General features: G+C 47.7%; 57 protein-coding genes and 1 tRNA gene (1 of these 58 running past the window's edge). 32 read left to right on the forward strand and 26 right to left on the reverse strand.

Annotated features, from left to right (window positions below):
- Positions 1 to 78: 78 nt before the first annotated feature.
- Positions 79 to 675, reverse strand: coding sequence for a hypothetical protein (locus KME12_13415; protein MBW4488779.1), 597 nt, complete (start codon positions 673 to 675; stop codon positions 79 to 81).
- Positions 676 to 1,033: 358 nt separating this feature from the next.
- On the opposite strand from KME12_13415, the gene KME12_13420 reads away from it, so the two are divergent.
- The 6 genes from KME12_13420 (at position 1,034) to KME12_13445 (ending at position 5,093) form a co-directional block, all read left to right on the forward strand.
- A complete protein-coding gene (locus tag KME12_13420; protein MBW4488780.1) occupies positions 1,034 to 1,330 on the forward strand; it encodes a hypothetical protein in 297 nt (98 codons plus the stop codon).
- Between the two features lie 71 nt (positions 1,331 to 1,401).
- A protein-coding gene (locus KME12_13425) for an IS630 family transposase (protein ID MBW4488781.1) occupies positions 1,402 to 2,431 on the forward strand; the annotation gives its coding sequence in 2 pieces (ribosomal slippage) (positions 1,402 to 1,832 and positions 1,831 to 2,431; 1,032 coding nt in all).
- A gap of 9 nt (positions 2,432 to 2,440) precedes the next feature.
- Positions 2,441 to 3,031: a hypothetical protein gene (locus tag KME12_13430; GenBank protein ID MBW4488782.1), complete on the forward strand. Its 591-nt coding sequence runs from the start codon at positions 2,441 to 2,443 to the stop codon at positions 3,029 to 3,031.
- A 118-nt stretch (positions 3,032 to 3,149) separates the two neighbouring features.
- On the forward strand, positions 3,150 to 3,692 hold the full coding sequence (locus tag KME12_13435; protein ID MBW4488783.1) for a transposase: 543 nt from the start codon (positions 3,150 to 3,152) through the stop codon (positions 3,690 to 3,692).
- A 243-nt stretch (positions 3,693 to 3,935) separates the two neighbouring features.
- Positions 3,936 to 4,460, forward strand: a complete 525-nt coding sequence (locus KME12_13440) for a hypothetical protein (GenBank protein MBW4488784.1) — start codon at positions 3,936 to 3,938, stop codon at positions 4,458 to 4,460.
- Positions 4,461 to 4,838: 378 nt separating this feature from the next.
- Positions 4,839 to 5,093: a hypothetical protein gene (locus KME12_13445; protein ID MBW4488785.1), complete on the forward strand. Its 255-nt coding sequence runs from the start codon at positions 4,839 to 4,841 to the stop codon at positions 5,091 to 5,093.
- Here KME12_13445 and KME12_13450 read toward each other — a convergent pair.
- Complete coding sequence (locus KME12_13450) at positions 5,080 to 5,940, reverse strand: hypothetical protein (GenBank protein ID MBW4488786.1); 861 nt, start codon at positions 5,938 to 5,940, stop codon at positions 5,080 to 5,082. The two genes, KME12_13445 and KME12_13450, sit on opposite strands and share 14 nt — an antisense overlap.
- Before the next feature lie 133 nt (positions 5,941 to 6,073).
- On the opposite strand from KME12_13450, the gene KME12_13455 reads away from it, so the two are divergent.
- From KME12_13455 to KME12_13480, 6 genes are all read left to right on the forward strand, one after another.
- Entirely contained in the window at positions 6,074 to 6,868 is a 795-nt protein-coding gene (locus KME12_13455) for a phosphodiester glycosidase family protein (GenBank protein MBW4488787.1), read from the forward strand.
- 331 nt (positions 6,869 to 7,199) lie between these two features.
- Positions 7,200 to 8,297, forward strand: a complete 1,098-nt coding sequence (locus tag KME12_13460; protein ID MBW4488788.1) for a YsnF/AvaK domain-containing protein — start codon at positions 7,200 to 7,202, stop codon at positions 8,295 to 8,297.
- 108 nt (positions 8,298 to 8,405) lie between these two features.
- Complete coding sequence (locus KME12_13465; protein MBW4488789.1) at positions 8,406 to 8,921, forward strand: BON domain-containing protein; 516 nt, start codon at positions 8,406 to 8,408, stop codon at positions 8,919 to 8,921.
- Positions 8,922 to 8,952: 31 nt separating this feature from the next.
- On the forward strand, positions 8,953 to 9,759 hold the full coding sequence (locus KME12_13470) for an aldo/keto reductase (GenBank protein ID MBW4488790.1): 807 nt from the start codon (positions 8,953 to 8,955) through the stop codon (positions 9,757 to 9,759).
- A 146-nt stretch (positions 9,760 to 9,905) separates the two neighbouring features.
- A complete protein-coding gene (locus KME12_13475; GenBank protein ID MBW4488791.1) occupies positions 9,906 to 11,177 on the forward strand; it encodes a glycoside hydrolase family 10 protein in 1,272 nt (423 codons plus the stop codon).
- 74 nt (positions 11,178 to 11,251) lie between these two features.
- A complete protein-coding gene (locus tag KME12_13480) occupies positions 11,252 to 11,854 on the forward strand; it encodes a 2OG-Fe(II) oxygenase (GenBank protein ID MBW4488792.1) in 603 nt (200 codons plus the stop codon).
- Positions 11,855 to 11,861: 7 nt separating this feature from the next.
- Here the strand turns inward: KME12_13480 and KME12_13485 are convergent, their stop codons facing one another.
- The gene (locus tag KME12_13485) at positions 11,862 to 12,602 is read right to left on the reverse strand and encodes a phosphatidate cytidylyltransferase (GenBank protein ID MBW4488793.1); all 741 of its coding nucleotides are present in this window, start codon (positions 12,600 to 12,602) and stop codon (positions 11,862 to 11,864) included.
- A gap of 629 nt (positions 12,603 to 13,231) precedes the next feature.
- Positions 13,232 to 14,038, reverse strand: a complete 807-nt coding sequence (locus KME12_13490) for a class II glutamine amidotransferase (protein MBW4488794.1) — start codon at positions 14,036 to 14,038, stop codon at positions 13,232 to 13,234.
- Positions 14,039 to 14,428: 390 nt separating this feature from the next.
- Between KME12_13490 and KME12_13495 the strand changes: the two genes are divergently transcribed.
- The 5 genes from KME12_13495 (at position 14,429) to KME12_13515 (ending at position 18,968) form a co-directional block, all read left to right on the forward strand.
- Complete coding sequence (locus tag KME12_13495; protein ID MBW4488795.1) at positions 14,429 to 15,754, forward strand: FAD-dependent oxidoreductase; 1,326 nt, start codon at positions 14,429 to 14,431, stop codon at positions 15,752 to 15,754.
- 66 nt (positions 15,755 to 15,820) lie between these two features.
- Complete coding sequence (gene cysE / locus KME12_13500; protein MBW4488796.1) at positions 15,821 to 16,516, forward strand: serine O-acetyltransferase; 696 nt, start codon at positions 15,821 to 15,823, stop codon at positions 16,514 to 16,516.
- Between the two features lie 248 nt (positions 16,517 to 16,764).
- Positions 16,765 to 17,325 carry a transcriptional regulator gene (locus KME12_13505; GenBank protein MBW4488797.1) on the forward strand — a complete coding sequence of 187 codons (561 nt, stop codon included), beginning with the start codon at positions 16,765 to 16,767 and terminating at the stop codon, positions 17,323 to 17,325.
- Complete coding sequence (locus KME12_13510; GenBank protein ID MBW4488798.1) at positions 17,322 to 17,684, forward strand: PAS domain-containing protein; 363 nt, start codon at positions 17,322 to 17,324, stop codon at positions 17,682 to 17,684. Before KME12_13505 ends, KME12_13510 begins: the two co-directional genes overlap by 4 nt.
- 60 nt (positions 17,685 to 17,744) lie before the next feature.
- Positions 17,745 to 18,968 carry a response regulator gene (locus tag KME12_13515; GenBank protein MBW4488799.1) on the forward strand — a complete coding sequence of 408 codons (1,224 nt, stop codon included), beginning with the start codon at positions 17,745 to 17,747 and terminating at the stop codon, positions 18,966 to 18,968.
- 9 nt (positions 18,969 to 18,977) lie between these two features.
- Here KME12_13515 and KME12_13520 read toward each other — a convergent pair whose 3' ends face one another.
- Positions 18,978 to 19,334, reverse strand: coding sequence for a hypothetical protein (locus KME12_13520; GenBank protein MBW4488800.1), 357 nt, complete (start codon positions 19,332 to 19,334; stop codon positions 18,978 to 18,980).
- A gap of 120 nt (positions 19,335 to 19,454) precedes the next feature.
- Positions 19,455 to 20,861: a sugar porter family MFS transporter gene (locus KME12_13525; protein ID MBW4488801.1), complete on the reverse strand. Its 1,407-nt coding sequence runs from the start codon at positions 20,859 to 20,861 to the stop codon at positions 19,455 to 19,457.
- Between the two features lie 546 nt (positions 20,862 to 21,407).
- On the opposite strand from KME12_13525, the gene KME12_13530 reads away from it, so the two are divergent.
- Both KME12_13530 and KME12_13535 read left to right on the forward strand, forming a co-directional pair.
- The gene (locus KME12_13530) at positions 21,408 to 22,622 is read left to right on the forward strand and encodes a patatin-like phospholipase family protein (GenBank protein ID MBW4488802.1); all 1,215 of its coding nucleotides are present in this window, start codon (positions 21,408 to 21,410) and stop codon (positions 22,620 to 22,622) included.
- 69 nt (positions 22,623 to 22,691) lie between these two features.
- The gene (locus KME12_13535; GenBank protein MBW4488803.1) at positions 22,692 to 23,399 is read left to right on the forward strand and encodes a DUF547 domain-containing protein; all 708 of its coding nucleotides are present in this window, start codon (positions 22,692 to 22,694) and stop codon (positions 23,397 to 23,399) included.
- On the opposite strand, the gene KME12_13540 is transcribed toward KME12_13535, so the two are convergent.
- The 4 genes from KME12_13540 to KME12_13555 all read right to left on the reverse strand — a co-directional run bounded on the left by KME12_13540 (position 23,381) and on the right by KME12_13555 (position 26,168).
- Positions 23,381 to 24,148 carry a TIGR04283 family arsenosugar biosynthesis glycosyltransferase gene (locus KME12_13540; GenBank protein MBW4488804.1) on the reverse strand — a complete coding sequence of 256 codons (768 nt, stop codon included), beginning with the start codon at positions 24,146 to 24,148 and terminating at the stop codon, positions 23,381 to 23,383. The two genes, KME12_13535 and KME12_13540, sit on opposite strands and share 19 nt — an antisense overlap.
- Positions 24,149 to 24,159: 11 nt before the next feature.
- On the reverse strand, positions 24,160 to 25,263 hold the full coding sequence (locus KME12_13545; GenBank protein ID MBW4488805.1) for an AI-2E family transporter: 1,104 nt from the start codon (positions 25,261 to 25,263) through the stop codon (positions 24,160 to 24,162).
- Between the two features lie 602 nt (positions 25,264 to 25,865).
- Positions 25,866 to 26,024 (reverse strand): helix-turn-helix domain-containing protein, encoded by a 159-nt coding sequence (locus KME12_13550; GenBank protein ID MBW4488806.1) that lies wholly within the window; start codon positions 26,022 to 26,024, stop codon positions 25,866 to 25,868.
- 70 nt (positions 26,025 to 26,094) lie between these two features.
- Positions 26,095 to 26,168: transfer RNA gene (locus KME12_13555), tRNA-Val, on the reverse strand.
- A gap of 168 nt (positions 26,169 to 26,336) precedes the next feature.
- Between KME12_13555 and KME12_13560 the strand changes: the two genes are divergently transcribed.
- Together KME12_13560 and KME12_13565 are read left to right on the forward strand one after the other, a co-directional pair.
- A complete protein-coding gene (locus KME12_13560; GenBank protein MBW4488807.1) occupies positions 26,337 to 28,784 on the forward strand; it encodes a DUF5110 domain-containing protein in 2,448 nt (815 codons plus the stop codon).
- Positions 28,785 to 28,894: 110 nt separating this feature from the next.
- On the forward strand, positions 28,895 to 29,104 hold the full coding sequence (locus KME12_13565; GenBank protein ID MBW4488808.1) for an RNA-binding S4 domain-containing protein: 210 nt from the start codon (positions 28,895 to 28,897) through the stop codon (positions 29,102 to 29,104).
- A gap of 146 nt (positions 29,105 to 29,250) precedes the next feature.
- Here the strand turns inward: KME12_13565 and hemJ are convergent, their stop codons facing one another.
- Positions 29,251 to 29,844: a protoporphyrinogen oxidase HemJ gene (gene hemJ / locus KME12_13570; protein ID MBW4488809.1), complete on the reverse strand. Its 594-nt coding sequence runs from the start codon at positions 29,842 to 29,844 to the stop codon at positions 29,251 to 29,253.
- A gap of 275 nt (positions 29,845 to 30,119) precedes the next feature.
- Between hemJ and KME12_13575 the strand changes: the two genes are divergently transcribed.
- Positions 30,120 to 30,572, forward strand: a complete 453-nt coding sequence (locus KME12_13575) for a hypothetical protein (GenBank protein MBW4488810.1) — start codon at positions 30,120 to 30,122, stop codon at positions 30,570 to 30,572.
- On the opposite strand, the gene KME12_13580 is transcribed toward KME12_13575, so the two are convergent.
- From KME12_13580 to KME12_13595, 4 genes are all read right to left on the reverse strand, one after another.
- A complete protein-coding gene (locus KME12_13580) occupies positions 30,549 to 31,610 on the reverse strand; it encodes an IS4 family transposase (GenBank protein MBW4488811.1) in 1,062 nt (353 codons plus the stop codon). The genes KME12_13575 and KME12_13580 overlap by 24 nt on opposite strands.
- Positions 31,611 to 31,692: 82 nt before the next feature.
- Positions 31,693 to 32,508, reverse strand: coding sequence for a Nif3-like dinuclear metal center hexameric protein (locus KME12_13585; GenBank protein ID MBW4488812.1), 816 nt, complete (start codon positions 32,506 to 32,508; stop codon positions 31,693 to 31,695).
- Positions 32,509 to 32,619: 111 nt separating this feature from the next.
- Positions 32,620 to 33,942: an LCP family protein gene (locus tag KME12_13590; GenBank protein ID MBW4488813.1), complete on the reverse strand. Its 1,323-nt coding sequence runs from the start codon at positions 33,940 to 33,942 to the stop codon at positions 32,620 to 32,622.
- A gap of 518 nt (positions 33,943 to 34,460) precedes the next feature.
- Positions 34,461 to 34,622 carry a hypothetical protein gene (locus KME12_13595; protein MBW4488814.1) on the reverse strand — a complete coding sequence of 54 codons (162 nt, stop codon included), beginning with the start codon at positions 34,620 to 34,622 and terminating at the stop codon, positions 34,461 to 34,463.
- Between the two features lie 254 nt (positions 34,623 to 34,876).
- On the opposite strand from KME12_13595, the gene KME12_13600 reads away from it, so the two are divergent.
- A complete protein-coding gene (locus KME12_13600; protein ID MBW4488815.1) occupies positions 34,877 to 36,559 on the forward strand; it encodes an AAA family ATPase in 1,683 nt (560 codons plus the stop codon).
- Positions 36,560 to 36,752: 193 nt separating this feature from the next.
- Here the strand turns inward: KME12_13600 and KME12_13605 are convergent, their stop codons facing one another.
- Complete coding sequence (locus tag KME12_13605; protein MBW4488816.1) at positions 36,753 to 37,166, reverse strand: HNH endonuclease; 414 nt, start codon at positions 37,164 to 37,166, stop codon at positions 36,753 to 36,755.
- Entirely contained in the window at positions 37,167 to 37,376 is a 210-nt protein-coding gene (locus tag KME12_13610) for a hypothetical protein (protein MBW4488817.1), read from the reverse strand.
- A gap of 274 nt (positions 37,377 to 37,650) precedes the next feature.
- Between KME12_13610 and treS the strand changes: the two genes are divergently transcribed.
- Positions 37,651 to 40,986 carry a maltose alpha-D-glucosyltransferase gene (treS, locus tag KME12_13615; GenBank protein ID MBW4488818.1) on the forward strand — a complete coding sequence of 1,112 codons (3,336 nt, stop codon included), beginning with the start codon at positions 37,651 to 37,653 and terminating at the stop codon, positions 40,984 to 40,986.
- 190 nt (positions 40,987 to 41,176) lie between these two features.
- Here the strand turns inward: treS and KME12_13620 are convergent, their stop codons facing one another.
- Together KME12_13620 and KME12_13625 are read right to left on the reverse strand one after the other, a co-directional pair.
- Entirely contained in the window at positions 41,177 to 41,962 is a 786-nt protein-coding gene (locus KME12_13620; GenBank protein ID MBW4488819.1) for a histidine kinase, read from the reverse strand.
- A gap of 185 nt (positions 41,963 to 42,147) precedes the next feature.
- Complete coding sequence (locus tag KME12_13625; GenBank protein MBW4488820.1) at positions 42,148 to 44,145, reverse strand: family 10 glycosylhydrolase; 1,998 nt, start codon at positions 44,143 to 44,145, stop codon at positions 42,148 to 42,150.
- Positions 44,146 to 44,757: 612 nt separating this feature from the next.
- Between KME12_13625 and KME12_13630 the strand changes: the two genes are divergently transcribed.
- Both KME12_13630 and KME12_13635 read left to right on the forward strand, forming a co-directional pair.
- Complete coding sequence (locus KME12_13630; protein ID MBW4488821.1) at positions 44,758 to 45,483, forward strand: PPC domain-containing protein; 726 nt, start codon at positions 44,758 to 44,760, stop codon at positions 45,481 to 45,483.
- A gap of 301 nt (positions 45,484 to 45,784) precedes the next feature.
- Entirely contained in the window at positions 45,785 to 47,965 is a 2,181-nt protein-coding gene (locus KME12_13635) for a cytochrome C peroxidase (protein MBW4488822.1), read from the forward strand.
- Between the two features lie 72 nt (positions 47,966 to 48,037).
- On the opposite strand, the gene KME12_13640 is transcribed toward KME12_13635, so the two are convergent.
- Complete coding sequence (locus tag KME12_13640; protein MBW4488823.1) at positions 48,038 to 48,355, reverse strand: hypothetical protein; 318 nt, start codon at positions 48,353 to 48,355, stop codon at positions 48,038 to 48,040.
- 114 nt (positions 48,356 to 48,469) lie between these two features.
- On the opposite strand from KME12_13640, the gene KME12_13645 reads away from it, so the two are divergent.
- Positions 48,470 to 49,804 carry an ATP-binding protein gene (locus tag KME12_13645; protein MBW4488824.1) on the forward strand — a complete coding sequence of 445 codons (1,335 nt, stop codon included), beginning with the start codon at positions 48,470 to 48,472 and terminating at the stop codon, positions 49,802 to 49,804.
- A 67-nt stretch (positions 49,805 to 49,871) separates the two neighbouring features.
- Here the strand turns inward: KME12_13645 and KME12_13650 are convergent, their stop codons facing one another.
- Entirely contained in the window at positions 49,872 to 50,480 is a 609-nt protein-coding gene (locus KME12_13650; GenBank protein MBW4488825.1) for a porin family protein, read from the reverse strand.
- A 132-nt stretch (positions 50,481 to 50,612) separates the two neighbouring features.
- Between KME12_13650 and KME12_13655 the strand changes: the two genes are divergently transcribed.
- From KME12_13655 to KME12_13675, 5 genes are all read left to right on the forward strand, one after another.
- The gene (locus tag KME12_13655; protein MBW4488826.1) at positions 50,613 to 50,798 is read left to right on the forward strand and encodes a hypothetical protein; all 186 of its coding nucleotides are present in this window, start codon (positions 50,613 to 50,615) and stop codon (positions 50,796 to 50,798) included.
- A gap of 120 nt (positions 50,799 to 50,918) precedes the next feature.
- Positions 50,919 to 51,176, forward strand: a complete 258-nt coding sequence (locus KME12_13660; GenBank protein ID MBW4488827.1) for a hypothetical protein — start codon at positions 50,919 to 50,921, stop codon at positions 51,174 to 51,176.
- A gap of 171 nt (positions 51,177 to 51,347) precedes the next feature.
- Positions 51,348 to 51,752 (forward strand): hypothetical protein, encoded by a 405-nt coding sequence (locus tag KME12_13665; protein MBW4488828.1) that lies wholly within the window; start codon positions 51,348 to 51,350, stop codon positions 51,750 to 51,752.
- Between the two features lie 628 nt (positions 51,753 to 52,380).
- Entirely contained in the window at positions 52,381 to 53,505 is a 1,125-nt protein-coding gene (locus tag KME12_13670) for an RNA methyltransferase (GenBank protein ID MBW4488829.1), read from the forward strand.
- 79 nt (positions 53,506 to 53,584) lie between these two features.
- Positions 53,585 to 55,240 (forward strand): NAD(P)/FAD-dependent oxidoreductase, encoded by a 1,656-nt coding sequence (locus KME12_13675; GenBank protein MBW4488830.1) that lies wholly within the window; start codon positions 53,585 to 53,587, stop codon positions 55,238 to 55,240.
- On the opposite strand, the gene KME12_13680 is transcribed toward KME12_13675, so the two are convergent.
- From KME12_13680 to KME12_13700, 5 genes are all read right to left on the reverse strand, one after another.
- A complete protein-coding gene (locus KME12_13680) occupies positions 55,210 to 55,587 on the reverse strand; it encodes a hypothetical protein (protein MBW4488831.1) in 378 nt (125 codons plus the stop codon). The two genes, KME12_13675 and KME12_13680, sit on opposite strands and share 31 nt — an antisense overlap.
- A 105-nt stretch (positions 55,588 to 55,692) precedes the next feature.
- Positions 55,693 to 56,280: a transposase gene (locus KME12_13685; GenBank protein ID MBW4488832.1), complete on the reverse strand. Its 588-nt coding sequence runs from the start codon at positions 56,278 to 56,280 to the stop codon at positions 55,693 to 55,695.
- Between the two features lie 109 nt (positions 56,281 to 56,389).
- Complete coding sequence (locus KME12_13690; protein ID MBW4488833.1) at positions 56,390 to 56,623, reverse strand: DUF2283 domain-containing protein; 234 nt, start codon at positions 56,621 to 56,623, stop codon at positions 56,390 to 56,392.
- Positions 56,608 to 56,934: a hypothetical protein gene (locus KME12_13695; GenBank protein MBW4488834.1), complete on the reverse strand. Its 327-nt coding sequence runs from the start codon at positions 56,932 to 56,934 to the stop codon at positions 56,608 to 56,610. The genes KME12_13690 and KME12_13695 overlap by 16 nt, the downstream gene beginning before the upstream one ends.
- A 122-nt stretch (positions 56,935 to 57,056) precedes the next feature.
- Positions 57,057 to 57,671, reverse strand: partial view of a GTPase domain-containing protein gene (locus KME12_13700; GenBank protein ID MBW4488835.1) — the 3' portion only. It continues 717 nt past the right edge of the window; the window shows 615 of its 1,332 coding nt (coding positions 718-1,332); its start codon lies off the right edge, out of view — the gene reads right to left on this strand; it ends in the stop codon at positions 57,057 to 57,059.

Genomic DNA, 57,671 nt, shown 5'->3' on the forward strand with positions numbered 1-57,671 from the left:
GAATCAAATTGCTGGCTGAGGAATTAGAATCCTATCTCCCCTTCTGGCAACGGTCTGAAACTTTACCCAAATGGGATATCACCATTCTTCCTGCTTGACAGGGGTGTTATTTATTTGCAACCCCCTACGCTGGTTAGCATTGCGCTTCGTCTCCTGTGCCTTGAGATGGGCCATGACTACAGTAGCAAAGGGGTTCCGGTTGGCTTCTAACTCACCCCATTTCGCTTGATAGTCCAGCAACTTGACCGTGGCAAATTGAAATGACAATTGGGTGCCTGGGTAGCTGAACTCGTAGCGGTTGGGTCGCCACTCTGCTTTAGCGTCACACAAAATCGCTAAACTGACCGCAGGTTGACGAAAGCGGTCAAAGATTCGCAGGGCATAGACAAACATGCGTTCGGCGAAATTGGCTTCCGGTTTGGCTTGCACCTCCACATGCAGGAGCAAGAACAACGCCTTCCCGCGCTTGCGCCAGACTTTAACCAACAGGTCGGCATAGCGTTTGCCAATTTCTGTATCAGGGGCGATCTGCTGGAATTCCTTATCCAAAAACTCTAGTGGCTGCTTCCAGTCAATCAGGGGATGCAGCTCCGGAAAGAAAAACGCGATCGCCTCTGGAAAGTACTGGCGGAGAATATCTTTCCAGGGAGAGTCTTGGTCGGTACGCACAGCCATAAGTAAACAGGCAGGAGGCAGCCGTGAAATTGTACCATCAAGGCTTAAGTGCAGCATCGAAGATACCCTTCCGGGTGGGAAGCGCGAAGGCTTCACCTTCAAACCCGTGGGCGATCGCTTTCTCAGCTTGGTTTTTGAGGATTCAGGGAATTGATTCTCAAAGTTTTGTAGAGATTAGAGTCGTATTGTTATAGAACCAGAGGCTGCATGGAGCGTATTGCGGTGGTTGGGACTACGGGTTCTGGCAAAACAACGTTGGCTCGAAACATTTCCCAACGTTTAAGCATTCCTCATACGTCGTGCCACTACGCCAGGAGCTACCTGTTTCTTTACCGTTGTCACCTATCAAGGGCAGAAAGTGTTCCAGGAACATGAAACACTTAAGTCGTTACGGCAGGCTTTTCGCATCGTTAAAGCCACTCACCCGTTTACCATCGAAGCCATTGTCGTTCTTTTAAACCATCTGCATTGTGTTTGGTCTCTCCCTCCCGGTGATGCTGATTTTTCCACTCGCTGGCGATTGATCAAAACCACGTTTACTCGCGCTTGTCCTGAGCGGTACAAACGGCAGCGAAATCACTCTCAGCTCGATAAAAAGAAGCCGTATGGCAGCGTCGCTTCTGGGAGCATCAAATTTAAAATGAGCCTGATTTGAAGCACCATATATAGCAATCCCAAGCCATTTATGAGAACACAGAAGGAACTAAAAAATCCCTGAAATGACTGATGCTAGACGACCTGACTGACTTCATTCGCTCCAATCCCGATGCGCGTGAACTCAAGCGAGCGATCGCCGTTCAGATGTTTCTTCAAGGGTATAAGCATCGGGAGATTGGTGAGAGTTTAGGCGTCAGTTCAGGCTTCATTAGCAAATGGACTCAGAGCTACGAACAGGCGGGGGTCGCTGGGTTGAAACTAAGATACTCAGGCTCAGTCGGGTCCCTAAAACTAGAGCAGCGACAGGCCGCGATCGCCTGGTTGAAGCACAAGAATTATTGGAATCTGGCCGAACTCCAAGCGCACCTGGAGCAGGAGTATGAGGTGGTGTTTGACTCCAAGCAAAGTTACTACACCCGGTTTGAGCAAGCAGGGATTAGCTGGAAGAAAACGCAAAAGCGCAATCCGCAGGCAGACCCAGAGTTGATAGAGAAAAAAACAAGAAATTACTGCCTGGTTGGAGGCACGTCGGCGTGAGATCCTCTGCGGGGCGTTAGTGGTCTTCTTTGCGGATGAATGTCATCTGCTGTGGGGCGACTTGTGTGGGTATGTGTGGGGCAAAACGGACGAACGCATCGAGCTTCCCCTGCTCAACGAACGACTCAAGCAAACCTACTATGGGGCAGTGGATATTCACACTCGACGCTGCCTGATTCAAAGGGCAGTGGCAGGCAATTCCGAGGGCACGATTGCGTTTCTCCAGTATCTGCTGAGTCAATGTCCTCACAGTCGGATTGCCTTGATTTGGGATGGAGCCAGCTATCATCGCTCCCAAGAGGTGAAAGAGGATCTCGAATCAGTTAACCAAGGACTTGATGAGTCCCAGTGGAAAATCACTTGTCTCTGGTTTGCTCCGAATGACCCCAAGCAGCACCCGATTGAAGATATTTGGTTGCACGCCAAGCGATTCATTCGAGAGTACTACCACTTATGTCAATCATTTAAGGCCGTTAAGTTCCTATTTGAGTTCGTGACCCATCAGCAAACCTTTGATTTCCCAAAACTTTCCACTTATGGCTGCTTCTCACAAGTCACTTAGGATTGCTATATGACTATACGATTTCTGCAACCTTTAACTACCTCTGGCAATCTCGATGTTGCCCGCAAACAAATTGAGAAGGTAGTGATTGCATTGCCTGGTTCAGATGATGTTTCAATGATTAAACAGCCAGGATGGGTAGCCATACCTTGCGAAAGTAGTGATCATTTTGATCATGACGATTGCGTTCGATTATGGCAAACAGTTTCGGAATACGGTTATCAAAACATGATTGGTGTTGCCTTGGAGTCGATGGCAGGTAATGAAGGTTTTGAGGGAGTGTTGCTTCCAACAACATTAGAGGCTATTGAGGAATTTGATAGTCTATATAGCTTCTACTGGTGTGCTCTTTACGCAGGAAAGCCTGACTGGATGATTCTCTTTACAAAACTTGACTACTTTGTCATAGCTGGATCAGAAAGTTTTGTTCGTAAATTGGTTGGGTGTGAATTTGATGAGGCATTTAACACTTTTCATGACTACTTGTTAGACGAATCCTACCAGCCTCTTAAAGAACACTTGACGGATGTTTATCAACACTTGTTACATGATTATCCGAGAGCAGCTCCTGGAGAGGTTGTAATTTTACGTGAGCATTGATCTGTAAAGTACGATCGCCTTCAGTAGGTTGGGTTGAGGTCACAAAACCCAACAGCTCAAACGGTTAGCTGACTCATCTACAATGCCCATACTAGTGATAGCTGAATTGGGCAATCAGATGCACTATCGTCGTGCCACCACACCAGGAGCCACCTACTTCTTTACCGTTGTCACCTATCAACGGCAGAGAGTGTTTCATGTGCCTGAAACAATTGATTCATTACGGCAGGCTTTTCGCACCGTTAAAGCCACTCACCCGTTTACCATTGAGGCCATTGTCGTTCTTCCAGACCATCTGCATTGTGTTTGGTCTCTCCCGCCCGGTGATGCTGATTTTTCCACTCGCTGGCGATTGATCAAAACCACGTTTACTCGCGCTTGTCCTGAGCGGTACAAACGGCAGCGAAATGACTCTCGGCTCAATAAAAAGGAACAAGCGGTATGGCAGCGCCGCTTCTGGGAGCATCAAATTCGAGATGAGCCGGATTTGATGCGCCATGTAGATTACATTCATTACAATCCGGTGCATCATCAGCTTGTCAAACACCCCAAGGATTGGCAGTATTCAAGTTTTCATGGGTATGTAAACAGAGGAATCTATGAGGTTGATTGGGGAGCGGAAGATACCCTGCTGCCCAAAGATACCATGAGATATGAATGATGAATCGTGGATAGAGGGATGTTGGGTTGACGGAGGAAACCCAACCTACTGAGGGCGATCGCACTTCATGGTAGTGGGAATATTGAACAAGTTACTCGAAGTGATTGACTTACATTGTAATGAGAAGCTTGTTGTAACCTTCAATCAGCCGCGAATCAATGTCTGGAAAAAGTTAGATAAGTGATTATGATATGTGGGCAGATTTATTCCCGCTTATCACAAAACTATAAGAGAACGGTTGAAATGAAGAAAATACCAATTGAAAGAGTTAGACGTATAGCTCAAGAACTTTCAAAGCAAGCTCTAAGTGAATATAGCTTACCAGATGGCATTAAAAACAATTTGCATTTAACTACAGGCTTTGAAGATGATTGCCATGTATTTCACCTTTACGTTCCCGAAGAAAAGCCTGAAGACGGAATTATAGCTACAATTAGAGTTCATGCGGTTACTGGTGATTCTGCTATTGAAGTTTTCCTTCCCCGGATTGGTGAGGAGAAGGGAGTAGATAAGGCTAAGAAACTTTCAACTGTTCGATTGGAAGGCATAGCTCGGACGTTCGCCAGAGAAGTATTACGCCGCTATATTATCCCTGAAACTGTCAAAGAGAAGGTAGTATCAAGGGCTAGCTATCAGGACAATTTTTATGTAATTGAAGATTATGTTCCTGGAGAACAAGCAGAGGACGACAAAACCATCGCTATAATTAGAGTAAATATTGATACCACAGAGGTGGAAATGGAGGTTTTCTTAGAGGAAGCTCCATAAAGATATCCTTCAAGAAATATTTTCGACACTAGAAGACTGGGGCACAACTTCAAAACCGAGAGACTGAGCTGTTTTCTTCAAGTGTTTAACTAAGCGTTCTCAGTGTGATCGCCCTCAGTAAGCTGGGTTGAGGTCACGAAACACCTCAAACCGTTAGCTGCTCTGGCCTTGACTTTCAGAAACGGAATCGTCTCCCAAACCCTTAGTCCGTTCAGATCGCTCCCTAACTCTTCAACAGTGGTTGTACTGAACTGATTCTGACTCGTTCTCAAAATACCAGTGAAATTCTATAGACTTCTCTCTGTCGGTAAAGAAATCTGAATCGGAGCTTGAAATAGCTTCATCTGTTCTTTCCTCACCCCCGTAAGAATTAGCACTATGAGTGGATTGGTGCAAATCGGCGATCGCCTTGTGACAACGGCAGAGATGCTTCCCCTGCTGATTGGGTATGAACTGTTTCCGCAGTTTTGTCGGCAACTCATCATCGACCAAGCGATCGCAGCAGTTGAATGTAGCGAGGAAGAGCGAGATTGCGCCCTGCAAGAGTACTGCGAAGCCCACCAAATCACCGACGCAGGCGATCGCCCCAGGCCGCCCAAACTTGGCTCGAAGGACTGGGCTAGTGATCTCTAATCAGCGAACCAGAGACGAAAACAGCCTCTTTTAGCCAATAGTCTTGCATCTCAGTAAAGGTTTTTACTTGTCTGCCATAGATGGGATTGCCCAGCAATAGGGTTTGTTTTGCAGGATCAATTGCCAACAGAGCGATCGCATGGGAGATTTTGGCTGCTCCTACAGGCTCCATCACATGCAAAACAGCGAGTTGCTGACGGTTCACCAAATCTTGAATGCTTAAATTACGCTCGTATTGGGGAGATAATCCTAGAGCCTGCATGGCATGGATTTCAGCGATCGTACTTGTACCCCTACGGCTAGTTCCAGCTAGTTGCACCACATCTAATTCAGTAATGGGTGTATTGGGATTCACTAGTTGAGCGACTGTGGCGATAGATGCCGCAGCACAACTGTAAGGAGTAGTTTGCAGCACAACTTCCTCTGAAACTCTAGCGGCTTGTACCAAGTTGGTAATTGGCAACTGGTAGTACACCAAGAAGCAAGTTGCCGACAAGCTCACCAGTAGAAACAAAATCAGTTGTTGTAGGCGTTGTACATCTTTCCATGCTGGTAACTCTAGCGATAGGATTAGCCCAGTACAGAAGCAGCAAACCGCTAAAATAACATCCCAAATGTAAGTTCCCACATATAGCAAAAGGAAGTTGGGTACCAAAGGACTGCTGCGCCCTGCTACTAGAACAATACTTAGCAGAGTCCCAATGCCTAGTGCCAGTAGACTAATGACATAGACCTGCTTTTGATGGTGCTGTAGGGCGTTGGCAGCGGTGAAACCCCGCCGAGCTAAGACTCGACCTGTAAAGAGACCTGCCAAAAAAGAGATTAGGGTAATGGTTAATAGAAACACAAGCTCAACTACTGGTTGCAATACGCGATAGACGGGCTGAGCCTAGAATTCCCACTAATAGGCCGAATGATGACTAGTGAGTGCAAGAGCGATCGCCCCAAGCAGCCCAAACTTGGTTAGGAGGATTAGAGGTATGAAGTTGAACATTAGGTTCAAAAAGTCAATCAATATTATTCTGTTTTGTGTAATCTCATTTTGCTGTCTAAGTATTGTCATTGCTTGCCAAGAAACCAAACCTGCCAATGTTAGGGCTGATCAACACTTTAAGACTGAAGCGATCGAGGTTTATGAATTTAATCAGTATGGAATGACGATTGCGCAACTGTCAGGTGGTTTCGATTTGATTTATATCCCTGAAAAGGCCGATGTTGTAAAAACACTAGCCGAGAAGCAGAACTATCAATATGTGATCAATGGCTCCTTTTTTGATGGCACTTATGCTAAAGCAAAACACGCGGGCTGGTTGTGGATTTTGGGCCAGAACTATGCCTCTATTAAACAAGACCCTCAGCTCACTCATGTGGCGGTGTACAACACAAAAACTCAGCAACTTCAATTTGTGGACTACCAAAACTTTACTCCTAGCCGCAGCAATGGGGTGACTGAGTTCCAATCAGGCCCAATCGTTGTAGAGAATAATCAGGTAGCTAAAAATTACATTGCTAACAGTCTTAACGGATCTGCTCCCTATACGCGATCGCTCCTAGCTACAACGGACGATAAAACGAAGTATTTCATCACTGTGAGAAAACCTGTCCGATTAGATGACCTAGCCAATTATTTGTTATCACTACAAATTTTTGTAGGAAAGCGCTTGAATGTGCTGAATTTGGATGGAGGCCCATCAGTAGCGCTCTATTCTAAAGAGCTGAGCAATTTACGCTATAACGACACAGCCCAATTGCCAATTTTGTTGGGAATTCGTTAGGTAGGGCTATACAACACTCCAATCAAGCTTGTCAAACTCAGCCGTTTTTGTGGCTAGGTTGACATCAATTCTTATGTCTATCAAACGAGTGATCAACGGGTAAGAGATTACATCTATGGATGAATGCTCAATGGACTTTAGTGTAACAAGATTAGAGAGTTGTCAGCTTATAACCGTTTTACAAAAACATAGTGACAAAATAAAATCTTTGAGTTTGTGCGATCGCCTAAAATTTCTGTCGTAAATTCTTTTTTTTAGTCCCCTATCATGTGGACTGAAGATACTTTTGAAAAATAGTTCTTTAAAAAATACTCTGAACCGGGAGGGAGAAATGGCTTTAGGACAACATAGAAGAGCGATCGGTATATTTTCGAGCCGCGAGCAGGCAGAACCGGCATTAAGGGAGCTACGAGATAGTGGGTTCCCAATGGATAAAGTTTCTGTGGTCGCTAAAGATTCAAGCCACAGCCATGAGCGGCTAGCTAATACTGAAGTTACGCATCACGTTGGGAATAAAGCCGATGAAGGCGCAAAGACAGGTGCTATTACGGGCGGTACTTTGGGCGGCATCACAGGTCTACTGGTTGGCCTCGGTTTCCTGGCAATTCCAGGCCTTGGGCCAGTCATGCTAGCAGGAGCAGGCGCAACTGTTTTAGCCACTACCCTCTCAGGCACAGCGATTGGGGCTGCCACAGGAGGCTTGTTGGGGGCTTTAGTTGGGCTAGGTATCCCTGAAGAACGAGCTAAAGTCTATAGCGATCGCGTGGCTCAAGGTGATTACTTGGTAATGGTCGAAGGCACAGACGTAGAACTGCGGCGTGCTGAACAAATTCTTCACCGTCGCGGTATTCAAGAATGGGGCGTTTATGATGCCTCCCATCATGACACACCTAGCACCGCTGCTCTAGGGGATACAAGGCTAGCGGATCGTCCTGCAACCACCCCTCGCGATCGCGTTCTAGATCAAACCAGTGCGACCCCCTCAACCCCTCAACCTGATTTGGATGTGCGGGATACCCAATCCATTGATTTGTACGAAGAACGACTGGTCGCCGACAAAACCCGTCAAAAAGCAGGAGAAGTCACAATTGGTAAGCACGTTGAAACTGAAACGGTGCGGATTGAAACTCCAATTGAACGAGAACGGGTGATTGTCGAACGTGTCATTCCAGAGGGTGCCGACAGATCCGTAGCTGTTGATGAGACGAGCTTTCAATCCGGGGAAATCCTTCGGGTTGAAGTGTACGAAGAAACGCCAGAAATCCACAAACAGGTAGTTGTCCGTGAGGAAGTCAACCTACGGAAAGAAGTTACCCAGGATGTGGTTAAGGCTGAAGATACAGTACGTCGTGAAGAAATCCACGTTGAAACGGAAGGGCATCCTGCGGTGGATGTAGACCGCGATCGCCTTCCTAAAGATCGAATTTAGTTCTATGCCTAAGGACCGCGATCGCCTCTCAGAGATTGAGTCTTGATGCTTGAGCAGCGATCGCCCTCCAATAAGGTCTGATGAATCATAGTTTTAGTAGACAAAATCATGAAAAAGTTAATTCCCTTGTTTCTAAGCGGTGTTTTAGTCCTAGGCTTAGCAGCTTGTGACACCGCTAGAACCAGTACCAGTTCGCCCGACACGGCAACTCAGCCAGAGAGCAACCTAAAAGAACCCGTTGCCCAGAATAATCAAGATGATGCCACCTCCGAACTGCGAAGAAGGCAACTAAATTCTGATATTCGTGCCGCTGAACAACGCAACAACGCCACCGGAGGCGATGCCAACAAAACCGATAATGATCTGCAAAGCGAAGTGCGCTCGAAGTTGGAAGCCAATTTACCCCAAAGCGAGCTAACCATCACTGCGGAAGAAGGAGCTGTTACTATTGCTGGCACAGTAGTAGACGAGGAACAACTCAACAAAATCGAACCTTTAGCGAAAGAGATTAAGGGTGTTCGCACTGTCGCTGTCCAGGCCAACGTAGCTTCCCACGCCCAGCCAGATGAACCACCTGCGCCAGGTTCTAAAGAAACGACAGGAATTCATACAGATTCGAATTGATCATTACAGCTTGCACCGTTTAGCTCAGGTAATGGAACTGACAACACTTGCAGGAAAATCCATTAGTTGCCTGGGCTTAGCTAGCCGACGGGTGCAGGAATCAGCTTGTGTGTCTCAAGCATTCGCGGCTGGAGTCAACTACTTTTTCTTCTATAACTTAGGTGCCGAGCATTTCTTGAAGGCGTTGAAATCACTCGCGATCGCCCAACGAGCAGCCTTATGTATTGCAACAGGAAGTGAGCAGCGCAGTCTCACCGCTCTCAGAGAGTATCTCGATCAAGTGAGACAGACATTAGCGACCGATGTAGTAGATGTATTTTTCGCGCAATATATATCTCCCAGCGATGATCCTAAGGAGATGGGCGCAGCTCTAGAGGAGCTATATAGATGGAGAGCGCAGGGATATATTCGTTATGTGGGAGTTAGCACGCACAATCGCGCGATCGCCTTGGAGATGATCCAAAATCAGCGCTGTGATGTCCTAATGCATCGCTACAACATGGCCCATCGCAAAGCAGAGGTTGATGTTTTGCCAGCCGCAGCTCAAGCGGATATCCCTGTCGTGGCATTTACCGCCACTCGTTGGGGTACTCTGTTGCGATCGCCAGCTACTTGGCCTCATGATCCTCCTAGCGCCACTGACTGCTATCGCTTTTCGCTACAGCCTTCTGCAATCCCAGTGGTTTTAACTTCACCTGCCAACTTAACAGAATTGACGGCCAATCTTAGCGTTGTACAAACTCCTGCTTTGACTCCAGAAGAAATCGCTTATTGGCAGCGTTACGGAACTTTGGTCTATGGGAATGGTCAGGATAAATTTGAGATCCAATGGCTTTAGTGTTTCATCGTCCACAATTATTTATTGGGTAAGTCCGGTTAAACGGGCGATTTTGTTGTAATTACAAATACCTATACAATAGTTGACTTGGATTTCACTACGAAAGCATGCGATCGCAAAACTGGGTAGCCCATTCATTCAAGCCAATGAAACGACCACTACGCTTCTTTTCCAAAGGCTGGCAGCAATCGCTTAAGTCTTGCTTCTTGTTCTGCTTGGCAGCGTCCCTGACTGTTTTGCTAGCGGGGCAGCCTACCAAAGCGATCGCCCAAACTCCAACCCCAGAATTAGCGCCCTTTCCAGAGGTGCTCCTCCCAGAGGTTAGCGTCCCACAACCTGTACCAAAAACTCATCAGGAAATCCGTGGGGTTTGGATGACTGAGAATGACAATGACATTCTCAGAGATCACGTCAAGCTACAGGATGCTGTGGGTCAACTGGCTCAACTGAACTTCAATACGCTTTATCCTGTAATTTGGAATTCGGGGTATGTGCTGTATCCCAGCGCCGTCGCTCAACGCCATGAGATCCAGCCTTTTGTCCGCAAAGGTTTACAAGGGCAGGATATCCTAGCAGATCTGATCACTCAGGCCCATCAAAAAGGATTACTCGTTATTCCTTGGTTTGAGTTCGGTTTCATGGCACCTGCGGTTTCGGAGTTGGCAGCTAATCGTCCTGAGTGGTTCACCCACCGCCGCGACGGTAGCCTAACCACAGAAATTGATGCTGGTGAGGTGATGTGGTTGAATCCTTTCTTGCCAGAGGTGCAGCAGTTTATTGCCGATCTGGTGCTAGAAGCCGTGACTCAATACGATGTCGATGGCATTCAGTTTGATGACCACATGAGCTTACCTGTTGAGTTCGGTTACGATCGCCATACCTTAGCTTTGTACAAACAGGAAACTAAGAAAGACGCTCCAGCCAATGCTCGTGATCCAGAGTGGATGCGCTGGCGGGCTGATAAAATTACGACCTTCATGGCTCAGCTCAATAAAGCAGTTAAGGAAAGAAAGCCAAATGCTATCTTCTCTGTGTCTCCTAACCCCTATGACTCCGCCTATAGCGGCTATCTGCAAGACTGGCTAAGTTGGGTGCGAAAGGATATCGTGGATGAGCTGATCGTGCAGGTGTATCGTCCTGATATGCAGAGTTTTCTAGGACAAATTACCCGCTCGGAACTTCAAGAGGCCAGCCAAAAAATTCCTACAGGAGTTGGGGTGCTGACAGGCTTGAGAAACAAACCCATGCCGATGTCCTTGATTCAGTCAAAAGTCACGGCTGCTCGCGATCGCGGTTTAGGCGTCTCCTTCTTCTACTACGAAAGTCTTTGGGAGCAAACCCCTGAACCCGCAGCAGAAAGGCAGGCCAACTTTCAGGCGCTTTTCCAATCTCGCGTGGCGCGTGCGGTGACAGAGTAAGTTAGGGTTGCGACTACCCATGAATTGGATATGCTAGAAACGCTCCACCTCTCAACCTAGATTAGTTCAAGCGCTTGAAATACTACTCTCAAGATCGGGATGTTTTTCCCACTCAATACCTCAACGACCTACGAAGCCAAATTCTCGCCTGTTCTTACTTAGCGGTGAATAATCTCAACCGTGACTTTGTAGGAACCAAAGGGTTTTCAGTCGTGTTTCAACGCTCAGAACTAGGAGAGGTGGAGCGGCAATTCCCTTTCTTTAAACCTTATCTAGACCGAGCCTTACTACCCCATTGCAACGCCTTTTACCTCAATCCCCTATTACTAAAGGAAGGCTCACGTGTCGATCCACATATCGATCGCTCGTTGCGGTCTTATTGCAAAACGGTAGAACCGCCCATGATGGTGAGCGTGCTCTATGTACAGGTACCAACCAATCTAGAGGGTGGAGAATTGGTCTTACGTCGCCAAAAGCAGCAGGTGGGGCAGGTAAAGCCTCAAGCGAATACGCTAGTGTGTTTTCAAGGGGATTTGACCCATTCTGTCAATGCCGTAAAGACTTCTGGAATGCGGCTGAGCTTGGTTTGTGAGCAATACAGCCTCAGCGACAGGGAGTTGCATGATATCCCCACCTTAACCATAGAATCTAGGGCCATGAAGGCAAAACGTAGATAGAAACGGGCTATAACAGCCACAACCCCATCGCGATCGCCACCACTCCTAACGTAATGTTGTCAATATCTGGAAATGGTAGAGCTTCTACAAGAGTTGCTACAAATGCGATCGCAGCAACGGCTCCTGTAGTGTTCATAAGATTGATAGGCGGCTGAAAGTGCCCCAGGTGATTAAAGAGAATTAGAAAGCCTAAGCCAAACCCAAAACTGCCCAAAAACATAGCCGTTGAGCCTGCCCAGCTTTTATCGGGGCTAAAGGGTAGCTTGTGTTTGCCCAGCCGTCGTCCCACAATATCTGCTAAGCCATCACCGCCACACATCAGCATCAAAGCCAAAATGCCTATAGGAGAGTTGCGCCAGAACAACACTGTGCAGAGAATAAAGGCAATGCCGTAATACAACGGCCCGCGCAGAATTTCGGCTGGCTTGCCCTCACGGGTCATAGCTTGGACGGCGGCAGGGTCAGCAATCAGTTGGGTGCCAATGGCCAAAAACTGGAGGGTAATTGCAAGAGGTACCAGAGCTGCAAAATACCGCGCGATCGCCTGCTCGCTGTAGAGATGCCAGCAGAGGACAAACAACGGCCCCGTGCCAATATGAATAATTTTACGACTGAGTTTTTGTTCTAGCCAGCCTCGTTGCGCCAGCGTGTTTATTAGCTTGAGCCAACTGAGAGCGATCGCAAAGGTAACTGCCGTGGCCGCAATATCTTGAACGAGGGAATTAGCTAATAAATTACTCAATTCCATGCTTTAAATCAACAAACAACAGCATCCAGAATCGTTCCTTACAATAATCTCCTCCAATAAGGTGAGCTTGCCTAGAGTTGTGCTGAAAAAAGATTTGAACTAAATCTTTTTAGGGAAAGTATCAGCAACGAGGCTCTCTTTTAATCCAGAAGGGAGATATGAGAAACAGAATTGGATGCTGTTGTAAGTTTGGTTGATAAATTCGCAAAGAACTTATTTGCAATCTGCATCGATTCGGAGACTGGACTACTTACGACCCAGAACGATTCTTGTGATTGGCTTTCCCACATAGGTTGAGTTTACTTGGAGTTGGGCTGATGTAAGACTTCATTGAAGCGTAAATTTCAGTGAAACTATCAGCAACAGAGCTCCCATTTAAAGTGGAGAGAAAATACTAAGAACCAGTTTAAATGCAGCGGTAATTTGGCCCAGTAGATAAGATGAGGAATTAATTTTTGACCTCCTCTTGACGTGCAACGTAACGATTTACTCGTCTCAGAAGCTAATTAGCTTCTATTAACAGAATACTCCGATTTTGTAGCTTGGATGACAATGAAACCAAAGTTTACGATCGCGTGATTAAGCGCTCTAAATTATGCCTAACTTGGGTTTGCCTAAGCTGAGTTTGCCTAACTTGGGCGATCGCGAGTGGGTGTTGCAGCCGTCTCTGGTTTCAGGGGTAAGCCATCTCGAAAGACCAGCAGTTCTCCTGGCTGAAAGGAAGTCCAAACTTCGTTATCGGTCAGCGGCACAGTGGCAATAATCGCAACGCGATCGCGAGGGGTGGTCAGCTCCTGAAAATCTACGGTGAGGTCAGCATCAATGAGATGGGCTGCTGCAAAGGGAGCTTGCCGCACGATGTAGCAAAGTTTGGTAGAGCAGTGGGCAAAGAAATGTTCGCCATCAGAGAGCAAGTAGTTGAAGGTGCCTTGCTGGGCGATCGTGCCAGTGACTTCTTGCAGGACTGGATAAAGTTGCTCTAAAGGTGGTTTGCCCTCTGGAAAAGCTTGCCGCAAAGTATTCATAATCAAGCAAAAAGCCCGCTCACTGTCGGTTTGGCCTACGGGGCGATAAAAGCCACTGTTTTCGGGATAAAAGTCGGGTAAGTCGCCGTTGTGAGCCATGATCCAATACCGCCCCCACAGTTCCCGGCGGAAGGGATGACAGTTTTCTAGTGCCACAACCCCAAACGTCGCTTTGCGGATATGGGCGATCACATGGGTGGATTTGATTGGATACTGCCGCACCAGCTCAGCTACTGGGGAGGTAGAGGAAGGTTTTTCATCTAGAAATAAACGACACCCTAACCCCTCAAAGAAGGCAATTCCCCAACCATCTTGGTGTTCATCGGTTTTGCCACCGCGCGCTGAAAAACCTTCAAATGAAAAGCAGATATCGGTGGGTACGTTGCAATTCATTCCCAACAGTTGGCACATGGAGACAATATCTCAATCATCTTTTAGCCCTTTGATTGTACGCGGATTGTACGCGCGATCGCCTGCAAATAATCCTCCCAAGAGATAGCCACTTAAGGTATCGGTCGGCAGCTTAGGCCGTAGATGACTCATTAACCGTCTTTACGCCTCGCGATCAGTACTATTTTGTATATTCACTCAGTCGGGTGGTGTGCTATCGTACTCTTCCTGATTCATGTTTCATCCTTCTTTTTTGGAAGTGCGTTCAAAAAATTGTCTACTCTTTTTCGGAATTAAAGTTCCGGATTGGGTAGTAGTCAATATCGAAGCTTGGTTCGCAAGCCGGAAGGTGACTTGACTTTGCACTTTCCGTTACCGAGTCATCTATATTGCTAAGCGTAGGAAACTTTCATGAAAATTGCCATCATTGGTGCTGGTTTGTCTGGGCTCGCTGTCGCATATTACTTGAGCAAAGCTGGGAAACAAGTCACAGTTTTTGAAAAGAGCGATCGCATTGGGGGCAACGCTCATACAGTTCCGGTACAGGTTGGCGATCGCGTGCGCTGGGTAGATTTGGGCGTGAATGATTTTAATGCAGCGACCTACACCAACATCGTTAAGATGCTGGACCAACTGAATATCCCTTATAGTCCCTTAGAAGACAGCGCCTCCTTCAGCACTCATGATGGCTCCTACACCTACACCCTAGATGGCAAGGGAGGTACGCAAATGCCAGAATCTCTCCGTCTAGAGTACGAGCGCTTCAAAAGCACAGCTCATATTGATGTAAATAACCCAGCATACTATTACCACTCAATCGCTCAATACCTGCAAGAAAAAGGATATTCACCAGAGTTTGGTCGTTACAATTTATATCCCCGTATCAATGGCATGTATTTTGTCAATGACATGACCCCCGAAATTATGCCGTTTCGTGGAGTCATGAACTACTACGGTTTGCAGGAAGGATTTGGTAGCCAATCACCCAAACGTTGTTATTTTACTCAAGGTTCTAGCAGCTGGATTGAAGCATTGGGAGACGCGGTTACAGGCTTAGGAACTCGATTTCGGTTCAATGCTCAAGTATCCATTCGGAGCAAGGGCGATGCAGTTGTAGTTGACACTCCTGATGGTTCTGAAATTTATGACGCTGTGGTAATGGCGTGTCATGCTAACACCGCTCTCAAGCTGCTCCAGCAGGGCATTACTCAAGACATGGTCAATGTCTTAAGCGCTTTCGAGTACACCAGTAGCGTCGCCGTTGCCCACACCTTCTCCCCGGTGATGCCATTAAATAAAAACGCTTGGCGCACCTACAATATTCGCATTCACGACAATGCAGCCGCTCAATTGAGACCTTACAGTATCTCCTATGTTTGCAATCGCCATCAAAATGATACTGTCAATCCATTGCATAATGGTTACGAAAACCCTGAGTTCTTTGTCAGCCTGAACCCATCCACTCCAATCCCCGACCAATATATCCTGCGAACTCCAGAAGGCAAACAAGCGATCGCTTACTTTTACCACAACGTCTTAAACCAGACTGCATTAATCGCCCAGGAAAACCTGCAAAACATAGTCCAAGGACAAAACAACATCTTTTTCACGGGGGGATGGACTAAAGGGGCTGGCTTACATGAAGAGTGTTGGCTCTCAGCAATGTCTGTATCCGAAAGGATTCTGAATTCTACTGCGCTTGATAGCAGAAAAGTTTACGCCACAACATCTGTATAGTCCCAATCACTTGCGAGCTTTCGAGCAGAAACAATCAAGCCCCAATTCAAGAAATAATTAGTACCAATGTTGAAAACTTTGAGCGCTGATTTCCGGATCATTTCTGAGCGTGATCCTGCTGCACGCAATTGGTTAGAGGTTGTCTTTTGTTATCCGAGCCTGCATGCACTATTTTGCTATCGCATCGCGCACACACTTCATCGCTTGAAGACGCCACTGCTCCCTCGATTAATTTCTCAACTCGCTCGCCTTTTGACAGGGATTGAAATTCACCCTGGAGCGACAATTGGTAAAGGTGTCTTTATCGATCACGGGATGGGAGTTGTGATTGGAGAAACTGCCATTGTTGGAGATTACGCTTTGATTTATCAGGGTGTGACGCTTGGTGGTACAGGGAAACAAGTGGGGAAACGACATCCAACCATTGGGGAAAATGTTGTGGTCGGGGCAGGAGCTAAGGTTCTGGGTAATATCCAAATTGGTGATAATGTCCGCATTGGTGCTGGTTCTGTAGTTTTGCAAGACATTCCCTCTGATTCCACCGTCGTTGGTATTCCCGGTCGTATTGTTCGCCGTCAAGGCCAATCAGTCGGTGTGCTCGACCATCAAAAGCTCCCTGACACAACTGCGGAGATGGTTCGCTCCTTATTCTCCCGGATTGAATTTTTAGAACAACAAGTTGAGCATCTAAAAGTACAACAAAGTTTGTCTGCCACCTCAACAGCGATCGCAAGTATTGAGAAGATTCGCGTGACAGTATAATGCGCGATCGCCCTCAAAAGCCGCACCACAAAACCCCGGTTTGACAGAATGCGCCACTAGCTGCTCTAATTCCTGAACGACAAGCGGTTCTAAACAACATAGAGCCGATGTAGCTTTGCTAAAGCCTCACATAACACAGCACCTATTTAGATATACTAAAGAAGGGCCGCTCTGCCTAGGGGTATTATAACTAGGGACATTATAAGCCTTGGATAAGTTCTGCTCAGCTCCCTTCACAAGATATTGCTATGAATAGCTCTCTTAAGCCGGAAATCCCTGTAAAAGATCTCAAAATTCCTTTGGAGCGCGATGTATTTTTGCGTACCTTAATTCGCGAATTGGCGGGTACATTGCAGGATGTTGTGGGTTTAGAGGAAGCCTCTGGGTTTATTAGTGTCGTGGGTCAAAACATGGGGAGACAGATTGACCAGAGCTATAAAGCAGCTTTAGAAGTGTCCCATTTAACGCGCGAGCAAGTGGCTGATGTCTTGGTGGATTTGAAGCAGCGAATCCAGGGTGACTTTTATATCATTGAACAAACAGACGAAAAGATTGTCTTAGGGAACCGAGTTTGCCCCTTTGCTGAAAAAGTCATCGATCGCCCCGCTATGTGTATGATGACCTCCAATGTCTTTGGCTCCATTGCGGCGGACAATTTAGGATACGCCAAAGTAGAACTACAAGAAACGATCGCTATGGGTGCGCCTGGATGCCGCGTTGTCGTCTATTTGCAACCCACCCCAGAGGCGGAAGAAAGTCACGGCAGAGAATATTTCAAGGGAGGACATGAGGGAGAGAACCAGGGTTGACTCCCGAACAGTTTCTTGAATTTGCTCGGCCCCTACCAGAACCGATGCTCCTAATAACGGGGAACGGTCAAATCTTAGCTACCAATCCGCCATTTTCCAAGATGCTGGGTTTACCCCGCCAACTTTGGCAAGGGAAGATGATCTTTGAGATGGCGACCGATCCTGTTGATAAGGTTAAACAGTATCTGCGCGCTTGCTCCAGCAGTCGAGAAATGGTGATTGGCTCTTTAACCTTGAGTGGCAACGATGGAAAGACTTGCTTATGCCGCTGCGAAGGAGCTGTCATCCGACCGTGGGCACCCGAGTCCCCTGCACTCATTTTATTGCGCTTGAAAAACCAGGAATCTGCCAGTAGCTGATTTACCCTGCTAAATAAGAAGATCGATGAATTAGCCAAAGAGATTCGGCAGCGTCAACGGGTGGAAGAAGAGCGGACGCAACTTCTAGTGCAGGAACAAAAAGCCCGGGCGGAAGCTGAAAAACTGAATCGCTTGAAGGATGAATTTCTATCCACCGTTTCCCATGAACTGCGAACTCCCCTTAATGCCATCCTGGGTTGGTCTCAAATCCTCCGTGCTAGTCAGGTGGACGAAGCTAGGATGAGTCGAGCCTTGGAGACGATCGAGCGCAATGCCAGATCCCAGGCCCAGTTGATTGATGATCTTCTGGATATCTCACGCATTATTACAGGCAAGATTCGCCTCAATGTGCAAACGGTTGAGCTATTGCACGTAGTTGAGGCAGCCATTGATACGGTACGACCTGCCGCTGATGCCAAGAGCATTCATTTGCGATCGGTACTTGATCCCGCAGCAGGCCCTGTTTTAGGAGACTCCGAACGGTTACAGCAGATTGTCTGGAATTTGCTCAGCAATGCGATCAAGTTCACCCCAAAACAGGGGCGGATTCAGGTTTGTCTGCAACGCATTAATTCTCATGTTGAGATTGTGGTAGTAGATACAGGTCAAGGCATTAGTGCAGAATTTCTTCCCCATGTCTTTGAACGCTTTCGGCAAGCAGATGGTTCCATCACCCGATCTTTTGGGGGGCTGGGGCTAGGTTTAGCGATCGTGCGCCAACTGGTAGAGTTGCATGGCGGAACAGTACATGCAGAAAGTCCGGGCGAAGGGCAAGGCGCAACGTTTACCGTAAAACTGCCCTTGATAGCCGTGGTGCCAAAAGCGATTGAACTAGAACGAGTGCATCCAGCCGTGGGAGGTACTGTCCCGTTTGACTACTCTCCGCGGCTAAAGGGATTGAGGGTACTAATCGTGGATGACGAGCCGGATATGCGAGATTTATTGGCTTACACGCTAAAAGCTTGTGGGGTAGAAGTCATCGCCGCCGACTCAGCAAATGCAGCAATCTCAGTCTTGACCGAATCTTCACAGCCAATGGATATATTAATCAGTGATATTGGCATGCCTGAGGAAGACGGTTATTCTCTGTTGCGTCGAGTCAGAGCCCTAAAGCCAGAGAACGGAGGCAGAATTCCCGCGATCGCCCTGACCGCCTATGCCAGAACTCAAGATCGTACCGCTGCGCTCTTGGCAGGTTTCCAGTCCCATATTGCTAAACCCGTTGAACCTGCTGAATTGGTTGCCGTAATCGCCAATTTGGCTGGACGCATCAATGGTATCTAGGGTACAACTCTACCTGTTTACACCTTGGTTTATACCCTGATTGATCTCACCTGATCTTAAAGGCGTGCCAACGGGGCTAATTGTCGTTTTGTCCACCGTAATTCGAGTTCCATCCCGATAATAGAAGCTGGTAGAACCATCCCCGTGTTTGATCGTTGCGGCAGGAGAAGCCACTTGTCCCCGCGTAGAGCGGATGGCACCGTTGGAATAAATCCGAGAGCTATTGGGGTAGTTGAGTTGGTTGTTTCTAGTATTAGGAAAGTTAAAGGTTCCCAGTCTATCGATCGCGGCTTGGGCATTGACCGCAGCGCCACTCAATAGCTCTAGGACTACAACTACTAATGCACCTGTTACTAGGCGTTTCATCACACGGCCTCAGCAAAAATCAAATTTATTGTGATAGGCACCGTGAATAAATCCTAGTGCCTACCTCTATTATCCCAATTACTTTTCGACCTGAGCGTTCTTTTGAGCACGCAAGCTGGATTACATTTGTTCTAACTCCATCCCTTTCGTTTCCTTCACTAAGAAGATCACAAAGAAGAGAGACATAGCTGCTGCTGTGGCATAGAGAGCATAAGCAGTGCCTAGACCAAACGAGTCTAGCAATGGTGGAAAGGTAGTGGAGACAATGAAGTTAGCCACCCATTGAATCGCCGCACAAGCAGCCAACGCCACTGCTCGAATTCTGTTGTTAAACATTTCGCCTAACAACACCCACACCACAGGCCCCCAGGAGAAGCCAAAGCAGAACACATACAGGTTAGCGGCTATCAGCGCAATAATGCCTTGAGAACCTGCTAAAACAGGGTTGCCCGCCGGATCAAGAGAAGCATTGCTAAACACAGTTGCCATAGTGCCCAAGGTGAGCATCATCCCCAGCGACCCCAGAACCAAAAGTGGTTTGCGACCAAATTTATCTACAAAGGCGATCGCGACTAAAGTGGTGACAATGTTAGTGACTGAAGTAATCACTGTAATCCAGAGGGAACTGGCCTCGGTAAACCCAACCGATCGCCATAGGACACTGCTGTAGTAAAAGATAACGTTGATGCCGACAAACTGCTGGAAGATAGATAGCCCCATTCCTAGCCAAACGATCGGAATCAGACCACCTTTACGACTAAACAGGTCCGAGAACTTCGCAGTGCGATCGCGGAATACAGTCTCGCGAATTTCTTGAATCTTGGTTTTTACATCAATAGTTCTATCTACCTTGGCAAAGACAGCTGCTGCTTCAGATTCTCGTCCTTGTGCCACTAAGTACCGGGGAGACTCTGGAATTCTCAATGCCGCTACACCATACAGAATAGCGGGAGGAATTTCTGTCCAAAACATCCATCGCCAAGCAGCAATGCCAAACCAAAAGGGTGAAGCAGCAGAACCCGCAGAAACAGCAATAAAGTAGTCAGAGAGCAAAGCTAGAAAAATCCCGACCACAATAGCTAATTGTTGCAAAGATCCCATTCTCCCCCGCAGATGTGCTGGAGAAACCTCAGCAATGTAAGCGGGAGCAATGACACTAGCCGCCCCAACCGCAATCCCTCCTAAAAGTCGCCAACAAATAAAGTCCCAAATGCCAAATGGCAACCCAGATCCGATCGCGCTAATGGTAAACAATGCCGAGGCAAGGAGCATGACTTGGACCCGACCGAAGCGATCCGAGATTTGACCTGCAAAAAAAGCTCCGATCGCGGAACCTAAGAGTGCTAAGGAAACTGCCAAGCCGATCAGCACGCTATTTGCTTGAAAGTGGGCTTGCAAAGCTGCAACCGCACCATTAATAACCGCTGTATCAAACCCAAACAAAAAGCCACCAAGGGCCGCCGCTCCACAGATCAGCAGAATAAAGGAGCGATTGTCATGAGCAGTAGGTTGATTTGTTGAAAGCATGACTATACTTTTTAAATAAGTTTCGTTAAGTCAGTCGATTGCAAAACTAGCCAACAAAAAATAGGAGCCAGCCTTTTACAAGGATGTTGCGCTCTTAGCTCTCATATTCTTGGTTGGGACTTAACTTTACTGTGATTTCTAGCTGCTGCTCATCTGCCCTAGCGGACATGTTGTTTTTCGAACATTCTCTCTCAGAGAGAAATCCCTCTTCCTACAGATATAGTATAGATATGGTAGCGGTTGATACAAATATGCTTTATCGAATCGACTCGAACTGCAAAGTCATAGAAATGATTGGTGGGGCCGCCGTACCCAAAGATATAGTAGTTACCTGTTTTTGGTAGTTCATACTCAAATGGCTGCGATCGCTCGAATCGTAGGCTTAGCCTTCTAGACAGCAGAATTGTAGAATCTTGTCTGATTGTAGGGTACAGTTCTCTCGGAGATATCTCATCAACTTTAAATTAAAGGCCTGCTTTCCGGACTCTAAGCGGATAAACGGGTAATACTCTGCCATAAGATTTTAGATTTTTAAGGAAAACTGCTATGACATTTCGGATTCTCAGCTTGGATGGAGGTGGCATTCGGGGAATTATCGCAGCGCGAATTCTGCAAGCGGTGGAGCACCAGTTAGATGGACCACTGAATCAACATTTTGATCTGATCGCCGGGACTTCTACAGGCTCATTGCTTGCTGCTGGGGTCGCTTTAGGCTTTAGCAGTGAGAGATTAGTCAATCTTTACCAAAATCGTGGCAAGACAATTTTTCCCTATTGGAATTGGTGGGGATATTTTGTGCCGCAGCGCTTGGGATTGCTTGCACGATATGGTCTGACCAGTTTTCCTCCTTCTATTTCTGTGCCTAAATTCTCTGATGAGGGCCTGCTCAAAGTGCTGCAAACAGAGTTAGGCGATCGCCCGTTCTCCGAAATCAGCCCTAATTCTGAATCTAATAAATTATTGATCACAACTTACGACACCATCCGGCGCACTCCTATCGTGTTCAAGAGTTGGCGGCCAAGGAAGTGGTATGCTGATGTGCCTTTGTGGGAACTCTGTGCTTGCTCAGCTTCCGCTCCTACCTATTTTCCTGCCCATCGTCTCCTGATCCAAGCAGGTGGGACTGCTAAAGGTGGCACTAGTCAGACAATGACCTTGGCTGCTAGCCCTTGGGAAGACGCGGATGATTACTACAAGATGCAAATCGAAATTGTGGCAGGGCATGGCAAAGGGCAAAAAGGCTCAATTGAGCGCTACGATCTGGCAACGCGGACTGCAACATTGGCAAAACCCTGGTCTGTGGTGCCAGACACGACTTCTGTTTACCAGTTGATGGGTGAGTTTTCTGCGATTGATGGTGGAGTGGGAGCTAACAATCCGACTGCTTGTGCGATCGCCGAAGCCTTGCGGCTAGGTTACTCTCCTCAAGAGATTCAAGTCCTCTCCATCGGCACGGGACAACCGGACTCCACCATTCCTTGGGAGGAAGCGAGACAGTGGGGTCTGCTACGTTGGGCCTGGAATGCTCGTATTCTTAGCGTCACAATGGATGCTCCTTCTGACATTCATGCCTATATTTCTCAACAGATTGCCGATAACGAGCGTTATTTAAGAATTCAGCCTCGATTGGTGTATTCCAAGGAAGGGCTAGATAATGCCAGTGATGAAAACCTGAAAAATTTACTGCGTGATGCTGAAAGGTGTCTGAGCGAAGTACAAGGACGTTTGACCACTTTTCTCAAGCACAATTGGTTGAGCTGAGCGCCGATAATGGTGCAATGGTGCGGTCACTAAAACTGAAACACTGAGACTGTTAGCCTAGGGGGATTTATGGTTGCGATCGCTTTTGCTCCTTGGGATGCGCTCCTGCGGCAATATGTGGATGACCAAGGTCGAGTAGACTATCGAGCTTGGCAGCAAGAACAGCCCCATCAGCTCAATCAATGGCTTTCAACATTCCAATCTCCTGACTTGACTTTGCAGCTCACTCCAGATGAGAAATTGGCGTTGTGGATTAACCTCTACAATGCTTTCACGATCGCTCAAATTTTAGAGCGCTATCCGATTGCGTCGATCCAACCCAAGATTTTAGGTGTGCCGAACTGGTTAGCGTTTCTGTGGTTTTTCTCTCGGCCCGCTCACGGGGTGGCAGGTAAGCGCTACAGTTTGGCGCATATTGAACATAAAATTCTGCGATCGCAATTCCAAGAGCCTCGAATTCATTTTGCCTTGGTTTGTGCCTCCATTGGTTGCCCTCTACTGCGCCATGAAGCTTACTGGCCCGATCGGGTGCAGCAGCAGTTAGAAGCAGATGCCAGTCGCTTTATCCACAATAGAGATAAAGTTCGTTATGACGGAGAAACACAGACGTTATATTGCAGCCAGATCTTCAAGTGGTATCGTCAGGATTTTCTGCAAGTGGCAGATTCTATTCCAGACTACATTCGTCTCTATGCCACAGATCTACCTGTTAATGCTAAAACCCCGATCAAATATCTAGATTACGATTGGCAATTAAATCAGCGGATATCTGCATAGAACTTCTTGAGATAGGTCGCCGAAACTCCTAACCCCCACAGGAAGCCGATATAGGAATAAATAGCAGTCGCTTTGAGCGAACCCCAGCGTGTTACTCGGCGATCGGAGGTTTGCACAATTCGGTTAACCATGCGGATGTGTCCTTTCTGCACCAACTTTAGGCATAAGTCTCCATCTTCCATAATTGGCAAGTTGGGATCGAAGCCACCACAATCCCAGAAGTCACTCCGGCGGCAAAACATGACTTGATCGCCAAACAGCAGGCGTAACCCCTTAAAGAAGAAGAGATGAGGGCGGAACAACAGCGGTGCGTAGTAGGTTTTAAGATAGTGATGCAGGGAGATGCCCCAACGGGTGGTTTGCGGGCCTGCGAGTAAACAGATAAAGCCCCCGCAGGCAACTTGCACATCTGCCAAGGTCTGGCTCATGATGCTCGTTAAGTCATCTGGCACCCAAGTATCGGCATGCAGAAAACAAAGGATATCCCCGCAGGCAACTTCGGCCCCCAAATTCATTTGCAGCGATCGCCCCCGTTGCTCGGTCTCCAGAATGCGAAGTTGTGTGGTTGAAGGCATGCAATCAGAGGTTGCCACGGCTTTGGCGATCGCGACTGTCTCATCTTCACTGCCGCCATCTACGATGATGATCTCGGCAGCAGGAGGATATAACAAGGCCAAGTGGCGCAAGGTGCGCTCTAAGCTACCTGCCTCGTTCAAAGTTGGAATTACAATCGAAACACGAGCTTGCATGAAACGAGAGCTTAAGATTCAACAGTGTTATCAATGACCTCTATCGGGCTGTCAGGAACCTCGACAGTGGCTGGAGCCATACTGAGCTTTGGTTCTGCACCCCACCGATCGAGTACGTCTTTAACTAAAACTTCCTGCACCCAAATCTGGCCCACAATGACCAGAGGGATCGCTAAAAACAAGCCCAGGAAGCCAAAGAAGATGGCAAAAATTACCTGAGATAGCAGTGTAACGACTGGCAAGATGGCGACCTGCTTGGACATAACAAACGGCACCAGCAAAAATTGCTCTAGCTGCTGAATGCCTACATAGAAAGCTAATACAGCTCCTGCTTTCCAAGGAGCATCTAGGAGTGCGATCGCCATTGGCGGAATCAAGCTCAGGGTTGGTCCTACGGTCGGGATGGCTTCCAAGAGACCCGCGATCGCTGCGTTGGCTAGCACCAAAGGCACTCGGAGCAGCCACAGACCAACAGCACTGACCAAGCCGATGACAAGCATATTAATTAGAATACCGCCCATCCAATTAACCAAAGCGATTTCGCATTTCGCCAAAATCTCATCAGCGCGTCTCCGGTAAAACGAAGGGAACAGCAGCACAAACCCATTCCGGTAGGGAGTAGGATTGACCAATAGCATAACGGTCAAAACCACAACTAGCAGCAAGTTCAGCAAGATCGCCAGGAAATTTGAGAACAGCGAGAAGAAATTGTTAAAGGCCCAGGTCGCAAACGGCTGAATTTGGCGAGTCAGATCATTGACGCTGGGTAAATATCGGAGGGGCTGACCTGGTAACTGGGTGCGTAAAGCCTCCACCCAAATTCGCAACCGTTCTAACCCTCGTGGTACCAGTTCTGTCAATAGTTGAAACTGCTCGATAAAGGGTGGAATGGTTATCCCGATAAAGACGAGGAAGAAAACTAGGAAGCAAGAGATAGCTAGGAGGGCGGCAATCCCTCGCTTTGCCCCCGATCGCCGCAACCGTCTGACTAAACGGTTCAAAGCAGTCGCAAACACTACAGCCATAAAGACCAGCAACAGCACCTGCCGGATCTGCCATAGAATGTACATCGAAACCAGCAGGGCAATTAAGCCAATCCATTGTCCTATTTTCATAGCTCTAGATGAGTCCTTTCGCTTAGCGCGGCAGACGAGGGTTGCAAGACAGAATAACCAAGGCTTTCCTGTGATTCATTGTCAGGCTTCCTGGTCAGTCCTCATATCACTCTAAGGTTGAAATTCACCTTTGAAAATAAAAACAACGGACAGAAGCCCTAGCCGCATCAACAATTAATCGTTTGAACATAACAGAACTATAGATTACTTCATATAACCTTTTGCTCTCCTGCCCTCACCTCGATTTTGATAGGTGTGCTTCAGCGCATGGCAATTAGGGCATAAAACCTCTAAATTTGTTGGGACATTATTCAAGAAATTTCCATCAATATGATTGATTTCTAGAGGTATTTTGTTGGTAAAAGGGTTTATTTTTGACCAACTACATTCGCTGCACTGGTAATTAGCTTTCTCTAGTAAGTAGTTTCTAATATGAGAAGAAATTAGAGTTCCGCCAGATATCTGACCGCTGACTTTACCATTCAACCAACTCTCGATATAGAGCTTCTGCCGAAATTGAGCGCTACATAATGAACTGCAATACTTCGCTCTACAGTCGCTGCTCTGCAAAACTTCACTGCAATTCAAACATGCCTTCTCTATCAGCAGTTTTTGCCTTCCTCCTTTAGTGGGGAAAGAGCTAGCTGGTACTTTGCAATCCAATATCGAATGGTTGTCTGACTTTTTCCAACCCTCTCAGCGATCTGTCTGCTAGACAAACCTAAATTTACTAACTCTTGAAGCTTCTGCTTTTCAACCATGAGAGCTGTAAAAAACCTACAGTTCTCATGATAAATTCAGCAATCTGTTAGTACAAACAGACTGAAAAAATGGACACAACAGGACTCGAACCTGTGACCCCTACCATGTCAAGGTAGTGCTCTAACCAACTGAGCTATGCGTCCCAGCGATTTATAAAATTAGCATACTCTTCTAGAAAAGCGCAATCCCTCTGGAAGAATTAGCAAAAACTTTCTTCAGGTAGTTTTTTCGTCCCTATATCCTGAGCAGCCATCTCACCCAAAAAGTCCCTGCTACCTTGGGAACCGGAAGGGTCTACTAGGAGAGAGGCTGTGGAATACCAGGTTGTAGGCGATCGCGTGGTTTGTGGCTCAGCCCGCTTCAGTGCCTTGAGCCAGGGTCTAATTCGTTTGGAGTGGTCAGCGACAGGACAATTTGAAGATCGGCCCACTGTCCAGGCAATCACGCGACCTCAGGCTGTGCCGTTCCAGGCGATCGCTTGGGCAGAAACCGGAGCCTTACAGCTACAAACCGAACTGATCGAAATTCACTATCAACCTAGTTCCCAGCCTTTCAACGACGACAACCTACAGATAGAGTGGCGCTGTAGTGACCAGAGTGGGCGCTGGACTCCCTCAACCGTCGATCACCAGAATTTGGGTGGTACGTTCTCCAGCCTAGACCTGATTCACCGGAATTTTCGGCCCACGGGAGTCCATCCTGCTGCGGTGGAGCGCACTTACCCCCACACCGAAGAATGGCTTTATGGCCCGATGAAAAAGGCTCATCTCACCTTGCGCGATCGCGGAGAAACCACCCGCTTTGAAGAACCACCACTTTGGCATCTAGCTCGCGATCGCCAAACAGAGCTACCAGAGGAGGTGCAGCAGTTCTTACAAGAGTGGCAACATTTTCCCCCAGGCATATTGAGTCGTAGTGGTTATAGTGTCTTGAATGACTCGGTGAGTGCACCACTAGAAAATAACTGGTTGGGACAACGCCTAGATCCAGAAGGGCAAGATTGGTACTTTTTTGCGTACGGTTCTGACTATGCCGCAGCCCTCCAAAACTTTGTGCGACTTTGTGGCCCGATGCCCATGCTGCCGCGCTGGGCTTTTGGAGTTTGGTTTTCGTTGTTTGGTCAACTCTACGACACCGATTACCACAAGTTGGTGCAGCAGTTTGAAGAGCTGAACCTACCGCTAGACGTTTTGATTCTAGATGTAGATTGGCACTTGTCCGGTTGGTGTGGGTGGGATTGGAATCCTGAGTTTTTCCCAGATGCCCCCATGTTTCTCAAGCAAATCCATCAGCAAGAATTGCATGTAGGAGCCAATGTTCACCCCGAAGGCTTAGCTCCGGGTGACAGCCAATTCCAAGCTTTGTGCGAAGCGCGGAGGTTAGACCCAGCCGATGTCAAGGCAGGAAAGGTATTTGCCGTCAAAAATCCTATGTCTAGTTGGATCTTTGAGTCCTGGCATCCCGAGGGTATGGCGGAATATAAGCCTACAGACACCGAACTAGAAACAGGATGGCTGTTATTCAACTTGGCAGAGCCAGAGGAAGCTCGGTTATTTATGCAGGTGCTACATGGGCCAAGAGAAGCTGATGGCATTGACTTTTGGTGGATTGACGGCTCAAGTGCCATTCATCCTGGTGTTAATTCCCAGCTTTGGACCAATCATGTCTATTTCACCCATCTGGCCAATCGTGACCAGCGACCCATGATTTTGTCTCGCACAGGTGGTATTGGCTCCCATCGCTATCCCGCGCAGTTCTCAGCGGATACTTACTCGCAGTGGGAAGTGTTGCAGTTACTCGTAGACTTTACGGCACGGGCTGGTAATGTGGGCATGGCTTACTGGTCGCACGATTTAGGCGGCTTCTACAACCATGTGCCTGGAGTGCCATTTATTGATCCAGAATTGTATGTACGTTGGGTGCAATTTGGCTGCTGGAGCCCTGTGGTGCGCTTGCACTCAGATCATGGCAAACGGGAGCCTTGGGCCTACGGTCAGTGGGTGCTGGATGCAGTTCGCCAAGCCTTCCACACGCGCATTCAGTTTCTCCCTTACTTCTATCATCTGGGCCGCGTGGCCTATGATACAGGACTACCCCTGTGTCGGCCTTTGTATTTACATTATCCTCAAGACCCTGCTGCCTATGAGCAACCGACCCAATACCTCCTGGGCGATCGCGTCTTGGTAGCCCCTGTAGTAGAAGCAGGCGGATATCGCTCGGTCTATTTGCCTGACGGAAGTTGGTGGCATCGAGAAACCAGCAAATATTATTTAGGAGCACAGCAACTAAGTTTGTATGCGCCCCTAGCAGAAGTCCCTGTGTTTGTGAAAGCGGGAGCGATTTTGCCTTTACAGCCTGTCGCTTTGCACGCAGGGACTCAACCACCGGATACGTTGCGGCTCGAAGTGTATGCAGGACAGGTAGGAGAGGTAGGAGAGGCAGGAGAACTCGATTTGTATGAAGATGATGGCACTAGTCAGGCGTATCTAACGGAAGCGGGCAGTCGCCGTCGGTTTACACAGCAGCAAGCGTTGGGCCAGCACATGCTTACTTGTGAAGCCATCCAAGGCACCTATGCGGGGATGCCTGCGGTACGCAACTTTCAAGTTCATTGGGTGGGGTTAGAATCTCACAGCCAAGTCACTGTTCTAGGAGCAGAAATGAGTGATTTGCGTTGGGTGGGCGATCGCTTAGAAGTAACGCTGCCACAAGTTCCTCAAGCAGCTAATTGGCAGTTGGTAGTGACTGCTGAGCAGTAAGGCAAGTTAGCTTTAATTTCGCGATCGCCCCCCGCCAAGGCCACAACATTCAGAGACAATAGAAAATAGCAATCATGACTTCTCGCGAGACGACTCTCTCTGAATCTGGTATGACTAAGACGAGCAATACGATTAAACTAGACCAATTTTTGAAGGTAATGGGAATTGTAGATACGGGTGGCCAAGCCAAGATGATCATTCAAGACGAGGTGGTGAGTGTGAATGGCGTTTTAGAAACTCGTCGAGGCCGCAAACTAGTCTCCGGCGATCGCGTCACCCTGGATGGCCAAACCTTTGAAGTGGATTTGGAGAACCTTTAGCTTTCTCTAGAGCTACCGTGTATTGCAAGTAAATTGCTGCGGGTAAGCTGCCTTGAGACCTAACCTAACCCCCAGCCCCTTCCCTACAAGGGAAGGGGAGTAAAACTCTAGTTAAGAGCTTTGACTAACTCTTTACCGCTTTCTCGTTAAGAATTAGCAGGTAAAGAGTTGTCCGTTGTTTGCGCAGCGGCAGCCATTTTCTCTTCGTTTTTGCGGCGGATTTTGGCGTAAAGCTGGATGGTTGCGGCCATTGTAATCACTAATCCGACAACCACCCAAGCCGTAGCATCGGTAGGTAAGTTGTTTTTGAAGACCGCCAACATCACGATCACGACTAGGAGGAGTGTTGGTGCTTCATTTAAGGCTCGCAACTGCCGACTGTTCCACTTACACTCGCCCCTGTCTAGTTGCTTGAGCAGACGACCGCAGTAGTGGTGATAGACCAACAAGATGGCGACGAATGCCAATTTGATGTGCAACCAGCGATCGCGCAAAAGGTCAGGTTGGGTATAGAGCATCCCGATCGCCATTGCCACCGTTACTGCCATTCCGGGCGTGGTGATGATGTTGTACAGGCGCTTTTCCATCAAGGCGTACTGCTGCTGCAAAATGGAACGAGCAGGTTCTGGCTTCTCTTCTGCCTCTACGTGATAGATGAATAAACGTACTAAATAGAAAAGTCCGGCGAACCAAACTACAACGCCAATGATATGAAATGCTTTAAACCAGAAATAAGCCATGAATGCAAATCTCCCAAACAGCCTCATAACCAGAGTATCCGTTCCAGTATGCCACTGGTCGAGCTGCTTAAAAGTTGTTTAGCAAGTAAATTTACGGGTTCGTATGAATTCAGTTGTAGAAGCAAAGTCCTCATAGCTCCAAGCCACTCACAATTTAATGAGTCCTGAAGCTCAAAAGAGATGTAGATAGAAGCCAGCAATATCTTCAAGGTTTATACGGTGATCACCAACCCAATGCATAACTAAACTTGGGGGAGTCTGCACGAAAAAATCCAATGAAGTTCTTGAAACTAGCTGCTATTTTTAGCCTCACGTCTGTGTTATTTGGCTGTGCCCCATCAGGCAAGAAAACTGCTGAAGAATTCCTCCAAAAACTCTCCAACGGAAACTCCACATCAGCGCAAAATTTTTGCGTTCTATCTGACGCTAAGTCGAACCCACTGAATGCGGTGCGGAGTTGGAAGATCCTAAGTGAGCAATCGGAGGATGAACACAAGCTAGTTACCGCCAGAATAGATTCATCCGATGCTCAGGGTCAGACCATCACAAAGGATTGGAAGTTTGAGGTTTGGAAGACTGAGGATGCGATCGCCAATAACCGTAAGGTATTTGATAGCCTACGACAAAAAGGTATTCAAGTTACAGATACCAGCCCCAACCGCAGTGACTGGAGCCCAAACTCAAACTGTGTTGTTATTCAGGAGCTAAGTACAGGACAAAAATTGTAGAACATTCTGAAACTCATTCATTTTCTGCTCCAAGTTAAGAACAATATGACGGAGATGGTCAAAACCATAGCGGAAAATACTCTTGGCTCTACGTCCATGCTTTTTGATCGCCAATGGTCTGATTTCATGGAGCCATTCTCCGGTGAGGATCACCCAGCACAGCGCTAAGGAGAGCAGCGCCAGCAGCTTATTGAGTCGCTCCCCATCGCTGAGGTGGGTGGATTCCAAGCAGAACCCTCGGCTCTTGAAAATGCCAAACAAAGTTTCAATTCCCCAGCGCTTGGCATAATCTGTAATTGCGGACTGAGGAGCAGCCTGAGTTGCAACCACCAGCAGGGTACCATCGTCCAACCGCAATGCTGCGATGTAGAGCCAATGTCCCCACAATTGTCGTTTATGCCGCAGCACCTGATGCTGTCCAGGCTGAAGGGCTTGAAAGACGGCACTGACCTTGAAACGTTGACGGCCTTTGCCCATGATGTGATTGTGACGGATGCGGATGCGAAAGGGGGTTCGTGGCTCTTGCAACAAGTAGCTAAACCAGTCTTTGCCGATGAACTCTCGGTCTGCGGTTAGGCAGGCAAGCTCCCGCTCTCCGAAGCGTTCCAGAAACTGGTTGAACCACTCGATGCGTTCATCGGTGTTGGAATTGCCGGGCTTATCGAGGAGGCACCAGACGACAGGAAAGGCGATGCCTTCATGAACTACACCCAGCATCAGAATGTTGAAGGTGTGCTCCCCAAATTGCCACTGCGTCCGGTCCAGGGAGAGCACCCACGGTTCAGGAATGCCCATGAGAGCTACCACTGCCTGGGCGATCTCAGCATAATCGATGGCATAGTGGCGGAAAAACCGCTGGAGTCGTTTGTAATGCGAGTCGGTTTGGGCCTTGCCACTGAAGGCCGTGGCGAGTTCAGCAAAGTTGATGGTTTTAACTCGCAGCAGAGCGATTAGGAAAGCGGCTAGAAAACTTAGTCTGGCTCCATGCCAAGCGAGGTGGGGACGCAAGGCATCGCGAAGTAGAGTAACCTGATGCATAGGGTTTCATGCTCGGAATGTGGTAATTCTCATGAAACCCTTTTCTTCGGAGTATTTGCAAGCTTTTGTCCTGTACTTAGATTCAGGAGACACAATGATGGTAGAACTGACGAAAATCCTCATCCTCGCTGCTGAGTTGCACCCATTCCAGCCCCAGTACCCGCAATTTTTCGACTAGGCGAGCACAGGCTGGACGTTCGGTGGCGTAATGTCCCGCATCGATCAGAATTAGGCCGCGATCGCGACTCTCTTGAAACTGGTGAAACTTACAATCTGAGGTGAGGTAAGCTTGCGCTCCAGTCTTGACCACAGCGGAGATATAGCTAGCTCCTGAGCCACCCAAAACGGCTACCTTATGAATTGGTTGGTGCAGATTAGCAGTGGGCGAGAAAATCAAGTTAGGTGGGGCTAACTGCGCTTGAATGCGGGCTAGCAGATCTTGTAAAGAAAGAGCTGGATCGAGCAACCCGACTCGCCCGTAACCAAAGCCGTTTTGAGTCGGCACAATGGGAGCAACCTGGTTCAGATCCAGAACTTCGGCTAAGACATCTGCTGTACCATGATTCACCTGGTCAAAGTTGGTGTGAGCCGTGTAAATGCTGATTTGGTGGGTAAACGATAGGCGAACCATATCACTGATGGGATCGCCTTTTTGCAAGGACTTGAGAGGGCCAAAAATCAAGGGATGGTGGGCAAAGATCAAATTGACTGGAATCCCTGCCTGACGGAGCGCGATCGCCTCTTGCATCACGCTTAGCGTTGGGGTGAGGCAGACTAAAACGTAGGCGGCTTGATCGAGAACCCCTGGTTCTACTTGCCAACCACAGTTATCCCAACTTTCCTGCCAACTTGGATTGGCCCAAGCTTCAAACCAGGTCACTAAATCTGCAACTTTCATCCCACTTCAGCCACCGACATTCTGCACCCAACCTAGCACGAGACCGCTTGGATCATAGTTCACGTGAGGCAAAGCTCTACCCAAGCTAATTCAGCCCATCGTTCTAGATGCCTAGATGCCTTTTTGCAGCCAATCTTCCCCGATGCGAATGGTGAGGTCGGATTCTAAATCTCCGGTAGAAGTCGCTTCAATGTTGCCCAAGCCGATCGCCTTTTTGAGGACTGCTGCCCCCTCTAAGTCACCTTGCTGCACAATAATTTGGGTTTGGCGCTGATGGTCGGGCCAGTCTTGCACAATGTAGACATTGGGGAAGCCTTGGTTTTCTAGAATTTCAGCCACGCGGCTACCCAGTTCAGGTTGCCCAGAGGCATTTTGAATGGCGATCCGCAAGCCTTGGGGAGCGGTATCAGACGCTAGGTGGTATTGGCTATCTAGGGCTAATCCGGCAGCATCGATTTTGAAAAATTCCCGCATGACGCGATCGCGCCCCTGATCGTCCATGATCCAGTAGCTAGAAATATATTCATCGGCTTGGCTAAAGCGACCTGGCAACATCACCATCTTGAATTGATCGCGCTCTAGCCCAAGACCAAAGCCGATTAGCGACAACATTTCTTCCAAAGTGAGGTTGGTGTCAATGTACTTCCGCATAATTCGGATCGCTTTAGGCAGACGGGGTAGCACACTGGGGCTGGTTAGGCGATCGCGTAGTGCCTTGATCAAAGCTTGCTGGCGCTGGACTCGGCCAATGTCACCATACGCATCGTTACGAAACCGAGCAAACCCTTCGGCTTGTTCTCCATCTAGAGTTTGCCAGCCCTGAGCCAAGTCAATTCTGAGCTTCTGGGTCTGATCTTCATAGAACATTGGCGTGGGTACAAAGACATCCACACCGCCCAGCAAGTCTACAATCTCACGGAAAGCATCAGTGCTGACGCGCACGTAGCGGTCAATCGGCACATTATTTAAGTGACGGCTGACCACTCGCGCAGTTAAAGCAGGGCCACCACTGGCATTCGCTTGGTTGATTTTGGTGATCCCGATTTCAGGAATCTCTACCTGAGTGTCTCTAGGGATCGACAGCATACTAACTGACTTGGTTTTTGGATCAACCCGCAATAGTAACATCGTGTCACTGCGACCCTCGAAAACCTCTGGTGAGTTTCCCGTCATCCCCGGAACGCGATCGATCCCCATCACTAAAATGTTGACCGGGCGAGAGATTTTGTACTGTAGCCCTTTTTGCCACAGGTTGTTTAGCGACACATTTTGCGCATCAGAAGTCGAGGGGGGTGCCACAGGAGCTAGCAAGGCCACCGTGGCCCCAATAGACGCTGATACGGTGGTTGTTAAGACGAAAGCAAAACTCCAAAAGAGGCGTTTGGCAAGGGTTGTGCGTTTGGGAAAAGGGGCAGAGGCGACCGGGTTGGGCATGGGCGATTCAAATGGAGTGACTGGCGGAGGAAAAACTACCGATGCTTCCGTACCGCTCGGTTGTTGCAACTTGGAATTGCGGGTAGATTGTTCCACTCCTTCTATCACCTTTACCTCACCTGAACAACCGGATTTTACGTGTGTAGTTTTGTTAATTTAACGCGATTATACCCCTGTGATTGTTATTTCCCAGTAAAAAAATAGGTATTTATCACAATTCTCAACTGGGTGAATTTGGGTGAATTTTAAGAAAAGCCCAGGAAGCATAGTATGGAATGCGCACTAAGCATCTGACTCGAAGCTTTCACCTGACCCCAGCGCAGAGCACCTTATTTTTGGCGACATTAAGGTGGTTTGTGGCTAGGCGATCGCCTTAAAGCAGATTCATCAATTTTGATTAACTAATTTTATTTAATTGTAGGAAATTTGGCGCGGCCTCTCCTAGCCTTTAAGAAGTCAAGCTAATGGAGAGGGTTTGTTTCAGCAGCGACCTTGCTGAATTGGCAGGGACTAGAGGCCTAAATAACCTTCGGGTCTTCTTCCTCTTCAACTTGAGCGATCGGCCAAGGGGTGGGCAAGGTGTCGAATGAGTCTGTTTCGGACAAGCTCGCTCGACCTAAAGGCTGGGCTTTGGTCATACCGAGCTGTTTCTTCAGAATGCTGATTAAACGTGTGAGCATAATTAGCTCCTCTGATTTGGGTATCTGCCATCCTAATGAACTCTGCCATCCCAACTCGTCTACTTAGCGACAGAGGCTAATCTTGAATCCCCAGAGATAGATTTGTAGAACCTAAGTTTAGGGGTGGAATCCCTACATGGGTGGTCGTGTTCCCTGGCTGATGAAAGGTGAGGCGATCGCCACAATGTTAGATCAGATGGCAAGCAGATTTTACTAACTTTTTTATTTGCGTTCAGCAACGCTGACATAGAAGCATGCAAATTACAGATGATCTCCAGAAACTGTTAAAGATTTTGCCTTCGGAGATTCAACAGATTTTAGAACAACATCCAGAGCGCGATCGCCTCGTTGAAGTGGTTTTAGACTTGGGGCGGCGTCCTGAAGCACGATTCCCTCATGGAGCCGAGTACCTTTCTGAGCAGATGGTAACTCGAACTCAAATTCAGGACTGTATCGATCGCTTGGGTGACTTTGGCGGAGACAACCGGGCAGGCATTGAGCAAACCTTGCATCGCATTAGTGCCATCAGAAACCGCTCTGGTGAGATTGTCGGCTTAACCTGTCGGGTGGGCCGCGCGATTTTTGGCACGATCGCCATGATTCGAGATCTGGTAGAAACAGGCCAGTCAATTCTAATGTTGGGTCGTCCAGGGGTCGGCAAAACCACAGCCTTGCGCGAAATTGCGCGGGTTCTGGCAGATGATTTGAATAAGCGAGTCGTGATCATTGACAGCTCCAATGAAATTGCGGGCGATGGCGATATCCCTCACCCCGCGATCGGTCGGGCTAGACGGATGCAAGTCGCTCGTCCTGAACTGCAACATCAAGTGATGATTGAGGCGGTGGAGAACCACATGCCAGAAGTAATCGTGATTGATGAGATCGGTACAGAGCTAGAGGCCCTTGCAGCTCGCACGATCGCAGAGCGGGGAGTCCAGCTAGTCGGGACAGCTCACGGTAATCAAATCGAGAACTTGATCAAAAACCCCACACTCTCTGATCTGGTAGGTGGGATTCAATCTGTGACGCTGGGAGATGAGGAAGCCAAACGCCGAGGCAGCCAAAAGAGTGTCTTAGAGCGCAAAGCTCCCCCAACTTTCGACATTGCGGTAGAGATGCTAGAGCGTCAGCGGTGGGTCGTGCATGAAACAGTGGCAGACAGCGTGGATGCCTTGCTCCGAGGCCGTCAACCTAACCCTGAAATCAGAACCATCAATGACGAAGGACAGGTGATCATTACGCGAGAAGTGCCCAGCCTTTCGCCTCTGAGACGGCCTAATGCGCCCACTGGGAATGCTTCATTTAGTAAGACCAGTAGCCAAAATACAGGACAACTCCTGTCTTTTCCCCAGAAGCTATCTAGGAGTAAAAATTTGGCAGAACTTGATAGTGGGCTAATCCCTGAAGAGGCTTTAGAGCTATCGAGTCATCAACCGCTACGGCTTTACCTCTACGGCACAGGTCGTCAGCAGTTGGAGCAAGTCATAGGGATGCTGAATTTGCCAGTGGTACTAGTCGATGCACTGGGAGATGCCGAAGCGATCTTGGCGTTGCGATCGCACTTGAGAAAGCATGCCAACTTACAACACCTAGCCCAAGCGCACGACATCCCAATCTACGCCATTAAATCCAACAGTACTCCTCAAATTATCCGTACTTTACGCCAAGTGCTGGGGATGCCAGGGTTAGAGGCGATCGCTGAACCTGATTTTGATCTAGAGGCGGAGCAAAATGATGAAGGTGACGAAATGGATGCTATGGAAGAAGCCAGATTGGCAGTAGAACAAATTGTGCTGCCTAAAGGTCAACCTGTAGAGTTGTTGCCTCGCGCCTCCCATATCCGCAAGATGCAACATGAGTTAGTAGAGCACTACCAACTCCAGTCCAGCAGCTTCGGCTCTGAACCGCATCGTCGTTTACGGATCTATCCAGCGTAGTCCTAACGCAATAATGATATGAAATGGGTGGTCCTTAGCGATCGCCCATTTTTTGTAAATTGAACCTGTACAACTCGCTGATTAGGTATGTTATACAAGATCGATTGAGTCTAATCATCATTAGGTTTCTCTATGTGCCGATATGCGTACCACACCTACAAGTCGCACTTTGCATGTTTTACATCAAGCTGATTTATGGTGGTGGATGACGACCTAGCAACTCCTCTTCTCCCCGAATCGCCAACATTGTGGCTCGATTTAGGTCAAGGGCCTGCACTGTCGCTCGACCTATAGCTGTTAACCCAACAACTTGTACACCACTCCAAGCAAAGTGGTCTTCCCATACCTGTTGACGAGGATTAAAAACGGAGACAATTTTACCCGTCTCTACATCCTTAAGAGCTTGCCGTGCGCCTTTACGAAGAGAACAGGAAACACAGGCAAGAGCCAAATTTTCTGAAGTGGTTTCGCCACCTGCTACTTCAGGGATAATGTGGTCAATATGGAAAGTTGCAACTTGCCCAAGTTGAGATATTCCACAGTACTCGCAACGGTGATTAGCCCGTTGAATTACTAATCGACGAAGAGAAGCTGGAATCGTTGCCATTTATGATTGCTTCATTACACGGGTTGAGCGCAAACGCAGCAAAGATAAAAATTCTGCCAGCTCTACAAGTCCTTCTGCCTCCTGTCGTTCTGACTGAGACAACATACAGCCCTCATCCTGTTGATCCAATAGAAATTGTAAACGTGCTTGAACTGCTTGAGGTAGTTGAAATTGGGTTAGTTCGATGGGGATCTCGACGACTTCAGGCATAAAGTAGTTACTCAATTTGTCAGTTAGCTACAGACTTATTCTAAGCGAAAGACTGGGAGGCTTATCCATCTTTCCTTCTTGGGATACAGATATATTTCTTCCCTTAGGAGTAGCTGTAAGTTAGTAACAATAATAATTAGGGGAGGAAGAGTCAGAATAGCTGCAAGCAAGCCCCTATTAATTCCTTGACTTTCAGTCTGTAGGTCATTGGCAATGAGGGAATAGACTCTATACCTTGTTACAGTGGCGACTAGGGAATTGAACTGTGGAAAAGGTGCAACGTTCAGTGATCAAAGATGAACCTCTGTGGTTTAAGAACGCGATCATCTATGAGGTGCCAGTTCGGGCCTTTGCTGATAGTAACGGAGATGGTATTGGTGACTTTCGGGGTCTGACAGAGAAACTAGACTATTTACAAGACTTAGGCGTCACTGCCCTTTGGGTGCTGCCGTTCTTTCCTTCGCCACTCAAAGACGATGGCTACGATATTGCTGACTACACCAACGTCAACCCGATCTATGGCACCCTAGAAGACTTTCAGGAGTTTTTGGCAGCGGCGCATCAGCGGGGAATTCGGGTCATTATTGAGCTGATTGTTAACCATACTTCTGACCAGCATCCCTGGTTTCAGCGGGCTCGGCGGGCTCCTAAAGGTAGTGTAGAGCGGGACTTTTACGTTTGGAGTGATACGCCAGAGAAATACCAGGAAGCTCGGATTATTTTTCAGGATTTTGAGACTTCTAACTGGGCTTGGGACCCGATCGCCAAGGCTTACTACTGGCACCGTTTCTACTCCCACCAGCCTGACTTGAACTACGACAACCCAGCTGTTCGGCAAGCTGTATTTGAGGTATTGGATTTCTGGCTCAGCATGGGTGTCGATGGCCTGCGAATGGACGCCGTACCTTATCTCTACGAGCGCGAAGGTACTAACTGTGAGAATTTGCCAGAAACCCATGACTTTCTGAAGCAAATGCGGCAATATGTGGACGAAAGACATCCGAACCGGATGCTGCTAGCAGAGGCTAACCAGTGGCCAGAAGATGCAGCGGCTTACTATGGCGATGGGGATGAGTGCCATATGAACTTCCACTTCCCCCTGATGCCCCGCTTGTTTATGTCGTTGCGGATGGAAGACAGCTTCCCGATTATCGACATTTTGCATCAGACGCCCTCCATTCCAGATAACTGCCAGTGGGGATTGTTCCTCCGCAACCATGATGAATTAACGCTAGAAATGGTGACGGACGAAGACCGCGACTATATGTATCGCGTCTATGCCCAAGACCGTGACATGCGGGTGAATTTAGGAATTCGGCGGCGCTTAGCTCCCTTGCTAGGCAACGATCGCCGTCAAATTGAATTGCTCAATAGCTTGCTGCTTGCCCTCCCAGGAACTCCGGTGCTCTATTACGGAGATGAGATCGGTATGGGGGATAACGTCTATGTGGGCGATCGCAATGGTGTGCGCACTCCGATGCAATGGAGCGCCGATCGCAATGCTGGATTTAGCCGCGCCAATCCCCAGCGGTTGTATTTACCCATTATTGTCGATTCAGAATATCATTACGAAGCGATTAATGTGGAAGCGCAACGAGCTAACCCTAACTCGCTTTGGCATTGGATGAAGCGGTTAATGGCGACTCGCAAGCGCTTTCAAGCCTTAGGACGGGGTAGTTTTGAGCTGCTGCATCCGGATAACCGGAAGGTCTTGGCCTTTATCCGTACTTATGAAGACGAATCGATCGTAGTCATTGTCAATCTATCCCGCTTTGTGCAAACTGTAGAAATTGATCTCTCGGCCTTTGATGGCATGATGCCTGTGGAGATCTTTGGTCGCACTCAGTTTCCCCCAATCACCGACTCTCCTTACTTCCTGAGTGTCGGGCCTTACGCCTTCTATTGGTTCACGCTTCAACCTCAACCCAGCGCCTTACCAGCACCCAAATCTCAAGCTGAGCTACCAACCCTGATGGTTCAGGGAGAATGGCAGATGGTGTTGTCCCAACGCGATTCACGGGATAACTTAGAATCGGTGCTAGCGAGTTATCTATATACCTGTCGTTGGTTTGTCAGCAACGCGCAAACGGTGCAATCGGTTCAGATTAAGGAGGCGATCGCGATTCCGTTTCAGGATCGAGAGGCGCGTCTCCTTTGTGTGCAAGTGCAGTACATCCAAGGAGAGTCAGATACCTATTTGCTGCCTCTGGGTTATGCGGAAGGAGACCAAGCGATCCATTTGTTGGCGGATAGCCCCCAGCTAGTAGTGGCTCGGCTGCACATTGCTGGCAAAGATGATATTGGCGTTTTATTTGATGCCACAGCTGACAAAAATTTCCTCACGGCTCTTCTGGATGCAGTTGCGAAAAATCAACGCTATCCAGGGATGGCAGGAGAATTGGCGGCTACAGCAACCGACATCTTCGCTCCTCTAACGGCTGACGTTTCTCCGCTAGAACCAACGTTGATGAAAGGAGAGCACAATAACACCTCGATTATTTATGGCGATCGCTTGATTTTGAAGCTGTTCCGTAAAATCGAAGAAGGCATTAACCCTGATCTGGAAATTGGGATCTTTTTGGAGGAGAAAAAGTGCTTAGAGCATTTCGCTTCGGTGGCGGGAGCCTTGGAGTATCGCCAACGCAATAAAGAACCCATGACGTTCGGGAGATTGCAAGAATTTGTCTTAGATACCCGGAGTGGCTGGGATTACACCCTCGACAGCCTCCGTGATTACTTCGATCACGCGCTGATCCAGCCAGAGGCGATCAAAGAAATCTCCTTCCCATCTGACTCATTATCCGATTGGCAAAAAACTGAAGTGCCTGACTCTCACCTCAGCACGATTGGTTCTTATCTTGCTAATGTCAAGCTCCTAGCTCAGCGAACCGCAGAACTACATAGTGCTTTAGCTTCTGATCCAGAGAATGCCAGTTTTGCGCCAGAACCGTTCTCTACGTTCTATCAGCGCTCCATCTATCAATATGCGCGGAATTTGACAGGGAAAGTATTCCGTTTGTTAAAACAGAACTTAGGTACTTTATCTGCTGATACGCAACCGTTGGCCCAGTCTGTTTGCGATTTGCAGGATAAGGCGCTGGATTGCTTCCAGTTAATCCTCAATCAAAAGATTACCGCTATGCGGACTCGCTGCCACGGAGATTATCATCTGGGACAAGTGCTGTATACCGGAAAGGATTTCATTATTATCGATTTTGAGGGAGAACCGAATCGAACTCTCAGCGAACGCCGCATGAAGCGATCGCCTTTGCGAGATGTAGCAGGCATGTTGCAATCCTTCTATTACGCCGCTAACCAGGCCCTCCGCAATGAAATCGAAGGTGGCTTGATCCATGCAGATAACCTAGCGCTCATGGAGCAATGGACAGAATTTTGGCATACCTCTGTCAGTGCTACGTTCCTTAATACCTACCTGGCAACTGCGGCCCAGCATCCTTTTGTGCCTCAAACCGAACAGGAGCTACAGGTACTATTGAATGCCTATCTTTTAGAGAAAGCGGTCTATAGCCTCGGCCACGACCTCAACCACTATCCCGATCAAGTAGAAATTTCTCTACAGCGACTGTTCCAGTTGATTAATGCAGGTTAGTGGCTCGTAGAGGCGAATGGCCGCTCGTCTCTACATATTTGCTCTTAACAATTTGCTCTCACAAAGAGTTTGTCCTGCAAAAAATAGTTCCTGCAAAAAGTAGAGGGCGATCGCATTACTGGTAAACAGAAGCGATCGCCCTCTCTTTTGATCTAATCTCTACCTAATGCACCAACTAATACACCGAAAATTAGCGCTTGTTAGAGCGTTCTTTTTCACGTAAAGCATCTCCCGCAGAGTGAAGCAGCTCACTGAGAATTTGCCGAATTTGCCGCTCTTTTTTCGCTACGGCTGTACCTGCATCTCCCAAACGCTCTTCTAGCTGCGATCGCTTCTGCTCTACTTGTTCAGCTAACGCTTCAGCTTGGGGACGAGAGCGGTCATACCAGTTTTTGGCTTCGTCTAAATATCCCTGGATATCCTCGGTGCGTCCACCATAACGGGCTGCTAAGTTAGCTCGGAGAATCGCCAATTGGGCTTGGAGTTGAGCATAGCGTTTTTGCATCAACGAGACTTCTTCGCTATCCCGCAAGCTGTCTACTGCTGATGTGATAGCTGTCTTGACTGTAGGAGAGGTCTCACCGTGGTCTGCTTCACCCACATCGACTAGCAGGCGATCGATCTCTTGTTGCAGTTCTGCTTCTTCGTTGTCTAGTTTTGTTTCTAGTTGCTTCATCTCAGATTGAGTTTGAGAGATCGATCGCCGTCTGAGTTCGCTCACACCCTCAATTGCTCCTTCTAGGGAGGCAGTGACTTCCTCTTTTAGTTCACCACCTTTCTCTTGAAAGGTTTCAACAACCGCAGAAATAGCATCTCTGACGATATCCCGCAGTTCGCCTGAACCCTGCTTCATTTCAGAGGTGACTTGCGAAACTGCTGACTTCACAATGTCTCGAATGCGCTCCGATCGCACCTGTCCAGTAGATTTGGCTTGCTGCAAATCTTGGGTAATTTTCTCTTTGATATTGCTAGGCATATTAAGCACTCATGTTGTAGTCGTAGGCAGGGGCTATTTCAAGTTCGCACTTGAAGCCAATAAAGCTCGCACTGTAACAATCAAATAGGCTGGAGTATGCTCTGATCTTGTCGCAGCCAAGCTTAGATTGTTCACCCTCCTTAGACAGAACCTGAGTTACTTGAGAAGCATTCCCCTGATTCCAATCACTTCACTGTAATCAACACTCCAGCACTTTCATTCATGACTCTATCCACGGCACACAGAGCATAAGTGCCAGGTGCAAGGATAATAGCGTTGGTATCAGCCGTTAGAATGCGTTGTAAGGGCCAGGTGTTGCCTGCTTGTTGATAGAGCGTCCAGGAGCGAACTGTGCTATTGGCAGCGTTAGTCCAAGTTAGGGTGCGATTCTGTAATTTTAGGTTGATTGGGAGAGAAGGGCGATCGCTACTGAGCCAAGGTGTGGCAGGGGCGAGAGCGGGCTTCGTATAGATGGCATTCTTGAATGTGTCGGTAATACCCAAACGGTTATCCAGTAAAGGCCTGGTGCTAAAGAAGATGTTTCCCAAAGCCAACTGAGCAACCATACCACGGGTAATCGTGACTTGCTGCTCTACCTCAGAAACAGGCCATTTTATACTGTCTAATTTGCTTAAGTTGTTTCCTACATAAATGTGCCGACGCTGCGGGTTCTGCTCTGTCCACCATTGCAACAACATCGGGTAACTTTGGGCAGGCGCATCAATTCGCCAATATAGTTGTGGCGTGAAATAATCTACCCAACCTAACTGTATCCACTTCTTAGCATCGGCATAGAGACGCTCGTAAGCATCTAGACCTTGGGCTTTAGGAGGCTGTCCAGGGCGATAAATCCCAAAAGGACTAATACCAAATTTGACATGGCGTTTTGTGGCTCGAATCCCGGTAGCAAGGCGCTGGATCAGTTGGTTGACATTCTCCCGTCGCCAATCTCCCAAGGAGAGGGTGCCACCTTTAGCTTGATAGGCTTGGTAAGTTGTTTGGTCGGGAAAGGGTTGATCTGCGATCGGGTAGGGATAAAAATAATCATCTAGATGCACCCCATCTACGTCATAGCGGCGCACCACATCTAAAATCACGTTGTAGGACAAGTCTTGGACAACTTTTGCTCCTGGGTCCATCCAGAGTTCGTCGCCGTATGGCAACACCGCTTCGGGATTAGTGAGCGCTAGGTGTGGAGCGGCCAAAGACTTATCTTGTCGGGAAGTTCTGGCTCGGTAAGGGTTGAACCAGGCATGCAACTCCATATTACGCTGGTGACACTGAGCGATCGCAAACTCTAAAGGATCGTAGAAGGGTTCTGGGGCTTTTCCTTGTGTTCCTGTGAGCCAGTTGCTCCAAGGCTCTAGCTGGGACGCATACAGGGCATCTCCTTCCGGTCGCACTTGCAGAATTACCGCGTTGATATTCAGTGCTTGCAACTGATCCAACAAACTGACAAACTCTGCCTTTTGTTGGTCTACAGATAGCTTTTGGGAAGAGGGCCAATCTCGGTTCCAGACAGATGTTACCCAGACTCCACGAAACTCTCTTGTATGAGATACGGTGGCGGTGCGCTGATAAGTAACGGTGTAGTTGGATGGAATGACAGGTGCTTGCCCCAAGTACACTAAAGTCTGATAAATCAGGGCTGCGACTTCAGCGCGGGTGGCTGCCTGGAGCGGGTTCAGTCGTTTCAAGTCGGGGTAGTTGATGATCATTCCTGCACTGGTAGCAGCAGCGATCGCCTCAGTCGCATAGGCAGGAATTTGGGCTGTGTCTTGATATACCTCAGCTAAAACAGGCTTGAGATCAGCCACGACCATTTTGGTGATGCCCAAACCATTGACTAGGGAAACCAAAACCTGTGCCCGGATAATCTTCTCGTTCGGTTGAAACAGATTATTCGGATAGCCCGACAGAAATCCAACTTCGTAAGCTTTTTGAATCGCAGCTCGCGCCCAATGAGTTGCAGGCACATCTACAAATGGCACGTAGGGACGAATGGCAAGTTTGGGAAAGGTCGCTTGCATCAGCGCTGCAAATTCAGCTCGCGTAATCGATTGGTTGGGCCGAAAGGTACCATCCTCAAACCCTTTAATGATGTTGCGCTGCGCCAAATTCTCAATGAAAGCGCGAGCCCAATGAGTTTGAATATCGGGGAAGCGAGCAGTCGTGTAAACCATCAGTAACCTCAATGTAGATGCAGCGACTGGTTTATATTTTTCCCAAGCTAAGCACGCTCATTTGCACTCGACCTAGAGCCAAATCAGTACTTCCCCAAGCTGCCAGGATGGTAGCGATTGCTAGTTTATCCGTGGGCCGTAGGCTGGTACGAGTTTAGCGCTGGAATATACATCTTCTGCACTACATCTAGAATCACTTAAACTTTCCCCTGTTCCTGAGACGCCTGTTCCTAAAAGCACCTAACAAAGTCCGCTCCTCACTGGCCCTGTGTTGCCTGATGTGCTCATTAAAACTTTAGAGAGATTTACCCAAGCTTTTTAGAGCTAGCTCTACAACCATTAGACAATCGTGGATTTGTTTAAAATCTACGTATTTATCGGTACTTAAAAATCAAACTGTTAGTATATTTTTTTGATAAAGCGTACGTAAGCTCTCTACCGTCTCAGTACATGTTATGTCAATTTATGTACTGAGACTCCCTTGATATACCCAGAAAAATAAAGTCAAGACAAAAGGTTTGGGCCAAACAGTACTTGGATGCAAGGTACTTTAATACCTTAATTGTCTATCTCACTAGGGGTCTCAATTATCACATTTACCCAGTGAGAGCAATGAACTTCGTATCTAAACTTTGGAAAACCGGAACGGTTGCAACGCTTGGTGCGCTTTTTTCAGTCAGCCTACCACTAGTAGGACGACCTGCGATCGCCGCTTATGGCTTGGAACAAGAACCTAACAATGACTTCCCTACAGAAGCCCAAAGCCTAGATTCTTTGTTCTCGCTTGATTGGGACGAAGACATCTTGGACTCTTTTGAAGTTCCTCACGCCTCTATTTGGGGTAGTGGTTTTTCAGAATGCATTACCCAAGATGAGTGCCTGGACGAATTTGACTTCTACTCATTCACAGTTCCCCAAGGCAAGCGGGCTTTTAGTTTCTTTGATATCGACCACACCACTGGAGACTTAGACACTCAGCTCTTTTTGTTCGATCGCCGGCCAGATCTAACTTTACTAGCGTCCAATGACGATGCTTTAGCAAGCTTAGGAGCAAAAGGGAGTCAAGCAAGTTGTTCACCGACCTTTTCTTGTGATTCCTTCCTCACGTTTAACCTAAGTAATCCAGGTACTTACTACTTAGGTGTTACCTTTATTCCTCCTATCACAACAGGCAAAATTGAGGGCAAGTACACATTGCATGTTTCATTAAGTACTGAAACTATCCCCGAAGCTGTGCCTGAACCTGCTTCCATTTTAGCGCTGCTCGGCTTCGGCACTCTCAGTGCAAGAGCAATCCGCAAGGGCAAAAAACACAGTGCCACAGGTCAAACTGCTTAAACTCCCTAATTTCTCGGATTAAGCTCACGTTGCGATCGCCTGATGATAAACAGAGCCTGGGGTAATTAACAATTAGGAACTATGGGTATTAATAGTAACTTTATATACCCTAGAAACCCCTAGGCTCAGTCATATCCGGAAAGACAGGCGAATTACCTAAGTAACGCGGTATCGTAAACTGCAAAGTTTTTGTAAAAGTTACGTAGCTAACCTCGCAAATAAATCTAAGTATCGCTTCAATTAGAAGTAGTTCATACTACCGAAATTACCTAAGTATCTACTCTTTGCTACATCCAACAATATGACTAGACTAAGGAATATCTCTAACTTCCTTCTAGCCGTCTGGCGAAGTTGTCTTTGGTTAACTTCCAAGATGCCTAGATTTCGGGGGAAACCATTTAAGCACTTACGAATTGCTGTTCTATTTGCCCTAGCAATTTTTGCAGGTCAGGCGGTTTCATCTACTTTATCGGCTCAAACGGTTTCTGACTCGCTGCCACCATTGGTTTCGCTGAGCACGGTTCCAGTTCCTAAGCCGCCTAACATCAGTGAGTACATCAAGAACGAAAAAGCTGCGATCGCTCTAGGCAAGTCCTTGTTTTGGGATATGCAGGTGGGGAGCGATGGCGTGTTAGCCTGTGCTTCGTGTCACTTCAGCGCTGGCGCAGACAACCGTTCCAAAAACCAAATCAATCCTGCGTTAATTGCTGGGGACAAAACCTATCAAATTGGTGGCGCACCTAATTACCAATTGCAAGTTGGTGACTTTCCCTTTCACAAACTCGCAAACCCCGACGACCGCAACTCAACGGTACTAGCCGATGCCAATGATGTTGCCTCTTCTCAGGGAGCGTTCAATGGGTTCCTATCCGAGGTGGTGCCTCGTAAATCAGCCGATGCAGGTGTCGTTGAGACAGACAACGATTCCTTTGAAGTGCAGGGCATTAATGTACGTCGGGTAGAACCTCGTAACAGCCCCACTGTCATCAATGCTGTTTTTAATTTCCGTAACTTCTGGGATGGTCGAGCGCAGCATGAATTCAATGGACAAAACCCATTTGGCGATCGCGATCCCAATGCCCGCGTCCTCAAGACCACGGCCTCTGGTGCAGATTGGGTGAGAATCAGCATCAAGAATTCCAGCTTGGCTTCTCAAGCCGTTGGCCCACCGCTGAGCGGATTTGAGATGTCCTTCCAAAAGCGCGGATTCGCTCAATTGGCCCGGAAAATGATCTCCCTGCGCCCACTCTCTAAGCAGCAAGTCAGTTCTACAGACAGCGCTCTAGGGTCTTCTAGCCGCTATCCTTTACCTGGCCTCAAGACCTCTACCTACGCCACCTTGATTCGCAATGTCTTTCAAGATGTGTGGTGGAACAACACCAATACGATCGTAGAGTTTGATGCCAACAATAATCCAGTCTTAAAACCTCACCCTGGAACTCCTTTGGCAAGTAATCAATTTACCCAAATGGAGTACAACTTCCCCCTCTTCTTTGGCTTGGCAGTCCAAGCTTATGAAGCGACTTTAGTCTCTGACCAAACTCCTTTTGACAAATATGCTGTCGGAACCACTAGCGCTCTGACTGCCCAACAGAAACACGGCTTAGAACTCTTTCAGGGTAAGGCAAAGTGCATTAACTGTCATAGTGGCCCAGAGTTTACCAATGCCTCTGTCGCTAACGTCAAAAACCAGAAAATCGAACGCATGCGGATGGGTGACAACAATGTTGCTGTCTATGACAATGGCTTTTACAACATTGCTGTACGGCCTACTGGAGAAGATGTTGGTGTAGGTGGTACCGATCCGTTTGGCAAGCCCTTATCGTTTAGCAAGCTCACTCAGCAAGAAGTAGCTCAAGGTGCGCCTGCTCCTGTTTTAGAAGGTGTCCCTGAAGAAAACATTGAAGCGGCACCGCTAAACCCGAATGAGCGAGTTGCCGTGAATGGAGCCTTCAAAACTCCAACGCTGCGTAACGTAGAACTCACTGGGCCTTACTTCCATAACGGAGGTCAGCTCACTCTACGTCAAGTCGTAGAATTCTATAACCGAGGCGGAGACTTCCACGAAGCTAATATCAATGACTTAGATCCCGATATCGTGAATCTGGGTCTAACAGAAACAGAAAAGGATGATTTGGTCGCTTTCATGAAAGCGCTGACGGATGAGCGAGTTCGCACCCGCAAGGCACCGTTTGATCATCCTCAACTGTTCGTTCCTAACGGTCATCCTGGTGGTACTCAGTCTGTCACAAATGATGGCACTGGCAATGCTACAGATAGCTTGCTCAATATCCCTGCGGTAGGAGCGAGCGGTGGTAAACCCTTACCATACTTCTTGAATGTTTCACCAATGGCTAATTTGACTCCTACCACGACAACATCGACTACCAGTACTAATTCACTGGAGGGCAGCATCACTCAACAAGATTGCCCAGCAGGCACCACGTTAAAGTTCATCTCTGGCGGCTATGTCTGTCTGTAAGCGATCGCTAAATTAGTCCAGGTCAATCAGTTCTCCTTGCTGTGCCTAGCTTCTTATTGGAAGCTAGGTTTTTTATTGGCCCCTGAGGGTATACAGCATCACTGCTAAAGCCCCTATGCCCAAAACAATCATTAGACCTGCGGGCATAAACTTGCGAGTTTTAGTCCAGCGCCCGACAAAAACCACGATGAGGAGGGCGGTGAGAGCAGCGGCTAGAGGCAAGCCCCAAGTGTATCCTTGTAGTTGTAGGAGCGCCGCACTAATGAGAAGTAAGCCACTGATGCTGCCAGAGATGAGGGATGCCTTACTTTGGACTTGGAGATAGCCCACAATTCCCCCGATAATAGCTAAAGTTCCGTAGGCGATCGCAGCCAAAATACCTGGGTTGATCACAGCTGATTCCATAAGGTCAATTCACTTGCTATTAGGGCTGAAGTTTGTACACTTAGTTCCAGAGATTAGCGGACGATCGCGCATTCCTCAAGTAAACTACCTGATTCATTCATGGATGCCCAAACTGTTGCTTCAGTTCAATTTATTCAACGTCAAGCTGCGTCCCTCCTGCTGTACCAGTTTTTATTTGAGGAGGAAGTAGGGCGGTGCTTTGTCGAACTATTGCAAGCTCTACGTCACACAGATGTAGATGGGCTGGCTTGTGTGCAAGCTTATGGGCGCTGGTTTCAAGCTTTGGCGGCGAGCAATCAAGGCTGGCAAGAATATCTGCTGATGCAACTCCTCAAGGCCGATAATCCCTTCTCGCGGCGCGTACAACAAACAAACTTAAGCGAATTACCCCCCGCTCTCGTTACAGCGGCTCGGCATGACCTGCGGGTCTTGCAAACGCTCTATGGCTGCACAAGCTATCGTTTGAGCCAATGGGTGCAACTAATTGCCCAGTTGTCTGCGGCTCCAGTTTCTTGGGTAGATGACTTGACCTGCTTCAGTCCCGCGATCGCGCTGCATACCGACGAAACCATGCAGGAGCAACTGTTGATCACTAAGCTCCAAACGATGGATGACTGGTCAGAGGCTCTAGAAGATTTGGTGGCCTATTACCAACGTTTTGGCACTGGCTTCTTTGCAGAATATTGCGCTTGTCGATGGCAATCTGGAAAACTAGTGGGAATTGCCCATCCTGATCCAATTCAGCTCAAAGACTTGGTGGGCTATGAGTCGGCACGAGAGGCTCTAATGAAAAATACAGCCTTTCTGCTATCTGGTTACCCAGCCCTACATGTGTTGCTCTACGGTAGCCGTGGTTCTGGCAAGTCGTCGCTGGTGAAAGCATTACTCAATGAGTACCGCGACTTAGGGTTGCGCTTGATTGAAGTCGCCAAGTCTGACCTAAAAGATTTGTCTGTGATTGTGGAGCAACTCCGGGAGTTACCCCAAAAATTTATTATCTTTGTGGACGATTTATCGTTTGAGGAAGATGATGATGCTTTCAAATCGTTAAAGGTAGTGCTGGAAGGCAATTTAACGGCTAGACCTCAGAATGTAGTTGTCTATGCCACGTCCAACCGACGACATCTAGTTCGCGAGTTCTTTGCCGATCGCCCCCGACCCAAGGATAGTGACGAAATCCATAATTGGGATACAGTACAGGAGAAGTTATCTTTTAGCGATCGCTTCGGCCTGACTTTAACGTTTGAGCCTGCTAACCAGGATATGTATTTGCAGATGGTGCGACATCTAGCCACTCAAGCAGGAATCGCTATCAGCCGGGAAGAGCTGGAATTTCAGGCGTTGCAATGGGCTACGCGCCACAATGGTCGCTCTGGTCGTACCGCTCGGCAGTTTATCGACTTTTTGCAAGCAGATTTAGCACTTTCTAGCTAACTGGCAAACCTCTCCCCAAACCCCTCTCCTGCAAGGCGAGGGGCTTTGATCGTGCTCCCCTTCCCTGCTAAAAGCGATAACCTGCGCCAACTTGAACTCTGACTGGAGGATTGGTGTCAGCGCGATCGCGATTGAGCCTCAGTTTGGCATCTCCGTAGATCACAACGCCCTCACTCACTGCTGCTTCTACCCCTGTGGTTAGTACTACCCCATCGCGATCGCCTAGAGGTGTGGATTGTTCTGGCGTTTTGACAAAAGTATATCCTGCTCCTGCATAAATGTTGGTGTTGCCGCTTACAGCAAGGTCATAAGAGAGCATTGGCATGACGGCCTTGACTTCTTTATCAACCAAAAAGACAGCCCCTCGCGCTGAAATTTTGCTATTGGGCAAATCTAAACGGCCTTGAAATTGATTTTCTACCGTGACGCTGGAGTTATTGGTAGGTTCTTGCCACAATTCCGCTGGTGACCAAGTGGGGCTACCATCCCAAGTTCCTGGTTCCATAAAGGATTGCAGCATTTCGTTGGTTTTGCTGCTATCGACTGTAACGCCAACGTAGCTACCCTGCATCCCCTGAGGCTGAGCGGTGGCAGCTTGGGCCAGAAAAATTGCGGGGGCGATCGCTAAACCAAAACCAATTAGGGCGAGGTGGGACAAACCTAAAACCAATCTCATAAGGGTTTGATTGAAAGCTACGTCATGTTATGCCATCCCTTACAGGGTAGCGCTAATTGCTTCAGGAAAGTTATTGAGGGGGCGATCGCATCATGTCAATAAAGGCGAAAATTATCCAACTTATTGCTAATTTTGGCAACAAACCTGGCACGGGGTGAAGGAAAGCTTACTGAAAGAGCCTTAGAAATTATTGGAGATACTAATCGAGAGTTTGCTTCTAGCATCTTCCTAAAATTAGAAGTGCTACCCAAAGCCATTTATAGCCCCCAAGCCAGTGAAATTAAATTTTATGAAGCTTTTTTTGATTCGGTCATTTAATTCATACTGCTTAGCACTAAATGTATAACTTTATCTTCCTTCCTTAGGAGGATAAGCATTTTCTTTAAGGAACTTAGCGTAAGTAAGTAATTATTTTGACAACAAAGGAATATTTTACAAATGAAAAAGTCTTTATCAATCTCAATTGCTATACTGGGTTTGTTGTTAAGTTATTCAAGTAATGCTTCTGCTAATACTTGGAGTTCTTCTTTATCTTGGGGTGCCCAATCAGCAAGTTTTGCTCCTGATTACGGCAATACTTCCATGTATGAATATGTAGCGACTGATGGTTCTCTTAATGTTTCTCCTAAAGCTAGGTTCCGATTCACATCGGATGCCATTACAGCTATACGAAACTATAAAACTAACAATATCTAATTTCAAATCCCCGTATGGATTATGTACCAGGTGCCTTTTGGCAGTTAGAAGACAACAACATGGTTGCTAAATAATATTGAGATTTAACCTTTAAAAAGGCACTTTTCTTTGACACATTTTTGTAGAAAAAGTGCCTTTTTAAAGTTGGCTAATTACCTAAATCATAAAAACATGAATCAGAATTTTAAGCTGAAGAAGGTTGCCGTTGTTGTTTTACTTTTTATATCTGCTGCTACTGCATTAGGGATAGCAATTCCTAAAGTCTTTCTCTCTGATGCGAAGAACATTTCCAAAGAAGATATTAACTGTGGTCAAGACGCTGCCTATCAAATAATTTCAGAAAATTCTATTGAAAGCTTATTGACTACAAAAGTTATAGTTCGTGACAAAATACAGGAAATTGCTTATGGTAAACAACAGCCAGTAGTATACACAGATTCTTATACTTGGTTTGGAATCAAGTATGCAACTGTAGCAGCTATTTGTAACTCAAAAACAGGAACATTAGTTTGTGCTGGAAGAGCCTATAAAATTTGGCAAAATATTAAGTCCAATCCTACAATGCCTTGTGGCTAGAAATCTAAATACGCGCTGCCAATCTTAGGGCTTGTTTTGAAAGCTTGGGAGCTATAGTTAGTATAAATGATTTGTGAACTTCCTCTCTCCGTGTTCTTTCCTCTGCGTCTCAGCGGTTCGCTCACAGTCCCATTTTTGTCGCAATTCTTCAGAAGAATAGGCGAAGATCGAGACTTTATACCGTCCTAATATTTCCATAAAGGCTCGTTTGGAAAACTCAGCTAGGTACTGAAGCTAGCCTCTTGACTAATTCAATACTCTTGAGGTGATGGCTGCTAGAAAATAAGTGTCGTCAGGTAAGGTTGGGTTGGGATAAAGTTGTCTTTGTTTTGTTAGCCAATCTTTGAAATTCATTAGAGGTTATTAATGATTTCTGAGACGCGATCGCGCGGACTAGTAAGCGCGTAGCTCCTGGCCTTCGGGCTGGGAGAGGATTGGAACTGTACAAGCAATGGAGGAAGTTTTGCTTCTGCCGTAAGGTAGCTCCTGGCCTTCGGGCTGGGAGAGGATTGGAACTCAAATCCCTTGACCTGTAGTATTACTCAATCTGAAATATTGGTCATGATATGAAGATGTTACTTTCCCATTGCGGGGGGGCGATACATTTTAGACGCGGGCTAAGCGAGTTATGAATCAGTATTTTGCGACGGTGGCGAACGGTTTAGAACCGCTTGTCGTTCAGGAATTAGAGCAGCTAGGGGCACATTCTGTTAAACCGGGGTTTTGTGGGGCGGCTTTCGAGGGCGATCGCACCCTGCTTTATCGCGTTAACCTGTGGGCAAGGTTGCCGTTCCGCATTCTCATGAAGCTGCACCAATTTCCTTGCCAGAGTGCCGAAGATCTTTATCGCGGAATTCAGACCATTGATTGGTCCGAGTATCTGACACCAGATTTAACCTTGGCAGTGAACGCGACGGGCAAAACCGAGCAGCTCAACCACACCCACTTCACGGCGCTTCAGGTTAAAAAGGCCATTGTAGACCAGCAGCAAGAGCAGTTTGGCGATCGCTCCAATGTCGAGCTGCAAGAACCCGATTTGCAAATTAATATTCATCTCGATCGCGAGGGTTGCACAGTCAGCCTGGACAGTTCTGGAAACAGCTTGCACCGCCGAGGCTATCGTCCTGCGGTTGGAGCCGCCCCCCTGAAAGAATCTCTAGCAGCAGCCTTGATTCAGCTTTCTGGTTGGCAACCGGAGCAAATGTTTTATGACCCGCTCTGTGGCTCTGGCACCTTACCCCTAGAAGCCTGCCTGAAATCGCTCAATATTGCCCCAGGACTGTTTCGGGAACGATTTGGGTTTGAAACTTGGTTGGACTTTGATCTCAATCTTTTAGAAGGCTTGATTCAAGAGGCGGAATCTAGTCAGCGGGATACACTGCCCGCACCAATTTGGGGTAGCGATCGCGATGCTAAGGTAATTGAGCAGGCGATCGCCAATGCCCAAACTTGTGGCGTATTGGACCAGATCTGGTTTTCGGAGATGGATCTTTCCGAGGTGGTCGCACCGACCGACAGCGGGGTTGTATTCTGCAATCCTCCCTATGGCGAACGATTGGGCCGAGACACCGATCTAGGCGCATTTTACAAACAGCTCGGTGATGTTTTGAAACAACGCTTTAAAGGCTGGACTGCTTTTATCTTGAGTGGTAATAAGGAGCTGGCTCAGTCAATTGGGTTGAAATCAAGCCAGCGAATCGCGGTGTACAATGGAACGCTGCCCTGCCAATTAATGAAATATGAGCTGTACTAGAGATCTGGACTAGAAAAGCTCTGGACTAAACATCACATCCAGGCTGGAAGAACGCTCGTAGCTACACCCAACATCGATCATGCTCCGACTCACCGAAGTAAAACTACCGCTTGATCATCCTGAAGAGGCACTTCAGGCCGCTATTCTCAAAAAGCTGCAAATTACACCTGCCGAGCTAATTAGCTATTCCATCTTCAAGCGCAGCTATGATGCTCGTAAAAAAGCAGAGGTTATTTTTGTCTATATTTTGGACGTAGAAACTACTCAGGAGAAACGGCTGCTCCAGCGATTCAGAAAAGATCCGCATGTTGTGCCCACGCCTGATACGAGCTATCGGTATGTGGCTCAGGCTCTTGACACAGCAGTCTCATCGGCAAATCGACCGATCGTGATTGGTGCAGGCCCCTGTGGCATCTTTGCGGGGTTGTTGTTGGCGCAGATGGGGTTCCGCCCACTAATTCTAGAACGAGGGAAGCCAGTCCACGATCGCTCTGTAGATACCTTTGGCTTCTGGAGCAAGCGCAAATTCAACCCTGAATCGAACGCGCAATTTGGCGAAGGGGGTGCGGGCACTTTTTCCGATGGCAAGCTCTACAGCCGAGTTAAAGACGCCAATCATCATGGGCGCAAAGTTCTCGAAGAACTCGTGAATGCGGGTGCTGCTCCAGAAATTCTCTATGTCAACAAACCTCATATTGGCACCTACCGACTGGTGAAGATTGTCGAGAATATGCGCCGCACGATCGAATCACTGGGCGGTGAATTTCGCTTTGAAAGTCGGGTACAAACGATTGAGATCGAAGAGCATGGTGAGAATCGGCAAGTGCGGGGTGTGGTTCTAGCGACCGGAGAGTATATCCCCAGCGAACATATCATCTTGGCTGTTGGGCATAGCGCCCGCGACACCTTTGAGATGCTGCATCAGCAAGGCGTCTACATCGAACCCAAGCCTTTTTCGATCGGATTCCGGGTTGAGCATCCCCAATCTGTGATCGATCAGTGCCGACTGGGATCGCAGGCGGGTCATCCGGTTTTGGGTGCAGCCGATTATCAGCTAGTGCATCATTGCTCGAATGGGCGATCGGTCTATAGTTTCTGTATGTGTCCAGGCGGGCAAGTGGTGGCAGCAACCTCAGAGGTGGGGCGGGTCGTCACGAATGGCATGAGCCAGTATGAGCGCAGCGGCAAAAATGCGAACAGCGGTATTGTGGTGGGCATTACACCAGAAGATTATCCGGGCAGTCCTTTAGCAGGAATGGAGCTTCAGCGTCAATTAGAGGAGCGGGCTTTTGAGTTGGGCGGTCGCACCTATGAAGCTCCGGGGCAGTTAGTGGGCGATTTCTTGGCTCAGCAGCCTTCTACTACCCTCGGTAGCGTCAAGCCTTCTTATCGACCAGGGGTGCATCTCTGCGATCTCAGCTCTAGCTTGCCCGACTATGCGATCGCTGCTATCCGCGAGGCTTTGCCTGCCTTTGACAACCAGATCAAAGGGTTCGCCATGCACGACGCTGTATTGACCGGGGTAGAAACCCGTACATCTTCCCCAATTCGAATTAAACGCAACACAGACTATCAGAGCCTTAATACAGCAGGACTTTATCCGGCGGGTGAAGGAGCGGGATACGCCGGAGGGATTCTTTCGGCAGGTATTGACGGCATCAAAGTGGCAGAGGCCGTTGCCCTTAACATTCTGCACCGCACTACTCAGGGGGCAGCATTATCTCCAAACCTATAGTCGTACTCGATTGTTTTAGGCGGTGTTCTCTGAAAGCACCCTAGCGAACCGCGATCGCATCGGGCAGGAGGGTCAGATAAGCCAAAGCGATCGAGCAGAATCGCTACTCCAACTGCTAAAACGGCTCCAATGGATAGACCAATGGCTAGCAAGATCAGGTAGAAGCGCTTAAAGCTTTGTTGGGTAGCTTGCAGCCTTTCTTGCTTGGCCTGTTCCACTTCTGGTTCTACTTCTACTTCTGGTGATGGAGGAATAGGTGGAATAGGTGTTGGCGGAGGCATTTTCTGGCCTGAGCCATTATTGTCATTGAGATGAGAATTGGACGGGTCGGAGGGATGCTGATTCATACCCCTGTCTTATGGCTCCCTGATGTGGCATGTCGATCAATAGCCTCAGTCTAAACCTTTTCAGCGATCGCCCTGCTTTAGCATTGCCCTCCAGTTGCGATCGCCCTACCATTTGGCTGGATTGTCGGGATGCAATTGGTCTTGCTGCCAAGACAGCGGATTGTTGTCGATATACTGCCGAATGTACTGTAAGGATGTCTCATTGCGAATGATGTGGTCATGGTAATTGCGCTGCCACACCGTTTTACCTGTTGCACCTTGTAGCTGATTTAGCCTGCGAGTTGAGACAGATTTAAAGGTTTGAATCATTGCCCCAATCGAGCCCGACTGTGTGCCGCAAGGTTGTAGGGGCGAAGCATTCGGAGATAAGTTTGAACGATTATCCGGGATACTTTGTCCGAATGCTTCGCCCCTACCCGTGTTGTTACCCAACCAAAGGATGCCATGTAAATGGTTGGGCATGATGACAAACCTATCCAGCGTTAATTGTTGAAAATAGCGAGGCAAAGCCAACCAACAGGCATGAATAGTTGAACCCGTTGAATTCAATTGCGTGGAACCGTTGATAATTTCTCCAAACAAGCATTCTCGCTGATGGGTGCAAATGGTGATGAAATAAGCGCCTAGTGCAGTGTAGTCGTATGCTTTTAAGCGAGTAGAACGACGGTGATGTTTATTCGGATCGTATTTCACAAGGGGATTTCTGAGGTGAATTGCTAAACCTACACCTGCTAGAGTTCCCCTTGAAAGCAGTGAATGAGTGATTCAGAGAGCGATCATCGGTTTAAGTACTGAGTAACTATTAACTCACAAGCCGCAAATCAGCGATGATAGGCAACTCAAACAAACTATTGCTTAATAGACGTTTTGAGAAAAATAGAATTTCCAAATTTTCAATTTCATTAGAGCTTGGATTGAGCCGAGCAATGATTTCGTCACCAATCTCTTCAGATTCTTGCTCGGCGTATGGCTGACATTTGTCGATATATAGAATGTCTCCCATGCGATCGTATCGAAAGGTTAGCTTTTCTTCCATATCACCTGGCCTCCAGTCAGCTTACGAGCAGTATAGGCTGTCACAATCCAATGTCTTGCGGAACTTGCATCTGTAACAGTAACCACAACGAAGTGTCTTCCTGTCTGGATCGTATCAAACCATTTAGAGAACAGTAGAGCATTTTCATCTCGCTCACTTTGCCGAATCTGATCCGGATCTGCGATCGCGAGGCTCAACTGCTCCAGATACTCAGGTAATGTACCTGGGTGTACCTGAATGATGTGCTGCCCCCTCTTGTCTGTTAATTCAATATCATTCTCTAAATAGGGGCAGTAGAAGAATTGAGTCATGACTGACTGTTAGCTTTTAGAGAGCTTAAAAGCTTATTTTACCGGGGATGACAACACCTGCCCTACAAGCAACCTCCTTCCTGACTGTGAATATTTGAGAACAGCCTCGTGTTTCTTTCAGGTCAAATAACGCCAGGAAAAAGCCCCTCTAATAACAATGAGACCTGAGAGCTTAACTCTTCAAATTTATTGTGTTGTACTAGCTTCTCAATCTCATCAGCTTTATGATTAACTTGCTCTCTAACTTCAATTTCTGAAAATTCCACGCTAGAAACCTCACTCAATTCATACAATAGTTTATATATTCCTGGCAGAAGCGTTCTTAAGCCTGCTGAACCCAAAGATTTATACTCGACTTCTTCTATATATATTCCTCCTCCAAAAATTGACATTAGCCACTCGAAGAGATCTTTAGGATTACGCCGAGATTTAAAGCGTCGGGTTCCAGCATCTTTAGCTTCTTCTCCAATCTTTAATGCATTACCATTACACTTCAGCCAAATCTCTTCATCTACTGAATAGTGGTTGCAAACCAGTGCGAATATTCCTAAATATCCTGCTTTGATCTCTTCAGTTCTATTACCTTTTAAGAGGATAATATCAGCAAGAATATTGCTAACTTCGGCAATTACAAAAGATAATCTGCTTAACTTTCTTGCTGTTACCAAAGATTCCTGTAATTTTGCAGGAGAGACCTTCTCAGGTATGGTGCGAAATAGAGTAAGCACTAATTCCGA

This window comes from Trichocoleus desertorum ATA4-8-CV12 (assembly GCA_019358975.1).
GTDB classification, from domain to species: domain Bacteria; phylum Cyanobacteriota; class Cyanobacteriia; order FACHB-46; family FACHB-46; genus Trichocoleus; species Trichocoleus desertorum_A.

Bases quoted from the DNA above. Each gene is read 5' to 3' on its own strand.
- KME12_13545 (MBW4488805.1), bottom strand. From the start codon at position 25,263: ATGAAAATAGGACAATGGATTGGCTTAATTGCCCTGCTGGTTTCGATG.
- KME12_13470 (MBW4488790.1), top strand. From the start codon at position 8,953: ATGGAACTGACAACACTTGCAGGAAAATCCATTAGTTGCCTGGGCTTA.
- KME12_13680 (MBW4488831.1), bottom strand. From the start codon at position 55,587: ATGAATCAGCATCCCTCCGACCCGTCCAATTCTCATCTCAATGACAAT.
- KME12_13565 (MBW4488808.1), top strand. From the start codon at position 28,895: ATGACTAAGACGAGCAATACGATTAAACTAGACCAATTTTTGAAGGTA.
- KME12_13635 (MBW4488822.1), top strand. From the start codon at position 45,785: ATGACTAGACTAAGGAATATCTCTAACTTCCTTCTAGCCGTCTGGCGA.
- KME12_13455 (MBW4488787.1), top strand. From the start codon at position 6,074: ATGAAGTTGAACATTAGGTTCAAAAAGTCAATCAATATTATTCTGTTT.
- KME12_13505 (MBW4488797.1), top strand. From the start codon at position 16,765: ATGAATAGCTCTCTTAAGCCGGAAATCCCTGTAAAAGATCTCAAAATT.
- KME12_13525 (MBW4488801.1), bottom strand. From the start codon at position 20,861: ATGCTTTCAACAAATCAACCTACTGCTCATGACAATCGCTCCTTTATT.
- KME12_13535 (MBW4488803.1), top strand. From the start codon at position 22,692: ATGGTTGCGATCGCTTTTGCTCCTTGGGATGCGCTCCTGCGGCAATAT.
- KME12_13695 (MBW4488834.1), bottom strand. From the start codon at position 56,934: ATGACTCAATTCTTCTACTGCCCCTATTTAGAGAATGATATTGAATTA.
- KME12_13550 (MBW4488806.1), bottom strand. From the start codon at position 26,024: ATGGTTGAAAAGCAGAAGCTTCAAGAGTTAGTAAATTTAGGTTTGTCT.
- KME12_13485 (MBW4488793.1), bottom strand. From the start codon at position 12,602: ATGGAATTGAGTAATTTATTAGCTAATTCCCTCGTTCAAGATATTGCG.
- KME12_13490 (MBW4488794.1), bottom strand. From the start codon at position 14,038: ATGTGCCAACTGTTGGGAATGAATTGCAACGTACCCACCGATATCTGC.
- hemJ (MBW4488809.1), bottom strand. From the start codon at position 29,844: ATGGCTTATTTCTGGTTTAAAGCATTTCATATCATTGGCGTTGTAGTT.
- KME12_13690 (MBW4488833.1), bottom strand. From the start codon at position 56,623: ATGGAAGAAAAGCTAACCTTTCGATACGATCGCATGGGAGACATTCTA.
- KME12_13590 (MBW4488813.1), bottom strand. From the start codon at position 33,942: ATGCCCAACCCGGTCGCCTCTGCCCCTTTTCCCAAACGCACAACCCTT.
- KME12_13595 (MBW4488814.1), bottom strand. From the start codon at position 34,622: ATGCTCACACGTTTAATCAGCATTCTGAAGAAACAGCTCGGTATGACC.
- KME12_13435 (MBW4488783.1), top strand. From the start codon at position 3,150: ATGCACTATCGTCGTGCCACCACACCAGGAGCCACCTACTTCTTTACC.
- KME12_13620 (MBW4488819.1), bottom strand. From the start codon at position 41,962: ATGCCTAGCAATATCAAAGAGAAAATTACCCAAGATTTGCAGCAAGCC.
- KME12_13540 (MBW4488804.1), bottom strand. From the start codon at position 24,148: ATGCAAGCTCGTGTTTCGATTGTAATTCCAACTTTGAACGAGGCAGGT.
- KME12_13460 (MBW4488788.1), top strand. From the start codon at position 7,200: ATGGCTTTAGGACAACATAGAAGAGCGATCGGTATATTTTCGAGCCGC.
- KME12_13625 (MBW4488820.1), bottom strand. From the start codon at position 44,145: ATGGTTTACACGACTGCTCGCTTCCCCGATATTCAAACTCATTGGGCT.
- KME12_13445 (MBW4488785.1), top strand. From the start codon at position 4,839: ATGAGTGGATTGGTGCAAATCGGCGATCGCCTTGTGACAACGGCAGAG.
- KME12_13520 (MBW4488800.1), bottom strand. From the start codon at position 19,334: ATGAAACGCCTAGTAACAGGTGCATTAGTAGTTGTAGTCCTAGAGCTA.
- KME12_13430 (MBW4488782.1), top strand. From the start codon at position 2,441: ATGACTATACGATTTCTGCAACCTTTAACTACCTCTGGCAATCTCGAT.
- cysE (MBW4488796.1), top strand. From the start codon at position 15,821: ATGTTGAAAACTTTGAGCGCTGATTTCCGGATCATTTCTGAGCGTGAT.
- KME12_13660 (MBW4488827.1), top strand. From the start codon at position 50,919: ATGAAAAAGTCTTTATCAATCTCAATTGCTATACTGGGTTTGTTGTTA.
- KME12_13665 (MBW4488828.1), top strand. From the start codon at position 51,348: ATGAATCAGAATTTTAAGCTGAAGAAGGTTGCCGTTGTTGTTTTACTT.
- KME12_13465 (MBW4488789.1), top strand. From the start codon at position 8,406: ATGAAAAAGTTAATTCCCTTGTTTCTAAGCGGTGTTTTAGTCCTAGGC.
- KME12_13580 (MBW4488811.1), bottom strand. From the start codon at position 31,610: ATGCATCAGGTTACTCTACTTCGCGATGCCTTGCGTCCCCACCTCGCT.
- KME12_13675 (MBW4488830.1), top strand. From the start codon at position 53,585: ATGCTCCGACTCACCGAAGTAAAACTACCGCTTGATCATCCTGAAGAG.
- KME12_13605 (MBW4488816.1), bottom strand. From the start codon at position 37,166: ATGGCAACGATTCCAGCTTCTCTTCGTCGATTAGTAATTCAACGGGCT.
- KME12_13585 (MBW4488812.1), bottom strand. From the start codon at position 32,508: ATGAAAGTTGCAGATTTAGTGACCTGGTTTGAAGCTTGGGCCAATCCA.
- KME12_13670 (MBW4488829.1), top strand. From the start codon at position 52,381: ATGAATCAGTATTTTGCGACGGTGGCGAACGGTTTAGAACCGCTTGTC.
- KME12_13530 (MBW4488802.1), top strand. From the start codon at position 21,408: ATGACATTTCGGATTCTCAGCTTGGATGGAGGTGGCATTCGGGGAATT.
- KME12_13610 (MBW4488817.1), bottom strand. From the start codon at position 37,376: ATGCCTGAAGTCGTCGAGATCCCCATCGAACTAACCCAATTTCAACTA.
- KME12_13630 (MBW4488821.1), top strand. From the start codon at position 44,758: ATGAACTTCGTATCTAAACTTTGGAAAACCGGAACGGTTGCAACGCTT.
- KME12_13440 (MBW4488784.1), top strand. From the start codon at position 3,936: ATGAAGAAAATACCAATTGAAAGAGTTAGACGTATAGCTCAAGAACTT.
- KME12_13650 (MBW4488825.1), bottom strand. From the start codon at position 50,480: ATGAGATTGGTTTTAGGTTTGTCCCACCTCGCCCTAATTGGTTTTGGT.
- KME12_13600 (MBW4488815.1), top strand. From the start codon at position 34,877: ATGCAAATTACAGATGATCTCCAGAAACTGTTAAAGATTTTGCCTTCG.
- KME12_13575 (MBW4488810.1), top strand. From the start codon at position 30,120: ATGAAGTTCTTGAAACTAGCTGCTATTTTTAGCCTCACGTCTGTGTTA.
- KME12_13415 (MBW4488779.1), bottom strand. From the start codon at position 675: ATGGCTGTGCGTACCGACCAAGACTCTCCCTGGAAAGATATTCTCCGC.
- KME12_13495 (MBW4488795.1), top strand. From the start codon at position 14,429: ATGAAAATTGCCATCATTGGTGCTGGTTTGTCTGGGCTCGCTGTCGCA.
- KME12_13475 (MBW4488791.1), top strand. From the start codon at position 9,906: ATGAAACGACCACTACGCTTCTTTTCCAAAGGCTGGCAGCAATCGCTT.
- KME12_13645 (MBW4488824.1), top strand. From the start codon at position 48,470: ATGGATGCCCAAACTGTTGCTTCAGTTCAATTTATTCAACGTCAAGCT.